We start from the raw sequence: 54,909 nt of genomic DNA, 5'->3' as shown, positions 1-54,909 counted from the left end.
CGCGACGTAGAACGGAATGTGGTGATATTTCGCCAGCACTGCCAGGCTGTAGGTGCCGATTTTATTCGCCACATCACCGTTAGCGGCAATGCGATCCGCCCCCACCCAGACTGCATCAACCTCTCCCCGGGCCATCAGGCTGGCGGCCATCGAATCACAGATTAACCGGTAAGGGATGCCCAGTTCGCCTAACTCCCACGCCGTCAGGCGTCCACCCTGTAACAGCGGTCGGGTTTCATCCACCCATACCTGGCTGACCTTGCCTTCCGTCCAGCCGCGGGCGATAACACCCAGTGCGGTGCCGACGCCTGCCGTTGCCAGCCCGCCGGTGTTGCAGTGGGTCAGCAGACGGCTGCCGGGGGTAATCAGGGCGCTGCCGGCGGCGGCAATGCTGTCACACAGGGCTTTATCCTCATCAATCAACCGCAGTGCTTCTGCCCCCAGCGCGCTGACAAAATCCTCCCGGGCCAGGGCCAGCTTCATGCGATCCAGGTTATTCATCAGATTCACGGCTGTCGGACGCGCAGCGCGCAGCACCTCCAGCGCCTCCGCCAGTGCCGGTCTGGCCATGCCGTTTTCAGCCAGCAGTGCCAGCAGCAGGCTGGCCGACAGGCCGATCAGCGGTGCGCCGCGGACCCGCAGCGCTTTAATATGGCTCACCAGTTCGGCAACATCCGGCGTCGGGCACCAGATTTTCTGCTGTGGCAGGGCCTGCTGGTCAAGGATCCAGAGCTGATTGTCACGAACCTGTAAACTGGTGGTGCTGAGTGTTTGCATGAGTTAAATCCCGGTTGCTTTAATGCGTCATATTGTGCCAACATGACTGACGGATGTATAGACGTCTGAACGGCTTATTACAACGAAACATGTCTTATTTTGGGGGTCAGGTCAATGTCGCAATACCGTACGTTCACCGCAGCGGATGCCGTGGAATATGCCCGTCAGTTTGGCGGCGTGGATAATCCCCAGTCTCTGGTTGATTCGCAGGAAGTGGGCGATGGTAATCTCAACCTGGTATTTAAGATTTTCGATACCTCAGGCGTCAGCCGGGTGATCGTCAAACAGGCGCTACCTTATGTGCGCTGTGTGGGCGAATCCTGGCCCCTCACCCTTGACCGCGCAAGGCTGGAAGCCGAAGTGCTGATTGAGCATGGCAAATTTTGCCCGCAGCATACGGTGAATATTCTGCATTACGATCCGCAACTGGCGGTGATGGTTATGGAAGACCTGTCAGACCACGCTATCTGGCGGAGTGAGCTGGTGAACGGTGTTGAATATCCGCAGGCGGCAGGGCAGTTGGGGGAATATCTGGCACAGACCCTGTTCCACACCTCCGATTTTTTCCAGCATCCGTATCAGAAAAAAGCGGATGTGATCCGTTTTACTAACCCGGAGCTGTGCGATATCACCGAAGAGCTGTTCTTCAACGAGCCATATGAAGTGCACGAGCGCAACGCGTATCCGCGTGAGCTGGAGCCGCTGGCAGAATCTTTGCGTGACGACGCCGAACTGCGGGTGGCGGTCGGGGGCCTGAAGCATCGGTTTTACTGCCATGCCGAAGCGCTGCTGCACGGTGATGTGCACAGTGGTTCGATCTTCGTGGCAGACAACCGTCTGAAGGTTATCGATGCAGAATTTGGTTTCTACGGGCCGATGGGCTTTGATATCGGCAGTGCGCTGGGCAATCTGTTGATCAGCTACTGCGCGGCACCGGGGCTGCTGCCGCCGAGGGAAGCCGCAGCCGCGCGTGAAAATCGCCTTAACGATGTGCGCGATGTGTGGCGGAGTTTCAGCGATCGCTTCCTTGATCTGGCGGCAGAAAAGAGCCGGGATCGGGCGCTGGCGGTGTCAGGCTATGCACAGGCGTTTCTGCGTAAGGTATGGAGCGACACCATTGGCTACTGCGGCACTGAGCTGATCCGCCGTACCGTTGGCATGTCGCAGGTGGCGGATATTAAGAAGATTGACGATGAGGCGATGCGCGTTGAATGCGTGCGTCAGGCGATAACGCTGGGCCGCAGTCTGATCCTGCTGGCTGATCATATTCCGGACAGTGAAGCGCTGATTGCGCGCATCCGTCAGAACGGTTAACAACAGGGGCCGATCGTTGACGATCGGCCCACGGGTTAATCACTAGGCCGCTTCAATCTTTCGCTGCGGCACATCCTCTCTGACTGGCTGGGGCGCCAGCGCATCAGCAGCAAACTCGTCGACGTTAATCGAGCGCAGACGGCTGGCTTCCGCACGGATCAGCACGTCGGCCTCTTCCTGAGTCACCCATCCTTTTTGCAGTCCTTCAGCCGCCAGCCCATCCAGGCGGGTAAATGACAGATGTTTTTTCTGCTGTTTACACAGACGATCGTGAATAACTTCAGCGGCCATCACATGCTGCAACGCCTCTTCCAGCTGGCCCGCCGGGTTATGCTCGCTCGGGGTCAGGTACTGGCCGCGCCCCAGGCGGGTGCGGGTGGCTGACGGTACCTGCAGGATCTTCGCCAGTTGGTGGTCAAGACGGTCAGACGGTGCCCGGCTGTGACGACCGGTCGGGAACACCACCAGGCGGACCAGGCCCGCAACCATGCGGTTCGGGAAGTTACGCAGCAGGTCGTCAATGGCCGTTTCCGCCTGGTTCAGTGCATCCTGAACGCCCCAGTGCAGCAGCGGTAAATCGGCTTCGTTGCGGCCCTCATCTTCATACCGTTTCAGTGCGGCCGACGCCAGATAGAGCTGGCTCAGGACATCGCCCAGACGTGCGGAGATGCGCTCACGGCGTTTCAGACTGCCGCCCAGCACCGACATCGAGACATCCGACAGCAGCGCAAGGTTCGCACTAATGCGGTTCAGATGCTGGTAGTAGCGACGGGTGGCATCACGCGTCGGGGAGGCGCTGGTCAGCCCACCGGTGATCCCCAGCCACAGGCTGCGCATTGTATTGCTGCCCACGTGGCCGATATGGCTGAACAGTGCCTTATCAAACGCCGTGAGATCGTGGTTCTGTGCGGCGGCCATTTCGGCCAGCACATAGGGGTGGCAGCGGATAGCGCCCTGACCAAAGATAATCATACTGCGGGTCAGGATGTTTGCCCCTTCCACGGTGATGGCTATCGGGGCGCCCTGATAGGCACGGGCGAGGAAGTTACTGTTGCCGAGCATAATGCCTTTGCCCCCGGCAATATCCATCGCATCCACAATCGCCCGCTGACCGCGATGGGTGCAGTGATATTTAACAATAGCTGACAGCACCGCCGGTTTTTCACCGAGCATAATGCCGCTGGTGATCAGCGTTGCCGCTGCATCCATCACATAGGCATTGCCCGCAATGCGCGCCAGTGGTTCCTCAATGCCTTCCATTTTACCAATCGACAGGCGGAACTGACGGCGAATATGGGCATAGGCACCAATGGCCAGCGCAATGCTTTTCAGGCTGCCGGTCGAATTAGAAGGCAGGGTGATCCCCCGGCCCACTGACAGGCATTCGACCAGCATCCGCCAGCCCTGTCCGGCCATTTCCGGGCCGCCGATGATATAGTCGATGGGCACAAAGATATCGTTACCGCGCGTGGGTCCGTTCTGGAACGGAACGTTGAGCGGGAAGTGACGCTGGCCAATTTCGACGCCCGGCGTCTGGGTGGGGATCAGCGCACAGGTAATCCCCAGTTCTTCTGTGTCGCCCAGCAGGCGCTCAGGATCGGAAAGTTTAAACGCCAGGCCCAGCACAGTGGCGACAGGGGCTAAGGTGATATAGCGTTTGTTCCAGGTGAGGCGCATGCCTAACACCTGTTCGCCCTGCCAGTTACCCATGCAGACCACCCCGGTATCCGGAATGGCACCGGCATCCGAACCCGCTTCCGGGCTGGTCAGGGCAAAGCAGGGGATCTCTTCGCCGCGTGCAAGGCGGGGCAGGTAATGATCTTTCTGCGCGTCGGTACCGTAATGCTGCAACAGTTCGCCAGGCCCAAGGGAGTTAGGTACACCCACAGTAATAGCCAGAATACCGGAAACCCCCGCCAGTTTTTGCAGCACCCGCGCCTGTGCGTAGGCTGAAAATTCCAGTCCGCCATACTCTTTCTTAATGATCATGGCGAAGAAGCGATGCTGTTTAAGATAGGCCCACAGCTCGGGGGGCAAATCGGCCATTTCATGCGTGATCTGGAAGTCATTAGCCAGACGACAGGCCTCTTCCACCGGGCCGTCAATAAAGGCCTGTTCTTCAGGTGTCAGGCGCGGCTGTGGATACGCATGCAGTTTTTTCCAGTCCGGGGTGCCACGGAACAGATCACCTTCCCACCAGGTGGTTCCGGCATCAATGGCTTCTTTCTCGGTGCGCGACATCGGTGGCATCACTTTCTGGAACGTGGCCAGTGTCGGTTTAGAAAACAGCGCACGGCGCATCGACGGCAGCGTGAACGGCAGCAGGATCAGTGCCAGCGGAACCAGCAGCCACAACGTCCACAGCCCGGCGATGCCGAAGGCCGCCGTCCAGATAAATACTATTGCGCTGGCAGCCAGCAGGCTGACGCGGTGATAAAACAGGGCACCGATCAGGACGATCGTCGCCACAACACTGAGAACCATCATAACGTCTGCTCCGTAAGTAGTAAGAGGTCTGACCTGTTGGTTATAGGTTTAGATTACCCCGGCTTCAGGTGCAATCTGTTTACATAATAATTACAACCTGGCTCACAAAGCGGGGGCACGAACCGTTAATCCTCTCGCCCCTCAGGGAGATCGCTTCCCGCTTTCCTGGCAACTTGGTAAACTCCCGCAGTAACTCTTTCCTAAAAAGGACACCCCTATGTATCAGGACATCATTCGCGCCGAGCTGAACGAAGCGGCAGACACGCTGAATAAATTTCTAAGTGAAGAGGCAAACATCGATGCGATCCAGCGCGCGGCTGTTTTGCTGGCTGATTCATTTAAAGCGGGCGGGAAGGTCCTTTCCTGCGGTAACGGCGGTTCTCACTGCGATGCGATGCATTTTGCGGAAGAACTGACGGGCCGCTATCGTGAAAACCGTCCAGGCTATCCGGCGATTGCCATTTCTGATGTCAGCCACCTGTCCTGCGTCAGCAATGACTTTGGCTACGATTTTGTGTTCTCCCGCTATATCGAAGCGGTCGGCAGCGCAGGGGATGTTCTGCTGGGGATTTCAACCTCCGGCAATTCCGCCAACATTATCAAAGCCGTTGAGGCCGCGCGTGCGAAAGGGATGAAGGTGATCACCCTGACCGGCAAAGACGGTGGAAAAATGGATGGTGTGGCGGACGTGGAGATCCGCGTGCCGCACTTCGGCTATGCTGACCGCATCCAGGAAATTCACATCAAGGTGATCCATATTCTGATGCTGCTCATCGAAAAAGAGATGGTCGCTTAATCCCCTTCATCTTTCACGCCGCAGGTGCGTTGGCTGCTCTCGTGAACCCCGGTCACTTACTCGTGTAAGCTCCCGGGGATTCATGCGTTTGCCGCCTTCCTGCAACGTGAAATCCCTGGGGATAGAATCTATTTTCACGAGGTAATCCTGTGTGCGAACTATTAGGGATGAGCGCAAATGTCCCGACGGATATCTGTTTTAGCTTTACCGGGCTGGTGCAGCGCGGTGGCGGGACGGGGCCGCATAAAGACGGCTGGGGTATCACCTTCTATGAAGGGAAAGGGTGCCGCACCTTTAAAGATCCACAGCCCAGCTTTCAGTCACCGATTGCCCGTCTGGTGCAGGACTACCCAATCAAATCCTGTTCAGTCGTCGCGCATATCCGGCAGGCGAACCGGGGCGAGGTGTCGCTGGAAAACACCCATCCGTTTACCCGGGAACTGTGGGGGCGTAACTGGACTTACGCGCACAACGGCCAGCTTAAAGGCTATAAAAACCTGGATACCGGTCCGTACCGTCCCATTGGCGAAACGGACAGTGAGTTAGCATTTTGCTGGCTGCTGCATAAGCTGACCACCCGTTATCCCCGCACGCCGGGTAACTGGCCGGCGGTATTCCGCTATATTGCAGAGCTGGCGGGAGAGATGCGTGAAAAAGGGGTGTTTAACATGTTGCTGTCAGACGGGCGGTATCTGATGGCATTCTGCTCGACCAATCTGTTCTGGATCACCCGGCGTGCGCCGTTCGGCAAGGCCAAGCTGCTGGATCAGGACGTGGAAATTGATTTTCAGAAGCAGACCACGCCAGATGACGTGGTCACAGTCGTTGCCACTCAGCCGCTGACAGCGAATGAAACCTGGCACAAGATTGAGCCAGGTGAATGGGCACTATTTTGCCTGGGTGAGCGCCAGGGCTGATTCCGGTGCGCCAGGGCTGGCCATCATCGGGCTGCCCATGACGTACTTGCCGGCACTGACGCTGACCGACGGCGGCTGTTTCGTCTGCACGAACTGGGCGTAACCTGGCTGCAGCTGCTTCCAGAAATTGATGTAGGTAGAGTACCGGTGGCGCTGCATATTGCTCTCCGTCATGCGGAACGGATAGATGCTGACCTCTACACGGGGCTGGCCGTTGCGTAGCGCCGCTTCCACGTAATGATAAATCTCATCCATATAGGCGTCGGTCATGGCGTAGCAGCCTACAGATACGCAGTTGCCATGGATCATCAGGTATTTACCCTGATAGCCCTGCTGACGATCGTATTCATTCGGGAACCCGACGTTGATCGCGCGGTAAAAGCGGCTGTCAGGTTTCAGCTGTGAAAGCCCTACGCTGTAAAACCCTTCCGGACTTTTGAAGTCGCCCTGAACACGCTTTGGCCCAAGACCACCGGAAAAATTACAGATGCGGTAACTGTTCAGCAGGCGGTATTCGTTACCGATCTTGCCGTAGAGTTCCAGCGTGCGCTCTTCTTTAAAGATTTGCAGGTACACGGGGGTGCCAATTAATTGTTTCTTTAACTCTTTGCTTACCGGGGCCAGGGGTGTAACCGAATCCGGTACGCTGGCAAAGACAACGGCTGGCAGAAAAATCATCGCAAACAGCAGTGCGATTTTGCCCATTCTGGTTCCCTTGAAATGTAGGGGTTGGAAGCAACGCCGGAGGCGTCTGTTGACGTGCAATCTCGGACAATTCCGCTATCGCTGCGTCACCTTAGCATTGTCTATTTTTTTATCAAGACAGGGAAGAACAAAAACCTTTTTTTATGCGTGTTTTGCTCTGCATTGAACTCTGATAATTTAACTGTATACTTATCCAGTATTGTCGGAGGGGTTATGCGTAAAATTATTCACGTGGATATGGACTGCTTTTTTGCCGCCGTTGAAATGCGCGATAATCCCAGTCTGCGCGACATTCCGATCGCCATCGGCGGCAGCGAAAAGCAGCGCGGCGTGATCAGCACTGCCAACTATCCGGCGCGAAAATATGGCGTACACAGCGCCATGTCGACGGCGATGGCGCTGAAGCTGTGTCCGCATCTGACGGTGGTGCGCGGCCGTTATGATGCCTATAAAGAAGCCAGCACCCATATCCGTGACATATTCTCCCGCTATACCTCTCTGATTGAACCGCTCTCGCTGGATGAAGCCTATCTGGATGTCACCGACAGCCCGCACTGCCAGGGTTCCGCTACGCTGATTGCGCGTGAAATCCGGGACACCATTCAGCAGGAACTGAACCTTACTGCATCTGCCGGCGTGGCTCCGATTAAATTTCTGGCCAAAATCGCCTCCGATATCAATAAGCCCAATGGCCAGTTTGTGATCACGCCGCCCGAGATGTCCGATTTCCTGCTTGGCCTGCCGCTGTCGAAGATCCCCGGCGTGGGAAAAGTGACGGCGCGAAAGCTGGAAGAGCTGGGGCTGACCACCTGCGCAGATGTGCAGAAAACCGACCTGGCCAGGCTGCTGAAGCGTTTTGGTAAGTTTGGCCGCGTGCTGTGGGAGCGCTGTAACGGCATCGACGACCGTGAAGTGATTACCTCACGTGAACGGAAATCGCTGGGTGTCGAGCGGACGCTGTCGGAGGACATCCATCAGTGGGATGACTGCCTGGCGATCATCGACCTGTTGTACGACGAGCTGGCGCGGCGGCTGGATAAAATCAAACCGGATCGTCAGATTGCCCGTCAGGGCGTCAAACTCAAGTTTGACGATTTCCAGCAGACGACCCAGGAACATGTCTGGCAGGTACTGAATAAAGACGATTTAATTGAGATTGCGCGGAAAAGCTGGGACGAGCGTCGCGCAGGTCGCGGCGTCAGGCTGGTGGGATTGCATGTCACGCTGCTCGATCCCCAGTTGGAAAGGCAGTTGTTGTTAGGGCTGTAAACGTGCCACAGGAATCGATCGAAAAAATGGCTGGCCGGGCAGAGAAAGGCAGGGCGGACCTCCTTTCCGGTCCGCCCGTCATACCTGATATTACTTCGCCGGGATCGCTTTCAGCAGCGCGGTCAGCAACTGCCAGTAAAGCCCGACGCTGGCAATATGTACCTGCTCATCCGGGGAGTGAGGGCCGGTGATGGTCGGTCCAATCGAGACCATATCCATCTGCGGATAGGGCTCTTTAAACAGACCGCACTCCAGACCCGCGTGGATAACCTGAATGTTCGGGGTTTTGTCGAACAGTTTTTCATAGGTTTCACGCACCAGCGCCATGACCGGCGAACTGGCATCCGGCTGCCATCCCGGGTAGCTGCCTTTGGCAAGGGTTTTCGCCCCGGCCAGCTGGCCCAGTGCGGTGAGCATTTCCACCACATACTCTTTACCGCTGTCGATCAGGGAGCGGATCAGGCAGTTAATTTTTGCTTCATTGCCTTCAAATGTCACCACGCCCACATTGAGGGAGGTTTCTACCACCCCTTTCATGACATCAGACTGACGGATCACCCCGTTCGGAGTGCTGTTCAGCAGGGCGATAAAGCGGTCACGGCTGGTGTTGTCCAGCACCTGAGGGGCCTGCGCCAGGTCTTCCACCGTGACGGCGATATTTTTTTCTTTCAGGCCCAGCTCATTTTGCAGTGTCAGCAGATAGCCTGCCGCCAGGGACTTTAGCTTGTCGAGGCCGGCAGGCGAAACCGCCAGCGTGGCAAACGCCTCACGCGGAATCGCGTTGCGCAGCGTACCACCGGCAAAGTCAACCAGACGCAGGTCGAGTTCTTGCGCATGCGTAAACAGGAAGCGCGCCAGCAGCTTATTCGCGTTACCGAGACCGACATGAATATCACAGCCGGAATGTCCACCTTTCAGGCCTTTCAGCGTCAGTTTGACCGTCTGGTAGTCTGCCGGAACCGCTTCATAGGTCAGCGGCAGGGTGCTGGTAAAGTCAATGCCACCCGCACAGCCCATGTAGATCTCACCTTCCTCTTCGGAGTCGGTGTTGATCAAAATATCGGCCTGCAGCCAGCCGGCCTGCAAGCCGAATGCACCCGCCATACCGGTTTCTTCGGTCATGGTCAGCAGCACTTCCAGCGGGCCATGCTCCAGGCTGTTATCAGCCAGTACCGCCAGTGTTGAAGCCATGCCAATACCATTATCGGCACCCAGCGTGGTGCCCCGCGCTTTCACCCACTCGCCATCTATCCACGGCTGAATCGGATCTTTCGTAAAGTCATGCACCGTATCGTTATTTTTCTGCGGCACCATATCCAGGTGCGCCTGCAGGGCAACGGGCTTACGGTTTTCATAACCCGGCGTTGCCGGTTTACGGATCAGGATGTTACCCACCTGGTCGCGCTCATTCCATAAACCCTGCTCCGTCGCCCAAGCGATGATATGGGCTGCTAACTCTTCTTCGTGATAAGAAGGGTGGGGAATGGAGCAGATTTTGGCAAAAATATCCCACAGTGGCTGTGGGGATAATTGAGACAATTCAGACACGATAACTCTCCTGTGTCAGCATCACCGCGCTGCCGTGCTGGCAGGGGGGATGCCTTGATATCGGTTGGGAAAACTCCCGCCAGCGAATCTGACGCGATGGCAAAAGAATATCACCGATTCCTGGCTCATGCTCACGCTGCCCCAGGAAAAATGGGCTGACAGGGCGCAGCGGGCTGGTTTTTAGTGCTTCAGATCACTATAATTTCGCGCAACCGCTCCCCTTGCACAATTTTTAAGCCAATTTTACTGGCCGGGATCCTTTTAATGAGTGAAAAATACATCGTCACCTGGGACATGCTGCAAATTCATGCCCGTAAACTGGCCGAGCGCCTGCTGCCTGCCGACCAGTGGAAAGGCATTATTGCGGTAAGCCGTGGGGGGCTGGTTCCTGCCGCCTTACTGGCACGTGAACTGTGCATCCGCCATGTCGATACCGTCTGTATCTCCAGCTACGATCATGACAATCAGCGTGAAATGACTATCCTGAAACGCGCCGAAGGCGACGGAGAAGGGTTTATTGTGATTGATGACCTGGTCGATACCGGGGGCACCGCGCAGGCAATCCGCAACATGTATCCAAAAGCGCATTTCGTGACTATTTTCGCTAAACCAGCCGGTCGGCCGCTGGTGGATGATTATGTTATTGATATCCCGCAGAACACCTGGATTGAACAGCCATGGGATATGGGCATCGCCTTTATTCCCCCGCTGGTGAAGGGCTGATACTTTTTCCTGTTATTCAGCGCGATTTAGCCTGTTCAGATCAAACCGTGCCCGATTCTGTCGGGCACGTCTGTTTTTACCCTTCGCGTCAATCTCCTGGCTACGGTAGACTCATTTTCTACCCGTACGCCGGAGGAAATCCCTGTTATGTCGCCGAAAAATCTCAGCGAAGAACTCTTCAAGCCGCGTTTCAAACACCCGGAAACCTCATCGCTGGTCCGACGTTTGCATCACCATCGCCCGTTGAGCATTCACTCTGCGCTGGATGGTGAAACCCATGCCGGCTGGTATCGCATGATCAACCGCCTGCTGTGGACCTGGCGCGGCCTGTCACCGCAGGAAGTGAGCGAAGTGCTGGCGCGTATTGCCGTCAGCACCGTAGAGCATACCGACGACCAGCTGCTGGATACGGTGATTGGCTATCGCGGCGGTAACTGGATTTACGAATGGTCTACTCAGGCGGCGCAGTGGCAGCAGAAAGCCAGCGAGTGTGAAGACGATCTGCTGGCGGGCCAGTACTGGCTGCATGCGGCCCATCTTTACAGCGTGGCGGGTTACCCCCATTTGAAAGAGGATGAGCTGGCTGAACAGGCGCAACTGCTGGCCAGCCGCGCTTATCAGGAGGCTACCCACCGCCTGCCTGGTGAGCTGAAAGAGCTGGAGTTTGCCATCGAGGGTGGCAGTCCGGTTACCGGGTTTCTGCATATGCCTCCAGAGGTGAAAGCTCCTTATCCGACGGTGCTGTTGTGTGGCAGCCTCGATGCGTTGCAAAGTGACCACTACCGCCTGTTCCACGATTATCTTGCGCCGCGTGGCATTGCGATGCTGACGCTGGATATGCCCTCCGTGGGCTTCTCTTCGAAGTGGAAGTTGACCCAGGACTCCAGCTTCCTGCATCAGCAGGTGCTGCGACAGCTGGAAAATGTGGCCTGGGTGGATCATACCCGGGTGGCGGCCTTCGGTTTCCGTTTTGGTGCCAATATTGCGGTCAGGCTGGCCTATCTGGAAAGCCAGCGTCTGCGAGGCGTGGCCTGTCTGGGGCCGGTGGTCCACAGTCTGTTAAGCAATACCAATTTGCAGGACAGGGTGCCGGAGATGTATATGGATATGCTGGCCAGCCGCCTGGGAATGTCAGGCTCCTCAGACAGTGCGCTGCGCACTGAACTGAGCCGTTTCTCGCTGAAAATTCAGGGGCTTCTGGGACGCCGTTGCCCGACGCCAATGCTGTCCGGTTACTGGGCTCACGATCCGTTCAGCCCGGAAGAGGAATCGCGTCTGATCGCCAATTCCTCGTCTGCCGGGCGGCTGTTAAAAATTAATACGTCTCCGGCGATGGCGAACTTCGATAAAGGGCTGCGCGATATTTGTGACTGGCTGGCGCAGCGGCTGGACGAGTGAGTTGCTAATATTCAATAGTTTGCTACAACTATAAGCTTAACTAAGGAGTTTAAACGATGACGTTACCGAGTGGACATCCGAAGAGTAGGCTGATTAAGCGCTTTCACTCTTTAGGTCCTTACATCCGTGAAGGCAAGTGTGAAGGCGAGCGCTTCTTCTTTGACTGCCTGGCAGTTTGCGTCAATGTGAAACCTGAACCGGAATTACGTGAATTCTGGGGCTGGTGGATGGAGCTGGAAGCACATTCAGACCATTTTACCTATGAGTATCACTTTGGGCTGTTCGATAAAGAAGGCAACTGGAAGCCGGGTGCGGTGAAGGGTAAGGATAATAATGCCCGCGTTGAAGAGACGTTACGTAACTTCCATGTGCGTTTAAAAGCACAGCTGGCGGAAATTGAGCTGGGGCTGATCCCGGCCGACGGCTTCGCTGACCAGCCGGTTAAGCTGACCGAATAACACACTCAGCGCAGAATAAGGAAAAGGCTGGATTGCTCCAGCCTTTTTTTTAAGACACATAACGAGGGGTAACGCTTAACCCGCTGCCGCAGTGGCGTGTTGCAGCGAGTGTGGGATCAGAACTGGTACATCACACCAACGGCAACGATATCGTCGGTATTCAGTCCCAGCTTATTGTCATCATTCAACAGGTTAACCTTGTAATCGACGAAGGTAGACATGTTTTTGTTGAAGTAATAGGTGGCACCGATATCCACGAATTTGTACAGGTCAGCATCACCAATGCCATTTTCCATATCTTTAGCTTTGGTCTGCACATAAGCCAGTGATGGACGCAGGCCCCAGTCAAACTGGTACTGAGCGACCACTTCAAAGTTTTGCAGTTTATTCACGTAACCTGATACAGACGACGTAGTGCCGTTTGCCGCGGTAAAGGTTGCACCGCTGTTGATCGGGTTCATGTTGCGGGTTTCAGCATAGGTGCTGGCAAGATACACACCGTTTGCATCATATTTTAAACCAGTCGCCCAGGCTTCCGCTTTATCGCCTGAACCAAATGCCGCGTCTTTCTGGGTCTGAATCAGGCGGTTTGAAGAGGACATCGCGCCATTGACTGTCAGACCATCAATGATTTGATAGGAAACAGAGGCACCGTAACCATCTCCGTTAGAGACGTTGCCGTTACGTGTCGACGAGGCATCGTTTTTGCCCTGATACTGCAACGCAAATTTTAAGCCATCAACCAGACCGAAGAAGTCGGTATTACGGTAGGTCAGCATGCTGTTACCGCGCGTCAGCATATAGGTGTCAGCACGGGTATAACCGGTCGCACCAAACTCTGGCATCATGTCCGTGAATGCTTCGACATCATAAATCACACCGTAGTTACGGCCGTAGTCGATAGCACCAATATCTTTCATTTTCAGACCGGCAAAGCCCAGACGGGTTTTATTGCCCGACTGCGCATCAGCGCCGCCTTCAGAGTTGCTGGCACTGAAGTTATATTCCCACTGGCCGTAGCCGGTCAGCAGGTCATTAATCTGAGTCTGCCCCTTGAAACCAATACGCACGTAAGATTTGTCAGCGTTGTTGCTGGCGTTGGTATCTGCATCGCTCATGTAACGCATTGCTTTAACTTTGCCGTAGAAATCCAGCTTATTGCCGTCTTTATTATAAACTTCTGCGGCTTGTGCAGCGGTGGACAGAGCCAGAGCTGCGGTTAAGATTGCCAGTGCGCTTTTCTTCATCATTTTCGATCAATCCCGAAAGAGTAAAATTTATAAACGGCCCGAAGGCTCTGTTCGAAGCACGGACTTTTTACCCTTTTCCTATTAAAGATTTATTACAGTTTTCAACACTTCTTGTTAATTGCGAACTTTTCGACTAGCGAGTGGTCAGGCCTTTTTCGCCCTTTTCCCGCGCTGGCTGTTGGCTTCAGGCACCACACCTGCTAAAACGTTTCTTTGTACTCTTTTTTACGAAATGGCAGGAAATAATGAGCAGCAGCCAGACCCTGGTGGTGAAACTGGGGACCAGCGTACTGACCGGCGGCTCACGTCGGTTAAATCGGGCACATATCGTTGAGCTGGTGCGTCAGTGCGCACAGCAACATGCGGCGGGCCACCGCATTGTGATTGTCACCTCAGGCGCGATGGCGGCGGGGCGTGAACACCTTGGCTATCCGGAGCTGCCCCCGACCATCGCCTCAAAGCAGCTGCTGGCTGCGGTGGGGCAGAGTCGCCTGATCCAGCTGTGGGAACAGCTGTTCTCCATCTATGGCATTCATATCGGTCAGATGCTGCTGACGCGTGCCGACCTGGAAGATCGTGAGCGCTTCCTTAACGCCCGCGACACCATGCGGGCGCTGCTCGACAACCATATTGTTCCTGTTATCAACGAAAATGACGCAGTGGCCACCGCGGAAATCAAAGTCGGTGATAACGATAATCTCTCGGCGCTGGCGGCGATCCTTGCCGGAGCCGATAAGCTGCTGTTGCTCACCGATCAGCAGGGACTGTTTACCGCCGATCCGCGTAACAATCCTGATGCCGAGCTGATCCGCGACGTCCACGGTATTGACGACGCGCTGCGCGCGCTGGCGGGCGACAGCGTATCTGGTCTGGGGACCGGGGGAATGGCCACCAAATTACAGGCGGCCGATGTGGCCTGCCGTGCCGGTATCGACACCATTATCGCGGCAGGAAGCCGTCCTGGCGTCATCGGTGATGTGATCGCCGCCCAGCCGGTCGGCACCCGCTTTCATGCTTTTGAAACGCCGCTGGAGAACCGCAAACGCTGGATCTTTGGTGCTCCCCCGGCGGGCGAGCTGGTGGTGGACGACGGCGCACTGTCGGCAATCCTGGAGCGTGGCAGTTCGCTGTTGCCGAAAGGGATCCGCGAGATCAGCGGCAATTTCTCCAGGGGAGAGGTGATCCGTATTCGCAGCCTTCAGGGCCGTGATGTTGCTCATGGTGTCTCACGCTATAACAGTGATGCCATGCGTATGATTGCCGGGCACCATTCCCAGCAGATCAGCGAAATTTTGGGTTATGAATATGGTCCGGTTGCCGTACACCGTGACGATATGATTGTTGCTTAAGGAGCTCTGATGCTTGAACAAATGGGTAAGGCTGCGAAGGCTGCATCGTATCAGCTGTCGGTACTCTCGACCGCGCAGAAAAATCAGGTACTGATGACCATTGCCGATCGCCTGGAGGCGCAGAGCGCCTCGATTCTGGCGGCCAATGAACTCGACCTTGCGGATGCCCGTCAGAATGGTATGAGTGCAGCGCTGCTGGATCGTCTGACGCTGGATCAGACACGGCTTAAAGGCATTGCCGATGATGTGCGTCAGGTCTGTCGTCTCACTGACCCGGTCGGCGTGGTGATTGACGGTGGTAAGCTCGACAGCGGGCTGCGTATTGAACGCCGTCGCGTGCCGCTGGGCGTGGTGGGAGTGATCTATGAAGCGCGTCCGAACGTTACTGTCGATGTCGCCAGCCTGTGCCTGAAAACGGGTAATGCAGTGATCCTGCGCGGCGGGAAAGAGACTTACCGCACCAACGGTGCCACCGTGCGGGTGATTCAGGAGGCACTGCAACAGCACGGCCTGCCGGCCGGAGCGGTGCAGGCGATTGAAAGTCCGGATCGTGAGCTGGTCAGCCAGCTGCTGAAGCTTGACCGCTACGTTGATATGCTGATCCCACGCGGCGGTGCCGGCCTGCACAAGCTGTGCCGCGAGCAATCCACCATTCCGGTGATCACCGGTGGGATTGGCGTCTGCCATATCTATGTGGATCGCAGTTGTGAAATGGACGCGGCGCTGAAGGTGATCGTTAACGCCAAGAAGCAGCGCCCAAGCGCCTGTAATTCTGTGGAAACGTTACTGATAGACGCAGCCATTGCCGATACGTTCCTGCCCGCACTGAGCGACCGTATGGCCCGGGAGGGGATTACTCTCCATGCCGATCCGCGATCGCTTCCGCTGTTGCAGAACGGCCCGGCCAGCGTGAGTGCCGTAACAGAAGAGCAGTATCGCGACGAGTGGCTGGCGCTGGATCTTAACGTCAGGCTGGTCGACTCGCTGGATGAGGGGATCGCCCATATTCGCGAATACGGCACGCACCATTCCGACGCCATTCTGACCCGTACCATCGGGCACGCTGACCGCTTTGTGAATGAAGTGGATTCTTCTGCGGTCTATGTGAACGCCAGCACACGCTTCACCGACGGCGGTCAGTTTGGCCTGGGGGCTGAAGTGGCGGTCAGCACGCAGAAACTGCATGCGCGTGGCCCCATGGGGCTGGAAGCACTGACCACCTATAAGTGGGTGGCCTGGGGTGACGACACGGTGCGCGCTTAACCTTACTAAAAACAGGCGGTGAATATGGTCACGCTTTCTCAGCTTTTCCCCTTTGCCGCCATCGCTCTCGGCATGGTGCTGACGCCCGGCCCGAACATGATCTATCTGATCTCGCGCTCGCTTTGCCAGGGGCGTCGGGCAGGATATATCTCACTTTGCGGCGTGGCGCTGGGCTTTATGTTTTATATGGTCTGCGCCGCGCTGGGGATCACCGCACTGCTGATGGCGGTACCGGTAGCCTATGATGCACTGCGTTTTGCCGGGGCAGCCTATCTGCTGTGGATGGCATGGCAGGCCCTGTTCGGTGGAAAATCACCGTTTCAGCTACGCGATCTGCCGCCTGACAGCCCGCGTAAGCTGTTTACCATGGGGCTGCTGACCAATCTGCTCAATCCTAAAACGGCGGTGATCTATCTGACGCTGCTGCCACAGTTTATCCACCCGGAGCAGGGCAACGTGCTGGCACAGTCCCTGACGCTGGGCTTTACCCAAATCCTCACCAGTATGCTGGTCAACGGTCTGATCGTTTTCGCGGCAGGCACCATCGCCACCTTCCTGGCCAGCCGTCCAGGCTGGCAAAAGGCCCAGCGCTGGCTGATGGGAACTGTGCTGGCCGGGCTGGCGGTCAAAATGGTGGTGGATAAGCGTTAACCTTTTTACTGACCGGTTAGGGAAAGTGCGGGCCTGAGCGCCCGTTGTTTTACGCCGATCCACCGGGGGCTGTTCAGCGGGAGGGCGTTTTTCCGGTTGTGCTGATGGTTTTCCCGATCTCTTCCAGTCTCAGCGTTTCATGGCGATTGTTCACCAAATCCCACAGACCCAGCCGACGATCGGCATTGAGAGTGACAATGAATTGGCAGCCGCTTTTCAGGGCGTTACTGTGCTGACGTTTCAGTCGCGAGCCGCTGAAATCACTGAATATTTTATGAGCGGGTAGCTGTTGACGTAACGTGTTCGCCAGCAGGAGGGCATCAATGTTGTGTTCCGGGTCTTCGTAAGTCACCACGATATCAGGAGAGTGGGTGATGTTGCTGTCTCCGCCAGTGGTTTGCAACAGCAGCAACAGGCGTTCAATACCCATGGCAAACCCTGAAGCCGGTAGCTTCTTGTCGCTGAACAGTTCAACCAGGCCATCATAGCGTCCACCGCCACAAACCGTTCCCTGTGATCCCAGCTCATCCGTAATCCATTCAAAAACAGTGCGGGTATAGTAGTCCAGCCCTCTGACCAGACGTGGATTAACGCGGTAGGTGATGCCTGCATTGTCCAGTAGCGTTCGCAGCGTGGCGAAATGCTGCCGCGAGGCCTCACCAAGAAAGTCCAGCAGCTGCGGGGCCCCTTCAATCATCTCCTGCATCGCCGGGTTTTTGCTGTCCAGAATACGCAGCGGATTACTCTCCAGGCGGCGCAGACTGTCCTCGTCCAGCTGTTCATGATGCTGATTAAACCATCTGACCAGCGCCTGACGGTGCTCTTTGCGCTCGGGCAGTGTTCCCAGCGAGTTAATTTCCAGGCGTATGAAGCGATCCACGTTTAGCGTTTTAAAAATATCCCAGGCCATGTAGATCAGCTCTGCGTCAATATCGGCTCCCGGCATGCCGAAGGTTTCAACGCCAAACTGGGTGAATTGCCGCAAGCGCCCCTTCTGCGGTCGTTCATAGCGGAACATCGGCCCCTGATACCACAGCCGCTGCGTGGTGTTGTAGCACATATTGTTTTCCACCACGGCACGAACGCAGCCGCTGGTGCCCTCCGGCCTCAGCGTAATGTGCTCACCACTTTTGTCATAGAAGTTATACATCTCTTTCGACACGATATCGGTCGACTCTCCCACCGCGCGCTCGAAAAGCGAGACCGGCTCCAGAATCGGCAGGCGAACTTCCTGATAGCCATATCGGTGAGCGACAGTCCGCACTTTATTTTCCAGCCACTGCCAGATCGGGGTTTCCTCTGGCAGGATGCTGCGCATTCCCCGGATGGACTGAATTTTACTCATGATAAATCCTTATCCTCTGTAGCGAGTGATGCCTGCCTCACCGGCTGCCGGTCTGACAAGCTTTTCCGGCAAAGGCGGGCAGGCAGACGGTTCAGGCAGCGTTCATGACACTGTCAGCAATCACATCATCGATGAGTGCATCAATTTTACTGGTGTCGAGATGGTGGGCTGTGGTGATCAGGTGGGCGACCTCACCAGAGGTGGCGAGGCAGTGTTTTTTCCAGACGGCCTCAGACGGGCAGGGGAAGACCACTGTAATCGAGTTTTTATTACACCAGGCATTGATCCCTGCTTCCTGCAGACGACTGACGGCGTACTGAGCCATATTCAGGCTGTGGGTGATACGCCGTTTCCAGTCGGCATGGCTGTGGCTGCGGATCGCTTCCCACATCATCATCGGCGTATGGCCGTTACGGGAGCCCGTGATGGTTTTATCGTGGCCGGAAATGTAGTCAATTTCGACGGAGATGCGATCCACATTGGCTTTTTTCGCCACGACAATGCCGCAGGGGATAGGCGAACCAATCATCTTATGGCCAGAGACGCCGATTGAGTCGATGCCGTCTGCAAAGGTGAAGCCCTGCGGATCGTCGACGAAAGGCAGGATCATACCGCTCAGCGCGGCATCAGCGTGCAGATAGTAGTCCTCACGTTTGAAGCCTGCATCTTTCAGGCGCTGCTGGATAAGAGCAATATCATCAATGGCGCCGCGAACGGTAGTGCCAATATTGGCAAAAATAATCGGATGCTGCTCTTTATCCATTGTGATTTTTTTTATCAAATCATCGTAATCCACTTCGCCATTTGGCAGCGATTCCACCAGCCGTGACTTGATCCGCAGTAACTTAACAATTTTGGCGACGGAGTAGTGGGTATCTTTTGAATAGTAGAGTGTGCCATCAGGGAAAATCTCACGGCCAAGATAGCAGCCAAACATATTTCCTTCCGTACCACCATTCGTCACATAGCCCCAGCTTTTTTCAAAGGGGATTTTGAACAATTGCGCAAAATACGCCATGACTTCTTTTTCAAAGTCGAAGGAGTTCAACAGATAATTACAATACTCACTCCAGTCACCGCAGTTATTGATAGAGAACCGCATGAATCGTTCGAGATTGGTATAATTAAAGTCTGCTGATTCAGGATATCCGATATTAAAATATTGGTTTTTTACACAGTACGACCAGAAAGCATCCAGCTTATTTTGATCTTCAATAGATAACGTCATTTGCTATTCCTTCTTACAGTTAACGGATAAAGTAACTTTTTTATTTTTCATCCAGATAGAGGATGCCGACGCCTTTTTTACTGCGCCCTGCGGCAACAAAGCAGAAAAGGGGAATGGTGATCATGATCATGACGACACCCCAGAACATCGAGTCCGTGCCCGATCCAAGCATGGCGAAAATGCTGTAAATCATTCCGATAACAACCATGACGCTGTAAAACATAAAGCTGCGTCCACGGTTCATCTTTTTGGAAACCATAATAATGGGCAGGGAAATCAAGGCGTACATATAAGGCAGCAGTGAGGCAAAGACTGACATCAGAATGACGGTCTCGAACTGTTTAGCCAGGTTAGGAGAGGCCGTCATCAGCAATACCAGGGTCATCAGTATCCCGGTAAAAATCAGGCTTTTCATGGGGACGTCATTTTTATTCACGTCAGAGAAAAATTTCGGGAAGAGGCCCTGTTGAGCCCCTGCGCGTGGGCCTTCCGACTGTAAAATCAACCAGCCTGATATGGAGCCGAAGCAGGCAATAATACTCAGTGCAGAGGCGACGTTACCGGCAGTTTTGCCGAACATATAGCGTGCTGCATCGGCGAAGGGAGCCGCAGAGTTCACCAGTTCATTATGTGGCACCAGACCCATAATCACGGTACAGCTTCCGACATAGCAGACGGAGGCAATGAGTAAACCGTATACCGTCGCGCGCGGAACGGTGTATTCCGGCTTTTCCACCTGACCGCTGGAGACCACTGCAGATTCAACGCCCAGAAAACCCCAGAGCGCGATAGATGCCGCCGTGATAATGGCAGATGTGTCGCTTTTTCCTGTGCCGTTATACACCTGAGAGAACAGGGTCGGATCGAACCAGAACCAGCCAACCACGCCAATGCCCAGTACCACCACCAGCATACAGCTGGCGGTAAAGGACTGCGCGCGCCCGGCGACCCGCGCGCCGAAGCTGGCGAGCACGATAAATCCCCACAGGATCACAATCGCCACGACACTGCCGATCGACGGGTTTTTCAATTCAGGGAAGAAATAGCTGAGATAACCGACCCCGGCGACCAGCAACGCCACGTTGCCGACCCAGGCGCTGATCCAGTAGCACACGGTGGTCTGGAAACCGATGAAAGGACCGAAGGCATCACTGGCATAGGCGACAATTCCCCCGGTACGCGGAGTAATCAGACTCGTCTTAGAAAAAACCAGGGCTAAGGCGATGACACCAATTATGGTGAAGAGCCATCCCCAAAGCGAAATATAACCGACCCCTGCAAGGTTAGTCGGTAGCATAAATACCCCTGACCCCATCATATTTGATGCGGTGACCAGCGTAAGCGCCACGACGCCCATTTTATGTGCTTTAGCCGCACTCATGGTTCCCATATTGAATGTCCTGTAGTCGTTGCCATAAAAAAAGTGATAACCAGGCGGTCTCACCGAGATGGGAGTGATTCTAAGAAAGGGGGAGCGATATTTTTAGAGGACCGAGAGGATAAAAGGCACATTATGTATTTTAATGCCGGAAAATAGTGTGTTTTTTATGCAAAATATAAACTAATGACTCCGTCCCCTTTTTTATTTGCCTCTCATTCAAGGGGGGCGGAGTTATCTCGTTTTTGTGTTTTTTAATTAACAATAAATTCACATCAAACGAGGGTGATTAATTTACAGTTGATATATTGACAATGGCAGACGCTTTCATGCACCCTGCCACAATAGCTAATTAAAAATAAATAGCGCCGAATCTTTTGATATTCACTTAAGTTTTTATACATAAATTCCAGGGTGATATGTCCAGAAAAGAACGAATCTATATTCAGGGTCTGCCGCAGCTTATACAGCTAAAAGGGCATAATCATGATTTTATCTTTATGGATGAGATGGATTGTGATGTTTTTCTTATTAGTCTTGATCGGGCGTTTGCACTCTATTCCTGTGAGTTACATGCTTACTCTCTGCATGCAAAAGAGTTTTTTCTGCTATTAACGCCTGGCAGTAAAGAGGATCTCAGCCGCCTTGTTCAGCATATCGGTCGCAGCTATGTGCGCTATTTCAATCAAAAATATCATCGTAGTGGGGCGCTGTGGGAGGGGCGTTACAATAGCTCCCTGATTGAACCGGGGGCTTATTTTTTACTGGCTCAACAGTTTGTTGACAGTGCTAAAGAAGATAAGCCGTACTTATCAAAAGGAAGTAGCTACCGGCACAATATTGGTGAGGAGCATATAGCCCGTCTCACCTTCCATGAAGAGTATCTAAAACTCGGGAAAACGCCCTCAGCCCGGGCGTTACAGTACCGTCGCTTTATGCAGATACCGCTCAGTGCGGCGGTATCAGACAAAATCAAAAATTGTCTCAGTCAAAACTGTGTGCTGGGTACATCGCAGTATTGTCAGCAGCAGGAAATATCGCTTCATCGCCGGGTCAGACCGCGTCAGTGTGGGCGGCCAAGAAAGTATTATCATAATCAGGTGTTGGATTGGGTGTGGATTGAAAACCAGGCATCGCAGCTGCTGCAGCGCTACTGCTATCAGGAAATACGCCTGCCTCTGCTGGAAAAAGAAGGAGCATTAACACGCCCCCCTGACTTTGCTCAGGGAGACGCGGGGGCGTGCCGTATTGGTGGCGAGCACTCGGCTTTATTACGGCGCGAAGGGACGCAGGGATGTCTGCATGCGATTGAAGCGCACCGGGATCTGCAGTCAACCAGCAAACTCTGGTATCTGGGGACGATGTTTCGTGTGCGCAGAGGCGAGCATACCCCTGTCGAGCAGTACCAGCAGCTTGGCGTGGAGGCTTTTGGTTATCCCAGGGTGGATATCGAACTTGAGCAGTTCATCATGCAGTATGATTTCTTCAAATCCCTGCGGCTGGAAAACCATATTGAGCTAAAAATTAATACGCTGGGCAGTGCCCGGGATTTTGCTGCTTTTCGAGACGCATTGCGTCAGTACTATCAGCCGTTTATTTTTCTCTTCCAGGCGCAGTGGATAGACTGGCTTGCTGACAGACCGGAGCAACTGCTGCAGTCCACCGACAGCCTGCTGGCGACGTTGCAAACCCAGGCACCCGAGCCCGGCGATTTTATTTCGACATCGTCGATGCAGCGCTTTGAGTCATTAATGGCTGCATTAACCCGGGCAGGTATCCCCTTTGTGGTGGATAAGGCGCTTTACCCGGCTAATGCCTACTGCCATACCCTTTTTGAGTGGCACAGCGACAGGCTGGAGGAGGGAAGCCTGCTGTGTCGCGGCGGCCGCTACGATCGCTGCGCCAGCGAACTCATCGGGCGGGAAACATTTGCCTTTGGTTTCGCCTTTATGCTGGAGCCATTAATGCGACTTCAGCAGCTCACTAATAAAACGATGCTGAAGCCACGTATGACCGATGTGGTGATTATCTCGTGCTCATGGACGGTGAGGGCGTGTGCGCTGGCTCTGGGGCGAAGACTGAGAGCCGCCTTCCCGCAGTTGAGCATCGTCAATGACTGCTCAGCAATGCGTATTACTGCGTCGAAACGCAATGCCGAGCGCCAGGGAGGGCGGTTTATTATTGTTGTACCGGAGGACTATCCGCACGAGCCGTTGGAGATCTACGATAGCGATCGCCATCTTAAGCAGTCCGGCAGTGACAGCACCATGATCGCTCTTTTGAGCCAGAGTCTTAATCTCTGAGTGAAGCGCCTATCCCAGGCGCGCGTGCTCTGCGGCCTTGCGAAAGAGCACATCATCCGGGCGCACCCCGGTGTACAGGGCAAATTGCTCTACGGCCTGAATAGCAAACACTTCAGAACCGGTGATCGTCGTTTTGTCCTGACTGCGTGCATAGCGCACCAGTGGCGTCAGCTCAGGTAGCGCGACCACTTCAAAGATCACGCTCGCCGCATCAATCGTGGTCGTATCAAATGACAGCACGTTGGCATCAATGCCACCCGCCATTCCGGTGGGGGTGGCATTGATCAGCAGTCCGGGCTGTAATCCATCAAGGCTGGCACGCCATTCAAAACCGTACAGCGCAGCGAGCTCACGGCCCCGGGTCTCGTTACGTGCAACGATCACTCCCTGACTGAATCCGCTGTCTTTTAAGGCACAGGCCACGGCTTTTGCCATACCGCCGCTACCGCGAAGGGCGAAAGTCAGCCCGGTGTTCACCTGATACTGCTTCAGCAGGCTGACGATGGCGATGTAGTCAGTGTTATACGCCTTCAGATAGCCATCTGTGTTAACGATGGTATTGACCGAGTTGATGGCGCTGGCGGAGGCATCCAGCTCATCCAGTAGCGGAATACACTCCTCTTTAAATGGCATTGAGATGGCGCAACCCCGTATACCCAGCGCGCGAACGCCGCCGATGGCCGCCGTCAGATCCCGGGTAGTAAAGGCTTTATAGAGGTAATCAAGATCGAGAGCATCGTACAGATAATTATGGAAACGGGTGCCAAAGTTGCCAGGGCGCGCCGCCAGTGACATACAGACCTGGGTGTCTTTATTCAGATTTTTAGTCATAGCATCGTCTCTGAAAGAAAAGGGGTAACCAGCATGGACTAAAACAGCGAGATAAAAAACCGCTGAATGGGCTGGCATATTGTCTCTGTTCCGGCGACGTACGTCACAACGAGTAAATTACCCCTGTTGTTGATTAATGGCGTTTTTCAGGTATCAATTTCAACATTTTGTTTAATTTGTTATTGAGAGATGCTAATTTACAGCCTGCATTCCGTCCACCTGGAGAGTCTGACCCCCCCATGACAGAAAAAGCCTATTACTACAGCGACAGCCTTGAAATGACCACTGAGGTCCTGCGCTGTGAACCGGATGACAGCGGTCATTACCGTGTCATTCTCGCTTCCACGCTGTTTCATCCACAGGGCGGTGGCCAGCCCTCCGATCGCGGCACGCTGGGCGGGGCAGAGGTGGTGAAAATCAGTCAGGAAGAGGGTCAGGTAATCCACCTGCTGGCCACGCCCGTCCCTACGGGGGCCACTACCCTGGTCGTCGACGCAGAGGTCCGCAGACGGCACACGCAAATGCATTCTGCGGGGCATCTGATCGGCGTGGCCGGTGAACAGTTTGGCTGGCATGCCACCAAAGGCGATCACCGTCCTGGTGCGGGCCGGATAGTTTTCGCACCCGGTATAACCTCAGCTGAGGTGGAGAGGGCGGCACTGGAACGGCTTACACGCGAGCTGGTCGCCGCCGATCTCCCCCGGGTAGTGAGTGAGCTGGCGGGATTGCGCAACGTGACCTGGGGATCGCTTCCCGCCTTTGCCTGCGGCGGCACACACGTGCTGACGACCGCGCAGGTTGGCCTGGTACACATCACCCGTGTTAAAGAGAAGAAAGGGCAGTTATCCGTGCAGTATGAAGTGGAAGACCACTAATCATTCAGTGCGGTCGAGGCCGCGTGCAGCTGGGCGATACTGCTGGTCGCCCCGCCGCAGACAATCACCAGCAGATTGTGATACGCGGCGAGCTGCGGATGCATATCGTAGACCACCGCCAGACTGGCTCCACAGGCCGGTTCCACCAGCACCCGGTGATCGTCCAGAAAGCGTGTGCAGGCATTGACCGCCGCCCGATCCGATACCAGCAGACTCTGTACAGTATGTTCGCGGGCGCACCGCAGTGCCTGGTCACAGACCTGTTTTGCACCCAGCGATGAGGCGATACTGATGATGCCATCCAGTTCGACCGGATACCCGGCCGCCATTGCCGCGTGAAATGAAGCGGCCCCTTCGGTTTCCACCGCCAGTACGGGCACATCCTGCCAGCCGTTACGCTGCAGCCCTGCCACCACACCGGCCAGCAGGCCCCCACCGCCCACCGACAGCACCACGGCATCAGGACGCATTCCACTCTGCGCCACTTCATCAATCATGGTGGCATGGCCCTGCCACAGCAGCGGATCGTCGAAGGGGTGAAGAAAGGCATCCTGCGTACCCAGCAGTGACTGCGCGTAATGATTCGCTTCCTGCCAGGAGCTGCCGTGGACGATCACCTCTGCCAGTTCCTGCCGCAACAGCGTCTGTGCCCAGTGCGAAGTGGTTTCCGGCACCACGACCGTCACGGGTACGCCAAGATGTCGCCCTGCCCAGGCCACCGCCAGCCCGGCATTGCCGCCTGATGAGGATACAAATCGTCGGGCACCCCTGCGTTGCCAGGTTTCGCATGCCAGGCCGATGCCGCGAATTTTAAACGAGCCCGGAGGCTGTAACGCCTCCATCTTTAGCAACACGTTATGACCGGTCAGCATGCTCAGCGGGCGGGAGGTCAGGAGTGGGGTGGCAATATGCAGACTCATGACGGACTCCCGGGCTGTTGCGCATCGCGGATTTCATCCAGGTAGTTGTATATGGTGTAGCGGGTAACGCCAAGGGCTGTAGCGGCTTTTTCGATACCGCCTTTAACAATAAACATACCGCGTTCCTGCATTTTTCTCACCGCTGCCAGCTTGGCCTGTTTACGTGAAAGGCGCAGGTCGCCATTCAGCTCACTGAGCGAGTCAGCAATAATCTCCGCCATCAGCTGTGCCATATCTGCACTTTCTTCAGCCGCAGGCGGCGGGCTGTCCGGGCTGTTCAACAGGTTGTCGAGGCAGCGTCTTGCTGCCAGAAGCTCACTGTTGTCGGTATTAATACAGAGTGCTGCAAATGCCTGGCCGTTGCTGTCGCGGTAAAGTGCAGTTGCGCTTCGCAGCGTCTGACCCTGCTTACCGCGGGTCGGGTAGTCCGGGATCACCGTCGGGACATTATCGTTCGCAGGAGTTGTCTCGTTAATTAACGCCTGAAGCCCCCGATCCTGAGCAGGAACATCCAGTACCGGGCTGCCCAGCACACGACCGGTAACATGGCCGTTGGTGATGGCCAGCACGGATTTCTCGGGGTGTTCAAGGTCGTGCAGGACGACTTCAGTATTGCGTCCGATCACATTGCCGAGTGCAGTGACGGCAGCGTGCAGGGTTTGCAGGATCAGGGCGCGTTCATGGGCGATATCAGGAGAGTGGGCGGACATAGTGACTCGGCGGCAGAGTAGGGGAGAAAGAACAATATCAACACCCTGTTTAGCAATCAACAATATGTTGTTTTTTTCAGTGTGCGAGCGGCTTGCAAAACGGGCGCTCGCTGATTATCTTAATGGCGACAAGGTGATGGTGTTCCACCTTTCCCAACCGCCCGACTGTCCGGGCTGATGACGCCTGAAACTCTGGCCCTTTTCACGAGGTCGGTGTGTCAGGCTGTTCGTTATCTGCCTGCAGGCACCTTCCTCTTTATCCTGAGGACTTTATGCTGAAACCTTTACTGGCTGTGATGATTGGTGGCTGCGCGGGCTGTGTTATTCGCTGGCTGCTCGCGGTACGACTCAACGCCCTGTTTCCCAACCTGCCACCCGGTACGCTGCTGGTTAATCTGGTGGGCGGATTTATCATTGGTGCCACGGTGGCCTGGTTTGTCCGCCATCCAGGGATCGACCCGGCATGGAAGCTGCTGATCACCACCGGACTGTGCGGCGGTATGACGACATTTTCCACCTTTTCGCTGGAAGTGGTCACGCTGATGCAGTCCGGTAGCTATCTCTGGGCAATGGCGTCTGTCATGATCCACGTCATCGGATCGCTGCTGATGACCTTTGCCGGCTTCTGGTTGATCTCGGTGCTGTTTTAATCTCAACTGGCCAGCGCGCTGGCGCTGGCCGGATCAAACAGTGACAGGCTCTCTATCTGATCCAGCATAATCACTTTGCGGAAAGCCATGGCTGACTTTGGCTCTGAATCCAGCGTGATGTCGTGTTCGGCATACCAGCGGCTGTAGTTGTGCTCAATGCATAAATTGAGTTTTTTACCGTCGCGGTAGCCACTCAGCATCGGGATCAGCACCACATTGGCGGTGGCCACATTGTCATACGAGGCCGCGTGGATCATTCCGATATAGATTCGTCGCGACTTCAGGGTGATCCATGCCAGTTCCCCCTCTTCCATACACTGAAACAGTAACCCTTCGACGCCGTTGGCGCGTGACAGCTTTTTATACAGTTTTTTTCGGCCGTTGCTGTCGAGCCGCGCACTGCCAGACCAGCTGGAACGATAGAGGCAGAACGCGACGGCAAACGCCAGCATGACCACGACCGGTGCCTGGATACCTAAGAAGCTCCAGGTCATAAACTCGATTTGCCACTGATGATGCAAGCCATCAGCCAGTTGGGGAATCGCGTTGAAAATGGCGGATGCCGCCAGCAGCAGCAGCCAGATTAGACCGGTCGCCAGCACCCCCTGCAGGACGAAGATACAGCCGTACAGGGCGACAAGAAAGTACACATCCCAGCCAAATGAACGTTTGATTTTAAACCGGGTAGAAAGGTCACGGCTGGTGTACCAGTAGCCGCACACCATCAGCACCATAAATATTGCTGTTCCCATCTCAGGCCCCTTTTAACGTATTAACGTGCCGGGCAAAATCTTCATGCACTTCATAGCTGGAAAAGTTAACCATAGCGCAGCCATCTTCATCAATCAGGATGCGATCACCGTCCTCAATGGATTCGGCGATATCACGCTGGCTCATCACCTGGAGCAGGGATTCAGGGCTGGAAAACAGTGAACAAATAAAACGGAACATAGTCTCTCCTTTGCGGGTTTCGGGGAAGCCTGGCAGCAGAGTAGCGATTGCGCTATCAGATGAGGGTGAAAGTCGTCACTCAGACATTATCGGAAAATGCGACGAATTGATCTTTCTTGTGGACTGTCCTGTTTACCCGCTTCGATCAGGGTGGTAATTTCATACGAATAATCTTATGAGGATAATAACAACATGAAGCAACTGGTCATCGATATTTTAATGAAGCTCGCCAAAATGGATGTAGATACTAAAGAGCTGACAGCCCAGGTCGAGGCCCAATCCCTGCTCATTGCCGCGCTGCTGCTAACGGCGGGTAAAGACGGATCGGCCTCCATTTCCGAAAATATTCAGAACGCTGTTCTGGCTGCATCACAGAGCGGTGATGGTTTTTTACAGACAGATGTGGATCTGCTGTTAACGCACGTCAACCGTTTGCTGGCGGTGACGCGGTTTGTCGATGACGCAGCGGCGACAGAAAACAGCTAACGATAAACCTCCCCACACAGCAGCACGACGTTGGGGCGGCGTGCAAGAATACGTTCGGCCATCTGTTCACAATCGTACCGGGTGGGGTAAATATGCTCGGATACCGGCAGTGCGTCACAGGCGTCATATCCACAGGCACTGACGAGTAATACGAAGCCGATTAACATCACTCACTCCTTTGACAGATTAGGAACTGATTCAAGTATAGGCGACTGGACGAAGCGGGTGTGTTCCGCGTGTGCCCGGCTGTACGATTCTGATTTCACCCACCCATTGCCAGCGTCAGGCTGGCCATTTCAGGAGTGTCATTCATGCAGTTCAAGGGGCTTTCTGCTTTCCCCATCACACCGACTGATGCAGCCGGTGTGGTGGATATACCGGCGCTGGAAAAGGTGTTGCTGCGGTTGAAACAGGCGGGTGTGGACTCAGTCGGCCTGCCCGGCAGCACCGGGCTGTATGCTTATCTGAGCCGTGACCAGAAGCGGCGGGCCATTGAAGCTGCTGTGGCCTGTCTGGGGCCGGATATACCGGTTATCGCCAGTGCCGGGGCACTGCGCACCGATGAAGCCTGCCTGTTGGCGCAGGATGCTGAAAGCGCGGGGGCGAAAGGTATTTTACTGGCCCCGGTTTCTTATACCCCTCTGGGTGAAGAAGAAGTGTTTCAACACTATGCCAGTGTGGCCGGTGCCACCGGACTGCCTGTCTGTGTCTACAATAACCCGGGAACCACGCATTTTACCTTTACCCATCGTCTGCTTCAGCGGCTGGGCACGCTGAAGCAGATCCATGCGGTGAAACAGCCGGGTCAGAGTGGTATCGGTGAACAGGATGTGACGGCGCTGCGCGACCTGTTTCCTGCGGAGTTTGCGGTCGGCTACAGCGGCGACTGGTTTGCAGCCGGGGCATTGCTGGGCGGAGGCGATGTGTGGTTTAGCGTGGTTGGCGGCCTGCTGCCGCAGCCAGCGCTGGCGTTAACCCGGGCCGCCCAGGCGGGAGAGGCAGAGCGGGTCGCCGAGCTGAACCAGCAGTTTGAACCGCTGTGGCAGCTTTTTCAGAGCCTGAGCAGTTTGCGTGTGATGTATGCGGCAGCGGATATTCTGGGGATCTGCCAGCCGGTTCTGCCCCGGCCGTTGCTCGGGCTCGACAGCGCAGAGCGCAGGCGGGTTGAGCAGGTACTGAAAGACATGCCCAACGTCGTGTGAGCGATCAGAAATGGCCCGGCGCATGCGCAGGGCCATTACGTGCTGTGTGTTGAAAAATAACTAACGTGAAACCGTCGATGTTGTGGTGGTCGTGGTGCCGGTATTGGAGCCATCGCCGCCGCCTGATGTGGCCAGCGCCACGCCCAGCAAAGCGGCAACCACACCGACGCCAACGGCATCTGACGTGCCGTCTGACATGGTCGATGCACTACTTCCTGCTGCCTCACCTGCACCGGTAACGGCCCAGGTATTGGCACTTCCTGCCAGCAATAGCAGCAGAAAAACTGATTTAGCGTATTTCATTTTATTATCCTCGGGCATGAAGACAGCAGGTGCTGCCGGAGAAGAATAATCAGATTTGACAGGGGTTGATATGGGCATCTCACGACGGTGTCAGACCGACTCCAGCGACCGTGGCGGGAAAAAAGATCCAGCCAATACTGACCTTTTATTGCTGTCATCAAACGGTCATCTTTACTGCCGAGCAACGGACAGCGCGTAATAAGAACTTTCTCCTGTCAGGGACGGATAAGGCTGGTTGTGAAATGTGGCCGCCTGAAGCTGGAATCACCGTCTCATTTTCAGAATATCCTCTCCGCCCGCCGAACCGCGCGCTCTCTTCCTGCGGCCATTTGCGATTAATCCTGGTTTTAGCCAAACAGAGCAGGTTTTTAAGAACTTGTTGAGTCACTTATGGCCTACTGAAGACTGCCGTGTTGAACTGAGGGGAAGTATGTTGCTATCCGCACTGTCATATATCAAAGATAAGACCGGCTATTTGCAGGAGTTTATTTCTGACCCGCGCAAGACCGGTACCATTGCGCCTTCATCAAAAGCCCTATGCAAAACCATGTCGGATGCTGTGGACTGGCAGGAAAGTCTGCGTATTGCTGAACTGGGCGCCGGTGATGGCGTGTTGACCCGCCATCTGCTTACCCGGATGCGGCCGGAGGCGACGCTGTTAACCTTCGAGACCAATCCGCGCTTTCATCCGCGACTGATGGCACTGCAGGATCCCCGCTTGCAGGTGATTGGGGAGTCGGCAGAAACGCTGAAGGGAGAATTCGATGCCATTTTTTCCGGCCTGCCGTTGCTGTCGCTGCCTCATGCTGTGCGCCACCGTATTTTGCAGCAGGCAGCCTCCCAACTGAGTGCTAATGGTGTGTTCGTGCAGTTCCAGTACACCTCACTCTGTGAGCCTCTGCTTTCCACTTATTTTGCCTGGAATCGTACGCGTGTGCTGGCAAACCTGCCACCGGCCTGGGTCTACCGTGGCCACTCACTGGCCCAGCTTCCCTGGGCGAACCGTAGCGAAAAATGAGATTGATCTGACTCTGACGAAAGACAGGCGGAGCTTTGCTATGCTTAATCTTTAACCCAAGAGGAGGATGTAATGAGCACTGATGATGTAGTGATGGTTTCAAGTGAAGAAGAAGTGTGCAATATCATTGGGAAAGCAGTGGTCGATCTGAGTATTACAGGACAGCCCGTTAACAAATCCACGCTGGGCTTAAAGCTACTGGCGATGGCGGATCAGGATCAGGATGACGAACGCATACTACTGTACTGGATTGCCCGTCGGGCAATCAATCAGCCGCAAAAATTTGCGGAGGCACGGTTCTGATAACCGGCCAGTAACCGGTACGTCTGCGACCGGCTATCAGCGGCCGTTCAGGAAGGTGCTGAACGGCCATGACATCAGGTCAAACGTCTGAGTCCCGGGATGCGCTCCAGCACGGCAATCAGCAGCGTTGATATCGCGTAGCAGACCAGAGCCACCAGTGGGATGCTTAATGCGGAGTAGTAGTTGTTAAAGTTTACGCTCCAGACACGGAGTATCGTTTCCAATACCAGCATATGAATAAAGAACACCCCCACGCTCAGCCTGGCCAGATGGCGAATGACCAGATTTTTTCGTCTTGAAAAGCGCAGTGGCGCATTCAGCAACATAAAGAAGCAGGCCAGTGCCAGCACCACGATGGTCGGGGCAGAGTAAAACAGGAAGATATCATTGGGTTCGCCAATGCTTTTCGACAAAGAATAGCCCATCACTGCAGTTAATACCGCACTTAAAATAAAGATAACACTGGCGATAGTGACCTTTGGCGACAATTTATAGCGGCGAATGACCCCTCCAATAATATAAAATCCTGAAAGGTAGATCACCATATCAATATTACTGGGTGTCGGTGCAGGGTGATTTTCCAGCACGCTCTCTTTAAAATGGTCAAACAGCATATACACCGATGCCAGCGCAAACCACAGGGTAAGAATGTAGTTAATACGCTGCCTGCTACCGTGCTGGATAAAAGTGTTCAACAGCGGGGTGAACAGGAACAGCAAAATCATCGTATAGATAAACCACAGATGGTCGTAGGCTGGCGTACTCAGAAGATCCAGCAGGCTGAAGGGGGTCGCGCTTTCGTTTATTTTTCTGTTATAAATGAAATAGATTACCGTCCACAAAATAAGCGGGATCAGTAAGTCGACTACGCGCGTTTTCAGCGTGCTTAATAAAGATTCATTTTTATTTAGCGATATATAACCGGCAATCAGTAAATAAAGAGGAAACGAAATTCTCCCCAGTACGTCATACATTACCGCAACCGACCAGGCACCATGAAAGGTGCTGAAGGGTATCGCTGCCGTATGAAGCAGAATAACCAGATAGGTGGCGATAAGCGTTAACAATTTAATATTGAGCGTTTTCAAACAACGGATTCCTTTGCCAGAGGGCTACACTGCATGGCATCTGCAGGTGTTCACTTGTACTAAAGGTATCATATCCGCGTTGAAGTCCGATCTTTTACTGTAAAAATTCCCGCCTGGTTAACTACGCTGCTGAGTAACGGTGATTTCTGCCGCACAGGTTTCGTCGGGTTTAACGATACGAAACTCAGCGCTACCCTGGTGGACATAGATACAGGCTCGACCAGCATCGCCGCCGTCCTGCTCCTGCGAGAGGGAAATCACAATTTTCTCTGCCGTTGAAAAGGGCGTGAACAGACTGAAGCCCGCGAGCAACACTATCAGACCACAGCGCTCGGAGAGTCTTTGTATTTCGTGAAATTGCAACATCGTGTGCCCTCCATTAGCCTTAACTGTTCCAGGCAATAAGTGCAGGCCACCCTGACCTTTGCGCATTATGGCCGTTGCCTGTAATAAGGCTGAAGCAATATCGACGTTTAGGGGGGCGCACCACTATGAGAATACTCTTAATTATGCTGGATCTGAAGTAAAGGCGGAAACCAGCCTGTCTCCGCCTGACTTCTCAGGGACTACTCCTGCAAAAACTGATGCTTGATGTGCTGATAGAAGAATGAGCCTTTCGATGGCGCGGCCATAAAAAAATGCCAGGTGGTCAGTGGAACATCGCGGTAGGTCCAGGTGCCATGACCCAGTAACTGCACTTCCAGTATTCGTTTTTCGGCATCGTAACCGACAGAGTGAATCGCTGATGAGGCGACCATTTGGCGTTTCATATCCCCTCCCATACTGCATTGTGGTGATTAAAATTTAATCTATTTGCGCGATTTTGCCTTGTCTGAAATCAAAGATAGCGAGTCAGAAGCACAGAAAGATCATTGAAGGAGGTGAGGGAAAGCGGAGGGGAAAAATAAGCCTCGGGAAGTGGGAAACCCACGAACACTTCCCGAGGCCATGCAAATGCATAATTCGTTACGGGCTCACTTTACCTGCATCTGTAAACTTGTACAACATTATTTTTTTATGTACAAGTTTGCGCAGGATCGCTGGCAAAAAGAGTGACGCAGGCGGGTTATCCTTGATAGAGTGCGGGTCACACTGTATTAGCGGAATGAGATATGTCGAACGAAATTGCACACCCGTCCAACAGCCCGAAGCAAGCAGCCCTACAGCTGGTCATTGAACTGGTTCGCGCGGGGAAATTAAGCCCGTTACAGGGCGATGCGGCTAATATGATTTCGATCTATGAGCAGTTTAAGACGCACTTTGAAGCGGAAAAGCATAAACACGCTTCTGAATCTGCGATCTCGTGAGCCGCTTGTTCAGATGCCTGAATGTTTCAGCTACGGGCAACAGCCCGTAGCCGATGGCGATCACTTTTTACTGATCAGATCAAAATAGAGCAGACTGATACCGATCCCCTGATAGTCGCCCTGAATAGTGTTACCCAATCCAACCTGTTGCTGGCCCTGTAATGTCACCACATACGGCGAATTCTGCTGCACTTCAGTTTGTAGCTGCTGATAGAGCGCTGTGCGCTTTTTGACGTCGCTTTCTGCCGCCGCTGCACGCGTTTTAGCACTCAGCTCAGGGATGTTCCAGCCCACGCGCCAGGCGAGCGTTTTGGGGCCACCCGCCACGTTGTAGGCGAAGGTACTGGCATTGCTGTTGGCATCAACATAGTCCGCACCCCAGTAGATAAAGATGGACTGGAAGTTACGCCCACGCATTTTCCCCCACAGTTCTGATTCCGCCACCGGCTGAATATCTATCTGGATATCGGCTTTGGCAAAGCTGGCCTGCAGTGCCTGCGCGACATCGCTATAGGGGGGTTGATTAATAATGGTCAGAGAGAAGCGGGTGCCAGGCTTAATCCCCCCCTTAGCCAGGATGGCTTTCGCCTTTGCCACATCGTAGTGGAAAGGCTGGTTAGTCAGTGCGCCGTCAAAACCGGCAGGCAGGAAGGTCTGATGCGTCTGGTACTGGCCTTTCAGCAGTTGTGTGGACAGACTGTCATAGTCAACCAGCCAGCGAGCGGCCTGCCACAGTGCCGGATTACCCAGCGCCGGTTGCTGTTTGTCCTGGGTGTTGAAACCGATGTAGTAAATCAGGCTGGAAGGATAACTGGCGACGCGCACGTTCTTCTGGTTTTTCAGCGAGGCAAACTGATCGGCACCCAGGTCATAGGCCACATCGGCATCCCCTTTTTCAAGAAGCAACCGGCGCGAACCGGCATCGGTGACGCTTTTCAGGATCACCCGCTGCAGATGCGGGACGGGTCGGGCATGAGGATTTTTTTCCAGCACCAGCGCCTGCTGGGGGATGTATTGACTGATAGCAAAGGCACCGCTGCCCGCTGAATGCGTTCGCAGCCAGGTATTGCCATAATCCTGCTCACTGACGTGCTTTTTGACCAGCCTGCTGTCGACCGTTGACGCCACGGGCGAGGTGAGCAGACGCAGCGCCAGATCCTGCCCAATGTCGGATACCCAGCGCAGTTCAAACTCCGTCTCACTGAGCCGGGTGAACTGCGCGTCAATGTTTTCCGGCGTCCAGCCAAACTCCCCAAGAATGAACGCCGGCGTTTTGTTGAGCTTCACCGCTCGCGTGAGTGAGTAGATCACATCGTCGCTGGTGACCGTGTTGCCGCTGGCGAACGTTTGCCCCGGCTTGAGCGTGAATCGCAGGCTACGCTCTGTGCTGCCTGTCTGCCACTGGCTGGCCAGCGTTGGTGACAGTTGGCGCTCATTACGGATCGCCGGTGACACCAGCGTCTGGTAGACATTGCGCAGGCTACTGGTGCTGACGGTTTCAAAACTCTCCGCCGGATCGAAGCTGATGATACCGTCAAGCGAGATGGCCACCACCAGTGTGTCAGCAGGGGTTGCGGCCTGAGCAACAGGGGTGAATGCCAGCGTGCTGGCGAGGAGCAGAGGAACGATGTTGCGCATAAAAAGTCCTGAAATGAGAAAGATATCAGGACTATAGGCGGATAGCGTGCCATCGGAAATGCCGGTTCTGACTATGCTTAGCTGTTAAAGACACAATCCGAAGGGGCGACCGAAAAAAGCGTCACCCCGGATGCATCCCGGCCGGGTATAGCGGTTAAGCGACTATTCGCCCCTGCGCCATCTGCACGGCGCGATCGCACATATGATCGATAACGTCCGGATCGTGACTGACCAGCACCATTGTCAGATTATCCTGCTGCTTCAGCTGATTGAGCAGGTTGAGGATCTCCGCCTGCACTGACATATCCAGTGCGGAGGTGGGTTCATCCAGCAGCAGGATTTTCGGCTCCAGCAGCAGCGCCCGCACAATGGCAACGCGCTGACGCTGGCCGCCAGAAAGCTGATGCGGGTAACGGTCGGCCAGCGCCGGATCCAGCCCGACGTGTCGGAAACCCTGATCGATACGATCGTGAATATTCTCTGCCTGGATCAGCTTTAACGGCTCTGCCAGCGTCCGGCGCAGGCGATGGCGCGGATGCAGTGAGGCATAGGGGTCCTGAAATACCATCTGCACGTCACGCCTGAGCTGGCCGGTAAAGGGCTTACCCGGCGCTGCCTGATGGCCAGCCAGCTGCATCCCGCCCTGCCAGTGGGGGTTAAGACCGGCCATCACCCACAGCAGCGATGATTTGCCGCAGCCGGAAGGGCCGACCAGGCCAAAACATTCGCCCGGCTTCACCGACAGCGTGACATCATGCACCACGGTGCGCAGATCGTAACCCTGCTTATGGGCCACGCTCAGTTGGGATAAATCAATCATGCTGTAGTCCCCCGGCCAGCGCGTCACGATCCAGTACCGGCAGCGGCTGGCCGCGCGTCAACTTACTCGGGCGGCACGACCACAGTGTGCGGGTGTAAGGGTGCGTGGCGTGAGGAAGATCGGCGGCCGGTAATTGATCCAGCACTTCTCCCTGGTACATCACCATTACGCGGTCACAGTGTTCGGAGACCTGTTGCAGATCGTGGCTGATCAGCAGCAGGCCCATATCACGCTGTTCCACCAGATTGCGGATCAGCGCCAGCACCTGATCGCGCATGGCGTGATCGAGTGCCGATGTGGGCTCATCGGCGATCAGAAAACGGGGTTCAGCGATCAGCGCCATCGCCAGCATCACGCGCTGGCCCATCCCGCCCGAAAGCTGGTGGGGGTAGCGTTTCATTTGCTCTGCGGGCTGGGGCAGGCCCACTGCCGCTAACATATCGCAGACCTTCTCTTTTATTTCAGTCCGTGAGAAGCGGCCATGCAGCCTGAGCGGCTCTGCCACCTGCCAGCCGATCGTCCGCAGCGGGTTAAGGGCGTATTTCGGATCCTGCATCACCATGCCGAGCTCGCTGCCGCGCAACTGGCTCCAGCGTCGCTCGGTCAGCGTCAGGGCATTCTCCCCGGCGATGCTCAACGTTCTGGCCTGGATCTGCAGTGACGGCGCCAGCAGCCCCATCAGTGCGCGCGCGGTCAGCGATTTCCCGGAGCCGGACTCGCCGACCAGCGCCACTCGTTCGCGGCCCAGCGTAAAGCTGATATTTTTTACCAGCGCAGTGCCGTCGGCACTGCCGATCGTCAAACCATCGGCGACAATCTGTGCAGAAGGATCAGTTGCCATTTCGGGTATCCAGTCGGTCACGCAGGCCGTCGCCTGTCAGGTTAAACGCCAGGCTGGCGAACAGAATAGCGCCGCCGGGAACGGCAGCGACCCACCACTGGTCAAAGATGACCTTGCTACCTTCCGCGACCATTGAGCCCCATTCCGCAGTAGGCGGCTGAATGCCCATACCGAGGAAGCCAAGCCCTGCCGCAGAGAGGATAATGCCACCCAGGCTGAGCGCTGCACGCACCACGGCGGTGGGCAGGCACAAGGGCAAAATGTGCCCGAACATCAGGCGAAGGCCGTTGATGCCCTGCATACGTGCGGCAGCGAGATAGTCGCTTCGGCGCAGCGCCAGCGTTTCAGCGCGTGCCTGGCGGGCAAAGGGAGGCCAGCTGGTCAGCGCCAGCGCCAGTGCACCGTTCATCAGGCCCGGCCCCATCATGGCCACCAGCGCCAGGGCAATCACCAGATTGGGCAGTGAGAGGAAAATATCGGTGATACGCATCAGGACACGTTCGCTCCAGCCGCCGAGATAACCGGCGCTGATGCCAATCAGCATTCCGACCGGAATGGTCAGCACCAGAATCAGTGACACCAGCAGCAGGGTCGGACGTGCGCCGTAAATTACCCGGGAGAGCAGGTCGCGGCCAAAGCCATCAGTGCCAAGCCAGTGGCTGGCAGAGGGGGGCATCAGACGCGCCGCCATCTCCTGGGCATTGGGGTCAAACGGGGCCAGCAGTGGCGCAAACAGGGCAGCGAAGATCAGTAACCCTACCAGGCTCAGGCCAACGATCAGCGTAATATTGCGGCGGGTACGTCGCGCGCGCGGTTTGACGCTTGCAGCATCAGAGAGAGATTGCGTCATCGGGTTCTCGGGTCGGTCAGATAAGTTAACGCATCCGCCAGCGCATTGATGGCGATAAAGCAGCCGCCGATCAGCAGGGTGGAGCCGAGGATTGCCGGGGTATCGGAGGCGAACAGCGCGGTGGTCATATAGCGCCCGACGCCGGGCCAGGCGAAGACGGTTTCTGTCAGCACCGACCCTTCCAGCAGCGTGGCGTAGGAGAGTGCCAGCACGGTGATCAGCGTTCCACGGACGTTAGGGAAGATATGCAGCAGGAGAATACGCCCCCGGCTGGCCCCTTTGGCGCGTGCCAGAGTGACATACTCTTTGCTGCTCTCTTCCAGTAACGCCGCGCGCAGCAGGCGGGTAATGGTGGCCATCGACAGCAGCCCCAGCACCACGACCGGCAGCCACAGGTGTGCGATGGCATTGCGGAACATCTCACGGTCGCCGGACAGCCAGCTGTCAATCAGCACCAGCCCGGTCTTCGGTTCCAGAGTGTAAATCCAGATATCATCCAGACGCCCCGGTCCGGCAGACCAGTGCAGTACGGCATAAAACAGCAGCAGCCCCAGCAGCCCCAGCCAGAATACCGGTACTGAGTAGCCAAGCAGAGAGATCAGGCGGGCGACGTTATCCAGCACGCTTCCCGGTTTCCATGCGGCCAGCAGCGCCAGCAGAATACCGAATACGGCACCGAAGATCATCGCGCAGGTGGCCAGCTCAATGGTCGCCGGGAAAGTGCGCAGCAGATCGCTGGCAACGGGCTGATTAGTGATGCTGGAGATCCCGAGATCGCCACGCACCAGATGTTCGAGATAGTGCCAGAACTGCACCGGCACCGGCTCATCGAGCCCGAGGCTGGCCCGGACCTGAGCATAGGTGGATTCGCTGGCATGATCGCCGGCAATTTGCAGCACCGGATCGACCGGAGACAGATGAGACAGGGCAAAGGTGAAAACCAGCAGTCCGAGCAGTGTCACCACCAGTGAAAGCAGGGCACTAAGGGCCCCACCGCTGCGGCGCCAGAAAAGCCGGGCAGAAGGCCCGGCGCTGTGTTCGGATACCGCCATTACTTGGTGACCTGGCTGTAGTACACCATATCCGGGTTGATCCCCTGCACGTACCCTTTCAGGTTGTCGCGCAGTGCCACCAGATTACGGGCCTGCATGCCGATGACATACGGGGAGTTCTTCTGCACTTCGCGCTGCATGTTTTCATACAGTTCGACGCGTTTCGCTTTGTCGGTTTCTGCCGTCGCAGCCAGCGTCTGTTTGCTCAGTTGCGGAATATGCCAGTTAGAGCGCCATGCCAGGGTTTTGCTGCCATCTTCAGGATTGTAGGCAAAGGCGGCGGCGTTAGTGTTGGGATCAAAGTAGTCTGCCCCCCAGGCATTCAGGGTCGCTTCATACTGGTGCGCTTTCACGCGGGTCGCCACTTCGGAGCTGATACCTGGCTGTACTTCCACTTTTACCCCGCCTTTAGCAAAGCTGGCCTGCAGCGCCTGAGCAATGTCGAGGTAGGGCGGCTGATTGCTGACAGACAGCTTAAAGCTGACGTTGGTCAGGCCGGCTTTCTTCAGAATGGCTTTGGCTTTCTCAGGATCATAGCTGTACGGGTTGTCATTGAGGGCACCGAGGAAACCCTCAGGCAGGAAGGACTGATGCACCTGGAACTGGCCTTTCAGCAGATCGTTAGCAATGCCTTTGTAATCGAACAGGTAACGGGAAGCTTCCCACAGCGCCGGGTTTTTCAACGCCGGGTTGGCATCAATGTTGAACTGAATGTAGTACAGGGAGGCCATCGGCACCGCGAGGGTCTTCACGCCCGGCTTATTCTTCAGGGAGGCCATCTGGTCAGCGCCCAGATTACGGGCGATATCGGCATCTCCCTGTTCCAACAGCAGACGGCGTGCCGCCGGCTCCGGGACGTTTTTGATCAGCACATTTTTTAGTTTAGGTGCCCCGGCCGGCGAGGTCGGGTTGGCGCTGAACAGGACGACTTCATGCGGTATGTATTTGCGGATCTGATACGGGCCGCTGCCTGCAGAATTCAGGGCCAGCCATTTGTTACCCAGATCGCCTTTTTGCTCATGCGCCATGACGGTTTTTTCATCAACAATTGAAGAGACCGGGGCGGCCAGCAGACTGAGCACGTAGGTTGGGCTGACGTCGGCACTCCAGCGGATTTCTACTTGATTATCATCGATTTTCTTAAACTGGGCGTCGACGTTCTCTTTAGTCCAGCCTAACTGGGTGAGAATAAACGACGGGTCGAGGTTAAGCTTCACCACACGCGACAGGGAGAAGATGACGTCTTCCGGGCGCACCGGATTCCCTGAAGCGAATTTAGCCCCTTCTTTCAGGGTAAACGTCATACTGCGGTTATCGCTGCCTGGCGTCCAGCGGGTCGCCAGCGTGGGTTTCAGGTCGATCGGGTTTTGCGGATCGGACTGGACAAGGCGCTGATAGAGGTTGGTAAACGCCTGAACTGAGGTCAGCTCGAAACCGTCTGCCGGGTCGAAGCTTTTGGCATCATCAATAGACTGAGCGATGACCAGCGTATCTGCCGGAGTCGCGGCAGAGGCCGCAAAGGCGGCGGCCAGTGCCAGTGCAAGAACGGAAGGGACTGCAATTTTCATGACGTTTCCTGGAATGACGTTTTTCGCGAGTGTAAGGGAACAAGCATTAAGAACAATAGTAGATTATTCGCTATCGTTATGCTGGAAAGTTATAAGGTGAATGAAACAGTTATAAAATTGAATCATGCCCCGACCCCCTGACCGCTGAAGTGGCTCCACAGAATCGGGCTGATACTGAGCAGATTGTTAAGCATATGCAGGAATATGGGCAGTTTCAGCCCGGCGGAAACCAGGCGCGCGGCGCACAGCAGCAGGGAGAGTACCACCAGGGCAATCACTGTTTGCAGATGGGCATACTGGGTGTGCATGGCCGCGAAGATAAGGGAGGTCAGTAGGGCACAGGCCACGCGCTGGCGGGGGGCCCACAGCAGGAATCCCTGAAGAATAAAGCCGCGAAACAGGATCTCTTCAAATACCGGCGCGAGAAACACGACCGCGATGGCAAAGGCCAGCAGCACGGTGGTGCTGTCGCTGAGTTGCTCGCCGGTCCAGCCTTCCTGACGCAGATAGAGAGACTGGCTGGCAATCACAGCCAGCAGCAGTCCGGTGAACAGCAGCGTCTGTCCCGGCCGAAGTCTGCCTGGCGGGATATCTGAATAATGCTGCGAGTACGCGCGGTAAAGGGGCAGCAGGGCGGCGAACTCCAGCAGGCAGAGGACCGGCATCAGCAGCCCCTGACTCTTTAACGCCGCGAAATGGGGAATACTGCTGACGATGACTGTAATGCTGTACCAGACCAGAAAGACGCCAGCGCAAAGCAGGGTGTGATTAACCCGGTCGGTTGAGGGTGTCATGGCAGGGGGTCCGATAGCCAGTGAAGAAGGCGATGGTAACAAGCACAACGAACGCTGTCGAGAAGGCGACGGCAGCAGCGTAATGTGTAAAAAGGGAGATTTTTTTACGCGGGGGCGTGATGCAGGACGGCACGGGAGCTTAAGCGACATTGCGCGCTCCCGTCGACCAGAAGCGCGCTCAGAGGGTTAACGGATTCTTACCGCCACCAGCGTCATGATGACAGCAAAAGTAACAAAAATTGCCAGTTCCATAAGAATATCCTCTCAGGGGATTCCGTTAAAATTATAGTCTTCCTCTGATTGAAATTTGAGCAGAATGTGCGCTGGTGTCCCGTAAAAGCCCAGGCGTCAGGGGGGATTTTGGCTGCGCAATTAATGTGTAATCTGTTAACCTTTCAGGGTAATTGCCGGATATCTACGCAAAGAGAGGAGAAATAACTGTGAAATATTATGGGAAACTGGCTTTAATTGCCGCGCTGGTTGCGCTTTCAGGCTGTCAGTCGGGCAGCAATAAAAGTGCTTCCGCCGCGCCGGTCGATCCTGAGATGGACAGATGTGGCGCCTCTCAGTATCAGCAATATGTCGGTAAGCCGCTGGCATCGGTGTCGTCTTTGCGCTTTGAAAATGCTGTGCGCGCCATTCCGTATAACTCTGCCGTTACGATGGATTTTAACCTGAATCGTATTAACTTTATGGCCGATCAGCAGGGTAACATAAGCCAGGTTTACTGCGGCTGATCTCTCCTGTCATCAGATTGATTCCCAGGGGCGCCCGCTGTGCCGGTCGTCCCTCAGTAATACCACTTCCTCACCCACCACAGACGCAGCCAGATCCCTGGTGCGCTGGTCCAGCCGCTGGTGGTCGCGACGACTTCCCCGTTTGCCACCATCAGTAAGGTTGGTGTTGTGGTCACGTTCCAGCGAGCGGCCAGCTCTCCCCGACTGTCGTTAACCACGGGCAGGGTCAGATGGTGCCCATTCAGGTAGCGAACAATACTAATGTCATTGCCCGAACGGTGAGCGATAGTCAGTACGCTGGTGCGTTTGTCATTCAACTGCATTAATACGGGGACCGTGTCTTTACAGGCACCACACCAGCGGTCCCAGAACCAGACCAGCAGGGGTTTTTTATCACTCAATTCGGCCAGCGTCAGATTCTGACCGTCTATTGTATGCAGGGACTGAGTCGAAATATCGGCGGGAAGATCCGGGGAGCGAAAAGCATCCACCAGTCTGATAAAAAGGATCAGTAACAGGACAGGCATCAGCAGATAAAGGCTCACCTTCTTGAATTGATTTATGAGTTTTTGGTGCCAGTTGCGCATTACCTGTCTCCGCCTGCGTCCGGCGCATATCTTAACGGGGCGAGGGTGAATGGCAATCTTATCGCGTGTAAACATTCGTATAGGGGGGCAGGGAGGGGCGTGAGTTGTCATCTGGCTGCAATCTCAGCGCGATAAGGTCATCCGGTAAAACAGTGATTTCCTCGTGACGCTGAAAAATATGCAATGCTCGTCTTTTCCCGCCTTGTGCGGGATTTTTTTCCCCCTCTTCCGCAGAAACCCTTCACCCGATCGGACGCCCTTTAGGATTCTCCAGGATCTGTGCCAGCAGGTTACGATACCCTTCCAGTACCGACTCATCAGCCTCATGCTCCAGACGTGCAATGACGTTGGCAATAATGGCTTTATTACTGGGCGATTTTCCGTTCTGCATCAGCTCCATCATAATGGCTTCCAGTAGTTCGCTCTCTTTCGGGGCATGAAACGACGGGCTGTTGAAATAGTCGGTGATGGCGCGCCCCGCGCCGGGTAGCTGCTGACTCATGGCAAACCTCCACAAACGCGCCTTCAGTGACCAGAGGTGACACTGAAGGTTCGGGTTAATTATATTCGCGACAATGACTCAGACTGCCAGAACGGCAGTCTGCCGCCTGTTTAAAAGATAAACAGGCGGGAGTTGACTATTACTCTAGATGGCGGAGAGGGGAATGCCAGTAACAAACAGAAATATTTTTAATTCTGTCAGCGCTAGGCCGGCAACACATGATAGGTGGAGATCACTTCCAGAATACCGTTAATCATAAATTGCACGCCCATACAGACCAGTAAAAAGCCCATCAGGCGGGAAATCGCCTCAATGCCGCCTTTGCCCACCAGGCGCATGATGGTGCCGGAACTGCGCAGGCAACCCCAGAGAATAACGCCAATGGCAGCAAACGTCAGAGGCGGAGCCAGCATGATCACCCAGGGCTCAAACGTGGTGCCGCTGTGAATGGTTGAGGCGGTGCTGATAATCATCGCAATCGTCCCCGGCCCGGCGGTGCTCGGCATGGCCAGCGGCACGAACGCAATATTCACTGCTTTACGCTCGCTCATCTCATCCATTTTATGGTCGGCTTCAACCGACTGTCCTGCCTGCTGTTGTGGAAACAGCATACGAAAACCGATGAAGGCAACGATCAGCCCACCGGCAATACGCAGCCCCGGAATGGAGATTCCAAAGGTATCCATCACCACATTACCGGCGTAATAGGCGACGGCCATGATAATAAAGACGTAAATAGAAGCCTGTAACGACTGGCGGTTTCGCTCCTCATAGTTCATGTCACCCGCCAGCCCCAGGAACAGAGCCACGGTGGTTAACGGGTTCGCCAGCGGCAGCAGCACCACCAGGCCAAGGCTAATGGCTTTCATCAGTTCTAACATCGCTGGGGGATCCTTACGCGATAAAAGGGGATAAAGCATCATGCCTTATCCCCACAGGGATGCGAAGTGTAACTTGAGTCATGGCGTTAGGATTAGGCCTTACGTGGTGCTTATGGGGCAGGGTAGTAATAAACAGGAAGCGTCACAGGAAAAAGTGAATAAAAATTTAAAATATTTTATCTTTTAAATCAATTGGTTGTGCGTTTACGTGTTTTTTTGTTCCGCGAGCCCTTGTACTGAAGTCGGTGTTATGAGTAAATGCACTCGTTGGTTTTGATACAGACCCACGTATGCGAGCAATTTTAGTAAAGCAGTCTTCAGTTCAAGCGTTATTTCAAGCTTCTTCCTGACTTCCTTCTGAGTGCCTCATAGTAATCCCTGTTGACAAACCCTGTGCCCACTGTGGCTTACTACAATTTTGAAGGAAAGACCCATGTCAATGACTGGTTTAGTAAAATGGTTCAACGCTGAGAAAGGTTTCGGCTTCATTTCCCCAACTGACGGCAGCAAAGATGTATTCGTACACTTCTCTGCAATCCAGAACGGCGGCTTCAAGACGCTGGAAGAAGGTCAGAAAGTCTCTTTCACTATCGAAAATGGCCAGAAAGGCCCAGCAGCTGCTAACGTAACTGCTATCTAAGTTTGTTTTCCGCTTCGGCGGTAATGAACTCAGATTCGATGTGAAGAAAAACCCGCCCTCGTGGCGGGTTTTTTGCGTTTAACGTCCAGACATCAGCGGTAAGATTCGTTTGCTAACAAAATTCTCTCTGACACTGTGCCATAAGCGACTGACGGCCGTGAAGAGTGTTGTTACACTTAATATACAGTCCCCCTGCGACAGGTTTTACGTACAGTACGATGGAATCCTGGAAGGTTAACCTCATCTCCGTCTGGTTCGGTTGTTTGTTTACCGGGCTGGCTATCAGTCAGATTATCCCGTTTCTTCCCCTCTACGTTGAACAGCTGGGCGTTACCGACCCTGATGCCCTGACACTGTGGTCAGGCCTGATTTTCAGTATCACTTTCCTGGTTTCTGCTATTGTCTCGCCGATGTGGGGCAGCCTTGCCGATCGTAAAGGGCGTAAACTGATGCTGCTGCGAGCCTCCCTCGGGATGGGCGTGGTGATCCTGCTTCAGGCCTTTGTCTCCAGCGTCTGGCAACTGCTGGCACTGCGTGCGCTGATGGGGCTGACCTCGGGCTATATCCCGAACGCCATGGCACTGGTGGCGGCTCAGGTTCCGCGTGAACGCAGCGGCTGGGCGTTAAGCATGGTCAGTACCGCACAAATCTGCGGGGTGATTATGGGCCCGTTAATGGGCGGACTGCTGGCAGACTGGCTCGGGCTGCAGGCAGTGTTTATTATCACCGCCTGCCTGCTGATGATAAGTTTTCTTATCACCCTGTTCCTGATCAAAGAGGGCGGCCCTCCGAGGGTGAAAAAAGAGGACAAACTCAGCGGCAGCATGGTATTTCACACGCTCAGTCGTCCGGGCCTGGTGATCAGCCTTTTTGTCACCACACTGGTTATCCAGCTCTGCAATGGCTCGGTCAGCCCGATTTTGACGCTGTTTGTCCGCGAGCTTGAGCCGCACGTGCAAAATATCGCCTTTGTCAGTGGGATGGTGGCTGCCATTCCTGGCGTGTCGGCGCTCCTCTCTGCGCCCACGCTGGGCAAACTGGGTGATCGGATCGGAGCTGAACGTATTCTGTTTGCCGCGCTGATTTTTTCTGTGGTGCTGTTTGTCGGCATGTCCTGGGCAGACAGTGCGGTGGAACTGGGGATTTTTCGTTTTCTGCTGGGATTTGCCGATGGGGCGATGATGCCTGCGGTGCAGACGCTGCTGCTGCGCTATTCCAGCGATCAGGTTACCGGACGTATTTTTGGTTATAACCAGTCCTTTATGTACCTGGGTAACGTTGTCGGGCCACTGATGGGCTCAGCCATTTCTGCTGCAGCAGGCTTCCGCTGGGTATTCGCCGCTACGGCGGTGGTGATCCTGGTGAACAGCGTACAGCTGATTTGGGTCTATCGTCGATCCCGGCGCAACGCCATGCTGCGCCGGGGCTAACGATCAGTGATTCACAGACAGACTAAGCTGATAACGGTACTGCCGCGCGGAGAGGAGGAAGTCGGCATTAACGCTGGGGCTCCAGGAGTCATCGCCACCGACCCCCATATGATAGCCATCAATAATCAGCCAGCATCCGGGCTCATTTCGCAGCAGATGGCGGTGTGAGGTATCACGCAACTGTTCAAGGCTGTGTCGGCTGAGTGAGAAATGGAACGCGCCGTTAACGCGCCAGTTGCCGAAGGTCAGTTCCTGAGTGCCGCCGCGCAGACCGTTCTCTCCCGGGAAGACGTAAGGCGTACTCAACCCTTCAAGCGGCAGCGTCCAGCGAGAAAACTCTGCCGCCAACTGACGGTCGGGATAGTTCTCGTGCGGTCCCAGTCCCAGCCAGTTCACCTCGTCTGCCGTCTCTGCCAGTTGGCAGCGCAGACCGATGCGTGCCGGTTCCGGCTGCCCTGCGGCGATGTCCACCTCCACTTCAAGATGAAGTTCACCCTGCATGTCGATCCGGTAGCGTTTACGGCTGAGGAAACGCACTTCCCCCTGCGCCAGGAAAGCATGTTCGGCACTGATTTGTACGCCATCACTCAGCGTGTCTGCCTGCAGGCGTAGCAACTGGCTCTCCAGCTGATAGTGACCGGCGCGTTTCCAGCGCTCCACCCAGGCATTTGGATCGATACGTGTGACTTCGCTGATGCCGATATCATTATCGACAGGTGCGCGGGCAAACAGATCGCGCAGCGGGGAGAGCAGTTGCGGCCTGTCACCACGCAACCACTGCACCAGCTCGCCGCTCTGGCGACAGAACTGCCATTGCTGTTCACCGTGCTGGATCGTTATATGCTCAGGCTCCTGGCGGAGCTGGGGGCACTCGCCGGCAGTTGGTGCGAGAGGCAGGGTCAGCGCGGCGGGAAGGCGCCAGCCATCCCAGGCGACACGCTGCCCCGCTGGCGACCAGGCAGTGGCAAGCGGCTGGATCACTTCAACACGCAGCCACAACTCGCCTTCCAGGGAGGGCAGTTCGCCGGTAATCAGTTCGACACTGCCTTCCGGAGCCAGAGCCAGTTCACACTGGCCTTCCGCCACCGGCCTGCCCTGATGCTCAATCCGCCAGCGCAGCAGTTCATTGTCGCTGTGGCGGAAGAGATATTCGCTGGTGACGCGCACGGTTAATGGCGCGGTGCCCGCCAGCTCGAACTGGAAGAACTGCTGGGCGCGCTGTGCTTCATACAGTGCCGGGTGAGGGGTACGGTCAGCAAACACCAGCCCGTTCATACAGAACTGGCGGTCGTTCGGCGTATCGCCAAAGTCACCGCCGTACGCCTGGAAGCTCTCCCCGTGCTCATCTTTGTGCGTCAGGCTCTGATCAACCCAGTCCCAGACGAATCCCCCCTGCAGGCGGGGGAACTGACGGAACGCCTGCCAGTAGCGATCGAACCCGCCAAAACTGTTACCCATCGCATGGGCATATTCACAGAGGATCAGAGGACGGGTCTCTTCCGGCAGACTAATCCATTTTTTAATCGACCATTTCGGCACGGTATCGAACGGCTGATCCTGATCGACGCGGGAATACATCGGGCAGATGATATCGGTGGCAGCGGAATTGGCACCGCCCCCTTCATACTGCACCGGACGGCTGGGATCGTGGCTTTTGATCCAGCGATAGAGCGCATCATGGGTACTGCCGTGGCCGGACTCGTTGCCGAGCGACCAGAGAATGATGCACGCGTGGTTCCGGTCACGCTGAACCATGCGGGTCACGCGTTCGCTGAAGGCATTAAACCAGGCCGGATCGTCTGACAGACGGTTCATGGGTTGCATGCCGTGAGTTTCAATGTTCGCCTCATCCACCACATACAGACCGTAGCGATCGCACAGGCGATACCAGAGTCGATGGTTAGGGTAATGGGAGCAGCGCACGGCATTAAAGTTATGTTGCTTCATCAGCAGAATGTCTTTGACCATCGTGGCTTCATCCATCACCTGCCCGTTATCCGGGTGATGTTCATGACGGTTGGTGCCACGGATCAGCAGGGGCTTACCGTTCAGCTTCAGCAATCCGCCGCTGACTTCAACTTTACGGAAACCGATGTCGTAAGCTTCGGCTTCAATCAGCGTGCCGCTGGCATCCAGCAGGGCAACCACGGCGCGATACAGATGAGGCGTTTCAGCACTCCACAGCTGTGGCCGATCGACATGCATCGTCAGGCGGGTACGATCGAGGTAGCGCCCGCGTTCGTCAATCACCGACGTGCCAAAAGGCTGTTGGTGGCGGGCAATCTCCCGGTCTTCCTGCCACAGTGTGACTTCCAGCTGATAATCGCTGGCATTCGTCAGTGAGGTCAGTGCCATCACGTTAAGCTGTGCGGAGCTGAACTCGGGGCTGAGAAGCGTATCGATGTGGACATCACACAGACGGACGGCCGGCTTGTGCAGCAGGGTGACGTCGCGGAAAATGCCGCTCATACGCCACATATCCTGATCTTCCAGATAACTGCCGTCGCACCAGCGCAGCACCATCACGGCAAGCCGGTTTTTCCCCGGCTGCAGGTTTTGGGAGAGGTCGAACTCGGCAGGCAGGCGGCTGTCCTGCGAATAGCCAATAAACTCACCGTTACACCAGAGATAAAAGGCCGAATTCACGCCATCAAAGATAATCCGCGTTTGCCCTTCAGTCAGAAACGCCGGGTGGCACTCGAATGTGAGCGAGTAACATCCTGTCGGGTTATCGACGGGAACACGCGGTGGATCGACCGGAATCGGGTACTGGACGTTGGTGTAGATCGGCGCATCGTAGCCTGCCATTTGCCAGTTTGCCGGCACGTTGAGGCGGTCTGACTGCGGCAGTTCGCCCAGCAACCACTCGTCCGGCACCGCCTCCGGGCGCGGGTAGTAACTGAAATTCCACTCGCCGTTCAGTGACTGCACAGCGGGACTGGGGCGATCCTGACGTGCGTCATCGCGATCCCGCCAGCTGGCAAAGGGCGGATGGGCAGGCAGACGATGAAGCTGTGTGACGGCCGGGTTTTCCCAGTGGCGCATGGATAAAAGCTGCTGCAGGGTGAGTGGAGTAATATCAGTCATGCCAGATCCCTCATAAATGTTATGCGCTCACATTGATGCTGAAGCGAAATGAAGTAAAGGAAAAAGAGTGTGGGATGCGATGCCTGTCGCAACATTTTCGGTGCACAGGAGGCGGCCGTTCCCCACCTGACGCAGGGTCAGAACAGGGAAATGGCAGGGAACTGTTAATCAGTGTTACCGCCGGTAAACAGGGCGGGGAACCGGAGAAATCTGCATTGTGGAGCGCCCTTTCGCCGCTTACTATCAGCGCCGGTATGTCATTCACAGTTGTTCAGGGGGAAGCATGGTTCGGTCGGTAAAAGTGGTCATCGTCATGGCGCTGGTAACAGCATTAAGCGGTTGTCTGTTCCCACCACCTGGAGGGGGCGGTGGCTGGGGGGGCGGACATGGTGGCGGGCCGCGCGGTGGTTTTACGGAGCAGGGGCGTTAATCACCCTCTCTCAGGGGGCGTTTTCTGCCCCCTGAGAGACAAAAGTGCGAAGTATTACGGCGGGGACTGCCAGCGAAACGTTTCGAGTAATAAAGCCTCATTTAATGCTCTGTTTTGGGGCCTAAGTCGCGAAAATATAGCGTAAAGATGAGTTTTCTTTTTTGGATTCGGATGATACCGTTTGGCTTTAACTTACGAGGATATTCGCATGAAAAACCTCATCGCCGAATTACTGATCCGACTGGCGGAAAAAGAAGAAGAGTCAAAAGAACTGGTCGCGCAGGTAGAAGCTCTGGAGATTGTGGTGACGGCATTACTGAGAAAGCTGGAGAGAGACCAGTTTCAGGCGATCCAGACCAGTATTTCTGAGGCAATGAGAATGGCCTCAACCTCCATGGCTCCGGACTATACAAAAGATGCTCCATTGCTGGAAAACTATATCCAGCGTCTGTTAAATCATCCCCGGCAGTAATCTCCATTCCGTTTAACACGTCCCCTGCTCGCATGTATGCGGCGATGGGCGCTTTTAATGTTAACCCGGTTAAATTTTCTTGCTCCCTCACTCGCTCAAAAAAAAAGTCGTGCCACACTAACAGTGCGTACTTATGACAATAATGGGATGGGTTATTCATGAAAATTCAAATACTGATCGCAGCTGCTCTGTTGTCGCTGACGACCGCCGGATATGTCAGTGCCGCAGAGAAAACCGCGCAGCAGCAGAAAATGACCGTCTGTAACCAGCAGGCAGGTGAAAAAATGCTGAAAGGGGATGACCGAAAAGCCTTTATGAGCAACTGCCTTAAGAAGGACAGTAAGATGGAGGGAATGACACCGCAGCAGATGAAAATGAAAACCTGTAATGCCCAGGCAAGTGAAAAAATGCTAAAAGGCGACGATCGTAAAACCTTTATGAGCACCTGTCTGAAAAAGAGCTGAATAGCTGGCCTTCTGATATTTATCAGGCTTCACCGTGTGTTTTTTCCTGATCTTACGCGATCATGGCACTGATTGTTAAATTCAGTGCCACCCTCTCTTTAAAATAATCTCCCTTTATCCCGACGTTATTATCGGTCTGCCGGGACGCTGTCGTCCCTTATTCACTTACAACTACAGGACGTGGTGTATGGTGGCAATCATCATTATCGGTATTTTTATTATTAGTGTGGTTTATGCGCATTCGCGTGGCAGAGAAAAACTGAAGTTTTCTCGACAGTTATTCGATCACTCTACCTTTATGGCACCGGTCAATATGTTTATGACCGGGCTGTCTGCCTTGCCCGGAAAACAACCCTATTTTGATGAAGACGCTTTTCCTGAATTAGCCAGACTGACCGATAACTGGCAGGTGATCCGGGAAGAGGCCGTGCGTTTGCAGGATCATATTAAAGCGGCACAAACGCATAATGACGCGGGATTTAATACTTTTTTCAAACGGGGATGGAAACGTTTTTATTTAAAATGGTATGGCGATGTCCACCCTTCTGCGCAAGCACTCTGCCCGATAACCTGCGCCTTATTGCGCGATATTCCCGGCGTGAAAGCGGCCATGTTTGCTGAACTTCCTGCCGGGAGCCATCTTGGTAAGCATCGTGACCCTTACGCTGGATCGATACGCTATCATCTGGGCCTGTCGACGCCGGAAGATGACCGCTGTTTTATTGAGGTGGATGGCATCAGACACAGCTGGCGGGATGGCAAAGCGGTGTTTTTCGATGAAACTTACGTACATCTGGCAAAAAATAGCAGCGAAAAGACGCGCATCATCCTGTTTTGCGACGTTGAGAGGCCGATGAAATGGCGCTGGGCGCAGACGGTTAATCGCTGGGTTGGAGATGCCCTGATGTCCGCTGCCAGTTCCCCGAATGATGACGGTGACAGGGTAGGGGGGATTAATCGCATTTTTAAATACGTCAATCACGTCAGAGATGCCGGTCAGAACCTGAAAAGGCGTAATCGCGCGTTATATTATGCGGTAAAGCACTCGCTGATTGTCCTGATTTTACTGCTGATTATTCTACCCAGTATCGGTTCGTAAACGTTATGGTGCCGCGCCTGGCGCGGCACTGGCAAAAGTTATTGTTGCCTGCTCATCTGTTCTGATTTAGCCATACACTGGTGCATTGCTTCGATCACCGCAGATCGGAAGCCTTTCTGCTCCAATACTCTCACGGCTTCAATAGTTGTTCCGGCAGGTGAGCACACCATATCCTTCAACTCGGCAGGATGTTTACCCGTTTCAAGCACCATCTGTGCGGCCCCTTTCACGGCCTGAGCGGCAAACTGATAGGCCTGCGCACGAGGCATTCCACCGAGCACTGCCGCATCAGCCATCGCTTCAATAAACATAAATACGTAAGCCGGGGCCGAACCGCTGACACCCACTACCGCATGGATCAGATATTCCGGTACCAGCGCAGCTTTACCAAAGCCATTAAAGATCTCGACCACTTCATGGGCTTCTTCTGCCGTAACCAACACGTTAGGCGTGACTGATGTCATGCCTTCATTGACCAGGGCTGGGGTATTCGGCATCACACGGACAATTTTACGGTCATGGCCGAGTACCGTGGCCAGGGCGTCCAGCGTTACACCCGCCGCGATAGAAACAATCAGCGTCTCCTTATTCAGGCTACCGGCAATATCTTTCAGTACCGACAGGATCACGTTGGGTTTCACCGCACCAAACAGGATATTGGCCTCCCGGGCGACCTCTTCGGCGCTACCGGCCGGGGTGATGCCATACTGCTGCTGCATCGCCTGGTTGGTCTCCGGCTTGTGGTCAAAAACCAGAATATTTTCCGGTGTAATGTGTCCAGCGTTGACCAGACCCGCAATAATGGCTTTTGACATATTGCCGCAGCCTATAAAGCCTACTTTCTTTTCCATGATAATCTCCCTGCTTAATCAGTCTGTAAGAATCTGTCAGATGCCACAGGTACACCTTAACTCAGCTTTCACCAGGCTTACACTACAAAGGGTGCAGATTCCCTTTGCCATTCTTGAAAAGAGTGGGAAGATCTGACCCTTCACGATTTTTAAAAGGAAACAGCCATGCCAATCTGGGTGGATGCCGATGCGTGTCCGAAAGTGATCAAAGACGTGCTTTACCGCGCGGCGGAACGCGAACAGATAATGGTGACGCTGGTCGCGAACCAGTCACTGAGCGTTCCCCCTTCGCGTTTTCTGCGTACTCTGCGTGTTGCAGCAGGATTTGACGTGGCAGACAACGAAATTGTGCAGCGAGTGGAAGCGGGTGACCTGGTGATAACGGCAGATATTCCGCTGGCCGCGGAGGTGATGGAAAAAGGCGCAGTCGCGCTGAACCCGCGTGGCGAGCGGTACAGTGATGCCACCATTCGTGAGCGTCTCACTATGCGTGACTTTATGGATACTCTGCGTGGCAGTGGAGTGCAGACCGGCGGGCCGCCAGCGCTCAACCAGCGTGACCGCCAGCAATTTGCCAATGAACTGGATAAATGGTTACTGCAGCAGCGTCAGTGAGCGAGCCTCTCCCGTGGGGGAGAGACGCTTTCCGCACTCAGACAAAATTATCGTCATCAAAGTCGTTATCAGCAAAGGCGTCATTGCTGAAATCGTCACTGCTGTCATCCTGCTGCAGGCCACTGTCCTGGCCCAGGAACGCGTTATTGTCGCTGCCGTTAAAGGTATCAAGATTGTTATTGAGATCGGGATCAGGTAGCGGCGGTTCGTTAATGATATTTACGATTTCCTCTGGCTGCTGATGCTGGAACATACTGGTCAGCATTTCGGCCATAACTACGCCACCTGCCACACCCACCGCCGTTTGCAGTGCGCCGCCCAGGAAGCCCCGCCCCGCAGGCGGTGCGGCCGCATAGGCAGGTTGCTGTACCGGTGCGGGCGCACCGTTATTGCTCCAGGGCTGGGCAGCAGGTGCACTCTGAGCCGGTTTTCCGCCGCCGAACAGGCCAGAGAGAAAACCGCCGCTGCTCTGCTGCGGTTGCCGGGCCTGCGACAGGTCATTTTCCAGCTGACTGACGCGTGCATTGAGCTGCTTTAACGCCGCCTCCTGGATCAGGATAGCCTGGGCCATGTAGTAGGGGGCACCGGGCTGCTGCTGTATTTGCTGCTGGATCAGTTTTTCTGCCGCGCTGTCACGGGGGCCGGACTGAGCTTCTGCCTGTTTCAATCGGGTAAACAGGCTGTCAATTAACTGCTGTTCTTCGTTCTGCATTAGGTTTCTCCGAAAACGGGCGACAGCATTACTATTGGCATGAGTGGCGGGAAAGTAAATCGTGCTGGCGTAAGGAAATGTTGCGGTTAACAGGGAAGATATTTAGACGGTGTAAGTTTTTCTTTACGCTGCTTATATTAATATAATCAATGCATTATATCGATAATTGTGGCGGCTGGCTGTAAATAAAACGTGACTTATAGCTCGCCAGCATAATGTCGGGTATCATGCGCTGCAACGTTAATCATTGGTTGGCCAGCCGTATGCAATTAACGGTGTTGGCGTTTGCTTAAGGAAGGGCCTGTTATGTCATTACCCATTTATCTGGTCGGTGCACGCGGCTGCGGCAAAACGACCGTTGGCCACGCTCTTGCGCTGGCGCTGGGGTATCGCTTCTGTGACACCGACCACGCACTTCAGAATAGCAGCGGTCAGACGGTCGCGGAGATTGTTACCCGTGAAGGCTGGCCTGGCTTTCGCCTGCGTGAAACCGCCGCGCTCAAAACTGTCAGCGCAGCAGCGACGGTGATCGCCACCGGCGGAGGCATGGTACTGTCGGAAGAAAACCGTCAGTTTATGCGTGAACAGGGGCAGGTCATCTATCTGCATGCCGATGCCGCTGTACTGGCTGACCGCCTGGAAGCCTATCCACAGGCGGAACAGCGCCCGACGCTTACCGGTCGCCCCATTGCGCAAGAGATGGTCGACGTGCTGGCGGTGCGTGATGCGTTATATCGTCAGTCTGCGCACCATATCATTGATGCCATGCAGTGCCCGGATGACGTTGTCAGCCAGATCCTCACCGTGCTTTCCCTTGCCCGCGCCAGCTAAACGGTTTTTAACACTTGCATCATGCTGACCCCTTTTCTCTTGTCCTGGCGGTTAAACCGTTACGGTTGTCTATACTGTGTTGTGAGTCATCATTCTGACCACGCAATTTACTGACATCAAAGAGGGGAGCATTATGCCAGGCAGACCGCCATATCCACGAGAAGCGAATATCGTACCGGTAGAGAAAGGCGCACCCGGCAAGTCA

59 protein-coding genes and 1 riboswitch (2 of these 60 running past the window's edge) are annotated in these 54,909 nt (G+C 54.9%); of the genes, 28 read left to right on the top strand and 31 right to left on the bottom strand.

The window, feature by feature from the left end:
- On the bottom strand, positions 1-777 hold the 5' portion of the coding sequence (gene mtnA, locus EPE01S_RS18190) for an S-methyl-5-thioribose-1-phosphate isomerase (RefSeq protein WP_062747961.1). Its footprint begins 249 nt before the window's first position; only the first 777 of its 1,026 coding nucleotides appear in the window; the start codon lies at positions 775-777; its stop codon lies off the left edge, out of view.
- 114 nt (positions 778-891) lie between these two features.
- Here mtnA and mtnK point away from each other — a divergent pair, with 114 nt between their 5' ends.
- Positions 892-2,091: an S-methyl-5-thioribose kinase gene (gene mtnK, locus EPE01S_RS18185; RefSeq protein ID WP_062747959.1), complete on the top strand. Its 1,200-nt coding sequence runs from the start codon at positions 892-894 to the stop codon at positions 2,089-2,091.
- A 42-nt stretch (positions 2,092-2,133) separates the two neighbouring features.
- Here the strand turns inward: mtnK and fadE are convergent, their stop codons facing one another.
- Positions 2,134-4,578 carry an acyl-CoA dehydrogenase FadE gene (gene fadE / locus EPE01S_RS18180; RefSeq protein ID WP_062747957.1) on the bottom strand — a complete coding sequence of 815 codons (2,445 nt, stop codon included), beginning with the start codon at positions 4,576-4,578 and terminating at the stop codon, positions 2,134-2,136.
- A gap of 217 nt (positions 4,579-4,795) precedes the next feature.
- Here fadE and lpcA point away from each other — a divergent pair, with 217 nt between their 5' ends.
- Both lpcA and EPE01S_RS18170 read left to right on the top strand, forming a co-directional pair.
- Entirely contained in the window at positions 4,796-5,374 is a 579-nt protein-coding gene (lpcA, locus tag EPE01S_RS18175) for a D-sedoheptulose 7-phosphate isomerase (protein ID WP_062747955.1), read from the top strand.
- Between the two features lie 149 nt (positions 5,375-5,523).
- On the top strand, positions 5,524-6,291 hold the full coding sequence (locus EPE01S_RS18170) for a class II glutamine amidotransferase (RefSeq protein WP_062747953.1): 768 nt from the start codon (positions 5,524-5,526) through the stop codon (positions 6,289-6,291).
- Here EPE01S_RS18170 and dpaA read toward each other — a convergent pair.
- Entirely contained in the window at positions 6,262-6,996 is a 735-nt protein-coding gene (dpaA, locus tag EPE01S_RS18165; RefSeq protein ID WP_062747951.1) for a peptidoglycan meso-diaminopimelic acid protein amidase, read from the bottom strand. The two genes, EPE01S_RS18170 and dpaA, sit on opposite strands and share 30 nt — an antisense overlap.
- A 213-nt stretch (positions 6,997-7,209) precedes the next feature.
- On the opposite strand from dpaA, the gene dinB reads away from it, so the two are divergent.
- Complete coding sequence (gene dinB, locus EPE01S_RS18160) at positions 7,210-8,265, top strand: DNA polymerase IV (RefSeq protein WP_062747949.1); 1,056 nt, start codon at positions 7,210-7,212, stop codon at positions 8,263-8,265.
- Between the two features lie 90 nt (positions 8,266-8,355).
- Here dinB and pepD read toward each other — a convergent pair whose 3' ends face one another.
- Positions 8,356-9,813 (bottom strand): beta-Ala-His dipeptidase, encoded by a 1,458-nt coding sequence (gene pepD, locus EPE01S_RS18155; RefSeq protein ID WP_062747947.1) that lies wholly within the window; start codon positions 9,811-9,813, stop codon positions 8,356-8,358.
- Between the two features lie 264 nt (positions 9,814-10,077).
- Here pepD and gpt point away from each other — a divergent pair, with 264 nt between their 5' ends.
- The 3 genes from gpt to crl all read left to right on the top strand — a co-directional run bounded on the left by gpt (position 10,078) and on the right by crl (position 12,392).
- On the top strand, positions 10,078-10,536 hold the full coding sequence (gene gpt, locus EPE01S_RS18150; RefSeq protein ID WP_062747945.1) for a xanthine phosphoribosyltransferase: 459 nt from the start codon (positions 10,078-10,080) through the stop codon (positions 10,534-10,536).
- A gap of 147 nt (positions 10,537-10,683) precedes the next feature.
- Positions 10,684-11,934 (top strand): esterase FrsA, encoded by a 1,251-nt coding sequence (gene frsA / locus EPE01S_RS18145; RefSeq protein ID WP_062747942.1) that lies wholly within the window; start codon positions 10,684-10,686, stop codon positions 11,932-11,934.
- Positions 11,935-11,990: 56 nt separating this feature from the next.
- Positions 11,991-12,392, top strand: a complete 402-nt coding sequence (crl, locus tag EPE01S_RS18140; protein WP_062747940.1) for a sigma factor-binding protein Crl — start codon at positions 11,991-11,993, stop codon at positions 12,390-12,392.
- 116 nt (positions 12,393-12,508) lie between these two features.
- On the opposite strand, the gene EPE01S_RS18135 is transcribed toward crl, so the two are convergent.
- Positions 12,509-13,639: a porin gene (locus EPE01S_RS18135; protein WP_137269946.1), complete on the bottom strand. Its 1,131-nt coding sequence runs from the start codon at positions 13,637-13,639 to the stop codon at positions 12,509-12,511.
- A gap of 248 nt (positions 13,640-13,887) precedes the next feature.
- On the opposite strand from EPE01S_RS18135, the gene proB reads away from it, so the two are divergent.
- From proB to EPE01S_RS18120, 3 genes are read left to right on the top strand one after another with little or no spacing between them, the layout of a single operon-like run.
- Positions 13,888-14,991: a glutamate 5-kinase gene (gene proB, locus EPE01S_RS18130; protein ID WP_062747936.1), complete on the top strand. Its 1,104-nt coding sequence runs from the start codon at positions 13,888-13,890 to the stop codon at positions 14,989-14,991.
- A gap of 9 nt (positions 14,992-15,000) precedes the next feature.
- The gene (proA, locus tag EPE01S_RS18125; RefSeq protein WP_062747934.1) at positions 15,001-16,254 is read left to right on the top strand and encodes a glutamate-5-semialdehyde dehydrogenase; all 1,254 of its coding nucleotides are present in this window, start codon (positions 15,001-15,003) and stop codon (positions 16,252-16,254) included.
- Positions 16,255-16,278: 24 nt separating this feature from the next.
- Complete coding sequence (locus tag EPE01S_RS18120; RefSeq protein ID WP_062747932.1) at positions 16,279-16,905, top strand: LysE family translocator; 627 nt, start codon at positions 16,279-16,281, stop codon at positions 16,903-16,905.
- A 73-nt stretch (positions 16,906-16,978) separates the two neighbouring features.
- On the opposite strand, the gene hisS is transcribed toward EPE01S_RS18120, so the two are convergent.
- The 3 genes from hisS to hdcC form a co-directional block, all read right to left on the bottom strand.
- Positions 16,979-18,253, bottom strand: coding sequence for a histidine--tRNA ligase (hisS, locus tag EPE01S_RS18115; protein ID WP_240043869.1), 1,275 nt, complete (start codon positions 18,251-18,253; stop codon positions 16,979-16,981).
- Positions 18,254-18,341: 88 nt separating this feature from the next.
- Positions 18,342-19,478: a histidine decarboxylase gene (locus tag EPE01S_RS18110; RefSeq protein ID WP_062747929.1), complete on the bottom strand. Its 1,137-nt coding sequence runs from the start codon at positions 19,476-19,478 to the stop codon at positions 18,342-18,344.
- 40 nt (positions 19,479-19,518) lie between these two features.
- Entirely contained in the window at positions 19,519-20,868 is a 1,350-nt protein-coding gene (gene hdcC / locus EPE01S_RS18105; protein WP_062747927.1) for a histidine-histamine antiporter, read from the bottom strand.
- A gap of 407 nt (positions 20,869-21,275) precedes the next feature.
- Here hdcC and EPE01S_RS18100 point away from each other — a divergent pair, with 407 nt between their 5' ends.
- Positions 21,276-23,159, top strand: coding sequence for an ATP phosphoribosyltransferase regulatory subunit (locus EPE01S_RS18100; RefSeq protein ID WP_062747925.1), 1,884 nt, complete (start codon positions 21,276-21,278; stop codon positions 23,157-23,159).
- 9 nt (positions 23,160-23,168) lie between these two features.
- Here the strand turns inward: EPE01S_RS18100 and EPE01S_RS18095 are convergent, their stop codons facing one another.
- Positions 23,169-23,990, bottom strand: a complete 822-nt coding sequence (locus EPE01S_RS18095) for a shikimate 5-dehydrogenase (RefSeq protein ID WP_062747921.1) — start codon at positions 23,988-23,990, stop codon at positions 23,169-23,171.
- A gap of 239 nt (positions 23,991-24,229) precedes the next feature.
- On the opposite strand from EPE01S_RS18095, the gene EPE01S_RS18090 reads away from it, so the two are divergent.
- Positions 24,230-24,865: an alanyl-tRNA editing protein gene (locus EPE01S_RS18090; protein WP_062747919.1), complete on the top strand. Its 636-nt coding sequence runs from the start codon at positions 24,230-24,232 to the stop codon at positions 24,863-24,865.
- Here EPE01S_RS18090 and EPE01S_RS18085 read toward each other — a convergent pair.
- Positions 24,862-25,785 (bottom strand): pyridoxal-phosphate dependent enzyme, encoded by a 924-nt coding sequence (locus EPE01S_RS18085; protein WP_062747916.1) that lies wholly within the window; start codon positions 25,783-25,785, stop codon positions 24,862-24,864. The genes EPE01S_RS18090 and EPE01S_RS18085 overlap by 4 nt on opposite strands.
- Positions 25,782-26,495, bottom strand: coding sequence for a helix-turn-helix transcriptional regulator (locus tag EPE01S_RS18080; protein ID WP_062747914.1), 714 nt, complete (start codon positions 26,493-26,495; stop codon positions 25,782-25,784). Before EPE01S_RS18080 ends, EPE01S_RS18085 begins: the two co-directional genes overlap by 4 nt.
- A gap of 123 nt (positions 26,496-26,618) precedes the next feature.
- Positions 26,619-26,689, top strand: a riboswitch (Fluoride riboswitch).
- 78 nt (positions 26,690-26,767) lie between these two features.
- On the opposite strand from EPE01S_RS18080, the gene crcB reads away from it, so the two are divergent.
- Positions 26,768-27,145 (top strand): fluoride efflux transporter CrcB, encoded by a 378-nt coding sequence (gene crcB / locus EPE01S_RS18075; protein ID WP_062747912.1) that lies wholly within the window; start codon positions 26,768-26,770, stop codon positions 27,143-27,145.
- Positions 27,146-27,147: 2 nt separating this feature from the next.
- Here crcB and EPE01S_RS18070 read toward each other — a convergent pair whose 3' ends face one another.
- Positions 27,148-27,897, bottom strand: a complete 750-nt coding sequence (locus EPE01S_RS18070) for a hypothetical protein (RefSeq protein ID WP_062747909.1) — start codon at positions 27,895-27,897, stop codon at positions 27,148-27,150.
- Position 27,898: 1 nt separating this feature from the next.
- Positions 27,899-28,096, bottom strand: a complete 198-nt coding sequence (locus tag EPE01S_RS18065; protein WP_062747907.1) for a hypothetical protein — start codon at positions 28,094-28,096, stop codon at positions 27,899-27,901.
- A 192-nt stretch (positions 28,097-28,288) separates the two neighbouring features.
- Between EPE01S_RS18065 and iraP (EPE01S_RS18060) the strand changes: the two genes are divergently transcribed.
- Positions 28,289-28,582 carry an anti-adapter protein IraP gene (gene iraP / locus EPE01S_RS18060; RefSeq protein WP_062747906.1) on the top strand — a complete coding sequence of 98 codons (294 nt, stop codon included), beginning with the start codon at positions 28,289-28,291 and terminating at the stop codon, positions 28,580-28,582.
- On the opposite strand, the gene EPE01S_RS23655 is transcribed toward iraP (EPE01S_RS18060), so the two are convergent.
- The gene (locus tag EPE01S_RS23655; RefSeq protein ID WP_167550588.1) at positions 28,579-28,749 is read right to left on the bottom strand and encodes a hypothetical protein; all 171 of its coding nucleotides are present in this window, start codon (positions 28,747-28,749) and stop codon (positions 28,579-28,581) included. The genes iraP (EPE01S_RS18060) and EPE01S_RS23655 overlap by 4 nt on opposite strands.
- Positions 28,750-28,893: 144 nt before the next feature.
- Between EPE01S_RS23655 and EPE01S_RS18055 the strand changes: the two genes are divergently transcribed.
- Positions 28,894-29,784: a dihydrodipicolinate synthase family protein gene (locus tag EPE01S_RS18055; RefSeq protein ID WP_062747904.1), complete on the top strand. Its 891-nt coding sequence runs from the start codon at positions 28,894-28,896 to the stop codon at positions 29,782-29,784.
- Between the two features lie 60 nt (positions 29,785-29,844).
- Here EPE01S_RS18055 and yjbE read toward each other — a convergent pair whose 3' ends face one another.
- On the bottom strand, positions 29,845-30,087 hold the full coding sequence (gene yjbE / locus EPE01S_RS18050) for an exopolysaccharide production protein YjbE (protein ID WP_062747902.1): 243 nt from the start codon (positions 30,085-30,087) through the stop codon (positions 29,845-29,847).
- A gap of 430 nt (positions 30,088-30,517) precedes the next feature.
- Between yjbE and EPE01S_RS18045 the strand changes: the two genes are divergently transcribed.
- Together EPE01S_RS18045 and EPE01S_RS18040 are read left to right on the top strand one after the other, a co-directional pair.
- Positions 30,518-31,105 (top strand): class I SAM-dependent methyltransferase, encoded by a 588-nt coding sequence (locus tag EPE01S_RS18045; protein WP_062747900.1) that lies wholly within the window; start codon positions 30,518-30,520, stop codon positions 31,103-31,105.
- A 72-nt stretch (positions 31,106-31,177) separates the two neighbouring features.
- Positions 31,178-31,408 carry a hypothetical protein gene (locus EPE01S_RS18040; protein ID WP_062747898.1) on the top strand — a complete coding sequence of 77 codons (231 nt, stop codon included), beginning with the start codon at positions 31,178-31,180 and terminating at the stop codon, positions 31,406-31,408.
- A gap of 74 nt (positions 31,409-31,482) precedes the next feature.
- Here EPE01S_RS18040 and EPE01S_RS18035 read toward each other — a convergent pair whose 3' ends face one another.
- The 3 genes from EPE01S_RS18035 to EPE01S_RS18025 form a co-directional block, all read right to left on the bottom strand.
- Entirely contained in the window at positions 31,483-32,496 is a 1,014-nt protein-coding gene (locus EPE01S_RS18035) for an acyltransferase (protein ID WP_062747896.1), read from the bottom strand.
- Between the two features lie 117 nt (positions 32,497-32,613).
- Entirely contained in the window at positions 32,614-32,862 is a 249-nt protein-coding gene (locus EPE01S_RS18030; protein WP_062747971.1) for a hypothetical protein, read from the bottom strand.
- Between the two features lie 200 nt (positions 32,863-33,062).
- On the bottom strand, positions 33,063-33,266 hold the full coding sequence (locus tag EPE01S_RS18025; RefSeq protein ID WP_062747893.1) for a KTSC domain-containing protein: 204 nt from the start codon (positions 33,264-33,266) through the stop codon (positions 33,063-33,065).
- Between the two features lie 342 nt (positions 33,267-33,608).
- On the opposite strand from EPE01S_RS18025, the gene EPE01S_RS18020 reads away from it, so the two are divergent.
- Positions 33,609-33,803 carry a hypothetical protein gene (locus EPE01S_RS18020; protein ID WP_012442290.1) on the top strand — a complete coding sequence of 65 codons (195 nt, stop codon included), beginning with the start codon at positions 33,609-33,611 and terminating at the stop codon, positions 33,801-33,803.
- Positions 33,804-33,863: 60 nt separating this feature from the next.
- Here EPE01S_RS18020 and EPE01S_RS18015 read toward each other — a convergent pair whose 3' ends face one another.
- From EPE01S_RS18015 to EPE01S_RS17985, 7 genes are all read right to left on the bottom strand, one after another.
- On the bottom strand, positions 33,864-35,441 hold the full coding sequence (locus EPE01S_RS18015) for an ABC transporter substrate-binding protein (RefSeq protein WP_062747891.1): 1,578 nt from the start codon (positions 35,439-35,441) through the stop codon (positions 33,864-33,866).
- A 154-nt stretch (positions 35,442-35,595) separates the two neighbouring features.
- Entirely contained in the window at positions 35,596-36,261 is a 666-nt protein-coding gene (locus EPE01S_RS18010; RefSeq protein WP_062747889.1) for an ABC transporter ATP-binding protein, read from the bottom strand.
- Positions 36,254-37,102 carry an ABC transporter ATP-binding protein gene (locus EPE01S_RS18005; protein WP_062747887.1) on the bottom strand — a complete coding sequence of 283 codons (849 nt, stop codon included), beginning with the start codon at positions 37,100-37,102 and terminating at the stop codon, positions 36,254-36,256. Before EPE01S_RS18005 ends, EPE01S_RS18010 begins: the two co-directional genes overlap by 8 nt.
- Positions 37,092-37,952 (bottom strand): ABC transporter permease, encoded by an 861-nt coding sequence (locus EPE01S_RS18000; RefSeq protein WP_062747886.1) that lies wholly within the window; start codon positions 37,950-37,952, stop codon positions 37,092-37,094. The genes EPE01S_RS18005 and EPE01S_RS18000 overlap by 11 nt, the downstream gene beginning before the upstream one ends.
- Positions 37,949-39,004, bottom strand: a complete 1,056-nt coding sequence (locus EPE01S_RS17995) for an ABC transporter permease (protein WP_062747885.1) — start codon at positions 39,002-39,004, stop codon at positions 37,949-37,951. The genes EPE01S_RS18000 and EPE01S_RS17995 overlap by 4 nt, the downstream gene beginning before the upstream one ends.
- Positions 39,004-40,572 (bottom strand): ABC transporter substrate-binding protein, encoded by a 1,569-nt coding sequence (locus tag EPE01S_RS17990; RefSeq protein ID WP_062747883.1) that lies wholly within the window; start codon positions 40,570-40,572, stop codon positions 39,004-39,006. Before EPE01S_RS17990 ends, EPE01S_RS17995 begins: the two co-directional genes overlap by 1 nt.
- A 122-nt stretch (positions 40,573-40,694) precedes the next feature.
- The gene (locus EPE01S_RS17985) at positions 40,695-41,366 is read right to left on the bottom strand and encodes a CPBP family intramembrane glutamic endopeptidase (RefSeq protein ID WP_062747881.1); all 672 of its coding nucleotides are present in this window, start codon (positions 41,364-41,366) and stop codon (positions 40,695-40,697) included.
- Positions 41,367-41,806: 440 nt separating this feature from the next.
- Between EPE01S_RS17985 and EPE01S_RS17980 the strand changes: the two genes are divergently transcribed.
- Positions 41,807-42,103 carry an I78 family peptidase inhibitor gene (locus tag EPE01S_RS17980; protein WP_062747879.1) on the top strand — a complete coding sequence of 99 codons (297 nt, stop codon included), beginning with the start codon at positions 41,807-41,809 and terminating at the stop codon, positions 42,101-42,103.
- A gap of 53 nt (positions 42,104-42,156) precedes the next feature.
- Here the strand turns inward: EPE01S_RS17980 and EPE01S_RS17975 are convergent, their stop codons facing one another.
- The 3 genes from EPE01S_RS17975 to EPE01S_RS17965 form a co-directional block, all read right to left on the bottom strand.
- Positions 42,157-42,690, bottom strand: coding sequence for a thioredoxin domain-containing protein (locus tag EPE01S_RS17975; RefSeq protein ID WP_194715980.1), 534 nt, complete (start codon positions 42,688-42,690; stop codon positions 42,157-42,159).
- Positions 42,691-42,931: 241 nt separating this feature from the next.
- A complete protein-coding gene (locus EPE01S_RS17970; protein WP_062747877.1) occupies positions 42,932-43,192 on the bottom strand; it encodes a biofilm development regulator YmgB/AriR family protein in 261 nt (86 codons plus the stop codon).
- A gap of 203 nt (positions 43,193-43,395) precedes the next feature.
- Complete coding sequence (locus EPE01S_RS17965) at positions 43,396-44,073, bottom strand: MarC family NAAT transporter (protein ID WP_062747875.1); 678 nt, start codon at positions 44,071-44,073, stop codon at positions 43,396-43,398.
- Between the two features lie 433 nt (positions 44,074-44,506).
- Between EPE01S_RS17965 and cspE the strand changes: the two genes are divergently transcribed.
- On the top strand, positions 44,507-44,713 hold the full coding sequence (gene cspE, locus EPE01S_RS17960; protein WP_062747873.1) for a transcription antiterminator/RNA stability regulator CspE: 207 nt from the start codon (positions 44,507-44,509) through the stop codon (positions 44,711-44,713).
- A gap of 218 nt (positions 44,714-44,931) precedes the next feature.
- The gene (locus tag EPE01S_RS17955; RefSeq protein ID WP_062747871.1) at positions 44,932-46,143 is read left to right on the top strand and encodes a multidrug efflux MFS transporter; all 1,212 of its coding nucleotides are present in this window, start codon (positions 44,932-44,934) and stop codon (positions 46,141-46,143) included.
- 3 nt (positions 46,144-46,146) lie between these two features.
- Here EPE01S_RS17955 and EPE01S_RS17950 read toward each other — a convergent pair whose 3' ends face one another.
- Positions 46,147-49,230, bottom strand: a complete 3,084-nt coding sequence (locus tag EPE01S_RS17950; RefSeq protein ID WP_062747869.1) for a beta-galactosidase — start codon at positions 49,228-49,230, stop codon at positions 46,147-46,149.
- Positions 49,231-49,513: 283 nt separating this feature from the next.
- On the opposite strand from EPE01S_RS17950, the gene EPE01S_RS23650 reads away from it, so the two are divergent.
- From EPE01S_RS23650 to lpxO, 4 genes are all read left to right on the top strand, one after another.
- Positions 49,514-49,660 carry a hypothetical protein gene (locus EPE01S_RS23650; RefSeq protein WP_162900987.1) on the top strand — a complete coding sequence of 49 codons (147 nt, stop codon included), beginning with the start codon at positions 49,514-49,516 and terminating at the stop codon, positions 49,658-49,660.
- A gap of 208 nt (positions 49,661-49,868) precedes the next feature.
- Positions 49,869-50,132, top strand: coding sequence for an anti-adapter protein IraP (iraP, locus tag EPE01S_RS17945; RefSeq protein WP_062747867.1), 264 nt, complete (start codon positions 49,869-49,871; stop codon positions 50,130-50,132).
- A gap of 158 nt (positions 50,133-50,290) precedes the next feature.
- Positions 50,291-50,596 carry a PsiF family protein gene (locus EPE01S_RS17940; protein WP_062747865.1) on the top strand — a complete coding sequence of 102 codons (306 nt, stop codon included), beginning with the start codon at positions 50,291-50,293 and terminating at the stop codon, positions 50,594-50,596.
- Positions 50,597-50,783: 187 nt separating this feature from the next.
- The gene (lpxO, locus tag EPE01S_RS17935; protein WP_062747863.1) at positions 50,784-51,695 is read left to right on the top strand and encodes a lipid A hydroxylase LpxO; all 912 of its coding nucleotides are present in this window, start codon (positions 50,784-50,786) and stop codon (positions 51,693-51,695) included.
- A gap of 38 nt (positions 51,696-51,733) precedes the next feature.
- Here lpxO and proC read toward each other — a convergent pair whose 3' ends face one another.
- Positions 51,734-52,549 carry a pyrroline-5-carboxylate reductase gene (gene proC / locus EPE01S_RS17930; protein WP_062747861.1) on the bottom strand — a complete coding sequence of 272 codons (816 nt, stop codon included), beginning with the start codon at positions 52,547-52,549 and terminating at the stop codon, positions 51,734-51,736.
- Between the two features lie 162 nt (positions 52,550-52,711).
- Between proC and EPE01S_RS17925 the strand changes: the two genes are divergently transcribed.
- A complete protein-coding gene (locus EPE01S_RS17925; protein WP_062747859.1) occupies positions 52,712-53,161 on the top strand; it encodes a YaiI/YqxD family protein in 450 nt (149 codons plus the stop codon).
- A gap of 37 nt (positions 53,162-53,198) precedes the next feature.
- On the opposite strand, the gene EPE01S_RS17920 is transcribed toward EPE01S_RS17925, so the two are convergent.
- Entirely contained in the window at positions 53,199-53,873 is a 675-nt protein-coding gene (locus tag EPE01S_RS17920; protein WP_062747857.1) for a DUF2076 domain-containing protein, read from the bottom strand.
- A 306-nt stretch (positions 53,874-54,179) separates the two neighbouring features.
- Here EPE01S_RS17920 and aroL point away from each other — a divergent pair, with 306 nt between their 5' ends.
- Positions 54,180-54,704, top strand: coding sequence for a shikimate kinase AroL (gene aroL / locus EPE01S_RS17915; RefSeq protein ID WP_062747855.1), 525 nt, complete (start codon positions 54,180-54,182; stop codon positions 54,702-54,704).
- 133 nt (positions 54,705-54,837) lie between these two features.
- On the top strand, positions 54,838-54,909 hold the 5' portion of the coding sequence (locus EPE01S_RS17910) for a YaiA family protein (protein WP_062747853.1). 120 nt of this gene lie beyond the right edge of the window; the window shows 72 of its 192 coding nt (coding positions 1-72); its start codon is at positions 54,838-54,840; its stop codon lies off the right edge, out of view.

The sequence above is a fragment of the Erwinia persicina NBRC 102418 genome (assembly GCF_001571305.1).
Lineage (GTDB): Bacteria > Pseudomonadota > Gammaproteobacteria > Enterobacterales > Enterobacteriaceae > Erwinia > Erwinia persicina.
This window is presented reverse-complemented; position numbering and strand designations above follow the sequence as displayed.

Bases quoted from the DNA above. Each gene is read 5' to 3' on its own strand.
- mtnK (WP_062747959.1), top strand. From the start codon at position 892: ATGTCGCAATACCGTACGTTCACCGCAGCGGATGCCGTGGAATATGCC.
- fadE (WP_062747957.1), bottom strand. From the start codon at position 4,578: ATGATGGTTCTCAGTGTTGTGGCGACGATCGTCCTGATCGGTGCCCTG.
- lpcA (WP_062747955.1), top strand. From the start codon at position 4,796: ATGTATCAGGACATCATTCGCGCCGAGCTGAACGAAGCGGCAGACACG.
- dpaA (WP_062747951.1), bottom strand. From the start codon at position 6,996: ATGGGCAAAATCGCACTGCTGTTTGCGATGATTTTTCTGCCAGCCGTT.
- dinB (WP_062747949.1), top strand. From the start codon at position 7,210: ATGCGTAAAATTATTCACGTGGATATGGACTGCTTTTTTGCCGCCGTT.
- gpt (WP_062747945.1), top strand. From the start codon at position 10,078: ATGAGTGAAAAATACATCGTCACCTGGGACATGCTGCAAATTCATGCC.
- frsA (WP_062747942.1), top strand. From the start codon at position 10,684: ATGTCGCCGAAAAATCTCAGCGAAGAACTCTTCAAGCCGCGTTTCAAA.
- crl (WP_062747940.1), top strand. From the start codon at position 11,991: ATGACGTTACCGAGTGGACATCCGAAGAGTAGGCTGATTAAGCGCTTT.
- EPE01S_RS18135 (WP_137269946.1), bottom strand. From the start codon at position 13,639: ATGAAGAAAAGCGCACTGGCAATCTTAACCGCAGCTCTGGCTCTGTCC.
- proB (WP_062747936.1), top strand. From the start codon at position 13,888: ATGAGCAGCAGCCAGACCCTGGTGGTGAAACTGGGGACCAGCGTACTG.
- proA (WP_062747934.1), top strand. From the start codon at position 15,001: ATGCTTGAACAAATGGGTAAGGCTGCGAAGGCTGCATCGTATCAGCTG.
- EPE01S_RS18120 (WP_062747932.1), top strand. From the start codon at position 16,279: ATGGTCACGCTTTCTCAGCTTTTCCCCTTTGCCGCCATCGCTCTCGGC.
- EPE01S_RS18110 (WP_062747929.1), bottom strand. From the start codon at position 19,478: ATGACGTTATCTATTGAAGATCAAAATAAGCTGGATGCTTTCTGGTCG.
- hdcC (WP_062747927.1), bottom strand. From the start codon at position 20,868: ATGGGAACCATGAGTGCGGCTAAAGCACATAAAATGGGCGTCGTGGCG.
- EPE01S_RS18100 (WP_062747925.1), top strand. From the start codon at position 21,276: ATGTCCAGAAAAGAACGAATCTATATTCAGGGTCTGCCGCAGCTTATA.
- EPE01S_RS18095 (WP_062747921.1), bottom strand. From the start codon at position 23,990: ATGACTAAAAATCTGAATAAAGACACCCAGGTCTGTATGTCACTGGCG.
- EPE01S_RS18090 (WP_062747919.1), top strand. From the start codon at position 24,230: ATGACAGAAAAAGCCTATTACTACAGCGACAGCCTTGAAATGACCACT.
- EPE01S_RS18085 (WP_062747916.1), bottom strand. From the start codon at position 25,785: ATGAGTCTGCATATTGCCACCCCACTCCTGACCTCCCGCCCGCTGAGC.
- EPE01S_RS18080 (WP_062747914.1), bottom strand. From the start codon at position 26,495: ATGTCCGCCCACTCTCCTGATATCGCCCATGAACGCGCCCTGATCCTG.
- crcB (WP_062747912.1), top strand. From the start codon at position 26,768: ATGCTGAAACCTTTACTGGCTGTGATGATTGGTGGCTGCGCGGGCTGT.
- EPE01S_RS18070 (WP_062747909.1), bottom strand. From the start codon at position 27,897: ATGGGAACAGCAATATTTATGGTGCTGATGGTGTGCGGCTACTGGTAC.
- EPE01S_RS18065 (WP_062747907.1), bottom strand. From the start codon at position 28,096: ATGTTCCGTTTTATTTGTTCACTGTTTTCCAGCCCTGAATCCCTGCTC.
- iraP (WP_062747906.1), top strand. From the start codon at position 28,289: ATGAAGCAACTGGTCATCGATATTTTAATGAAGCTCGCCAAAATGGAT.
- EPE01S_RS23655 (WP_167550588.1), bottom strand. From the start codon at position 28,749: ATGTTAATCGGCTTCGTATTACTCGTCAGTGCCTGTGGATATGACGCC.
- EPE01S_RS18055 (WP_062747904.1), top strand. From the start codon at position 28,894: ATGCAGTTCAAGGGGCTTTCTGCTTTCCCCATCACACCGACTGATGCA.
- yjbE (WP_062747902.1), bottom strand. From the start codon at position 30,087: ATGAAATACGCTAAATCAGTTTTTCTGCTGCTATTGCTGGCAGGAAGT.
- EPE01S_RS18045 (WP_062747900.1), top strand. From the start codon at position 30,518: ATGTTGCTATCCGCACTGTCATATATCAAAGATAAGACCGGCTATTTG.
- EPE01S_RS18040 (WP_062747898.1), top strand. From the start codon at position 31,178: ATGAGCACTGATGATGTAGTGATGGTTTCAAGTGAAGAAGAAGTGTGC.
- EPE01S_RS18030 (WP_062747971.1), bottom strand. From the start codon at position 32,862: ATGTTGCAATTTCACGAAATACAAAGACTCTCCGAGCGCTGTGGTCTG.
- EPE01S_RS18025 (WP_062747893.1), bottom strand. From the start codon at position 33,266: ATGAAACGCCAAATGGTCGCCTCATCAGCGATTCACTCTGTCGGTTAC.
- EPE01S_RS18020 (WP_012442290.1), top strand. From the start codon at position 33,609: ATGTCGAACGAAATTGCACACCCGTCCAACAGCCCGAAGCAAGCAGCC.
- EPE01S_RS18015 (WP_062747891.1), bottom strand. From the start codon at position 35,441: ATGCGCAACATCGTTCCTCTGCTCCTCGCCAGCACGCTGGCATTCACC.
- EPE01S_RS18010 (WP_062747889.1), bottom strand. From the start codon at position 36,261: ATGATTGATTTATCCCAACTGAGCGTGGCCCATAAGCAGGGTTACGAT.
- EPE01S_RS18005 (WP_062747887.1), bottom strand. From the start codon at position 37,102: ATGGCAACTGATCCTTCTGCACAGATTGTCGCCGATGGTTTGACGATC.
- EPE01S_RS18000 (WP_062747886.1), bottom strand. From the start codon at position 37,952: ATGACGCAATCTCTCTCTGATGCTGCAAGCGTCAAACCGCGCGCGCGA.
- EPE01S_RS17995 (WP_062747885.1), bottom strand. From the start codon at position 39,004: ATGGCGGTATCCGAACACAGCGCCGGGCCTTCTGCCCGGCTTTTCTGG.
- EPE01S_RS17990 (WP_062747883.1), bottom strand. From the start codon at position 40,572: ATGAAAATTGCAGTCCCTTCCGTTCTTGCACTGGCACTGGCCGCCGCC.
- EPE01S_RS17985 (WP_062747881.1), bottom strand. From the start codon at position 41,366: ATGACACCCTCAACCGACCGGGTTAATCACACCCTGCTTTGCGCTGGC.
- EPE01S_RS17975 (WP_194715980.1), bottom strand. From the start codon at position 42,690: ATGCGCAACTGGCACCAAAAACTCATAAATCAATTCAAGAAGGTGAGC.
- EPE01S_RS17970 (WP_062747877.1), bottom strand. From the start codon at position 43,192: ATGAGTCAGCAGCTACCCGGCGCGGGGCGCGCCATCACCGACTATTTC.
- EPE01S_RS17965 (WP_062747875.1), bottom strand. From the start codon at position 44,073: ATGTTAGAACTGATGAAAGCCATTAGCCTTGGCCTGGTGGTGCTGCTG.
- cspE (WP_062747873.1), top strand. From the start codon at position 44,507: ATGTCAATGACTGGTTTAGTAAAATGGTTCAACGCTGAGAAAGGTTTC.
- EPE01S_RS17955 (WP_062747871.1), top strand. From the start codon at position 44,932: ATGGAATCCTGGAAGGTTAACCTCATCTCCGTCTGGTTCGGTTGTTTG.
- EPE01S_RS17950 (WP_062747869.1), bottom strand. From the start codon at position 49,230: ATGACTGATATTACTCCACTCACCCTGCAGCAGCTTTTATCCATGCGC.
- EPE01S_RS23650 (WP_162900987.1), top strand. From the start codon at position 49,514: ATGGTTCGGTCGGTAAAAGTGGTCATCGTCATGGCGCTGGTAACAGCA.
- iraP (WP_062747867.1), top strand. From the start codon at position 49,869: ATGAAAAACCTCATCGCCGAATTACTGATCCGACTGGCGGAAAAAGAA.
- EPE01S_RS17940 (WP_062747865.1), top strand. From the start codon at position 50,291: ATGAAAATTCAAATACTGATCGCAGCTGCTCTGTTGTCGCTGACGACC.
- lpxO (WP_062747863.1), top strand. From the start codon at position 50,784: ATGGTGGCAATCATCATTATCGGTATTTTTATTATTAGTGTGGTTTAT.
- EPE01S_RS17925 (WP_062747859.1), top strand. From the start codon at position 52,712: ATGCCAATCTGGGTGGATGCCGATGCGTGTCCGAAAGTGATCAAAGAC.
- EPE01S_RS17920 (WP_062747857.1), bottom strand. From the start codon at position 53,873: ATGCAGAACGAAGAACAGCAGTTAATTGACAGCCTGTTTACCCGATTG.
- aroL (WP_062747855.1), top strand. From the start codon at position 54,180: ATGTCATTACCCATTTATCTGGTCGGTGCACGCGGCTGCGGCAAAACG.